Annotated in this window: 55 protein-coding genes and 2 tRNA genes (2 of these 57 cut by a window edge); 32 read left to right on the top strand and 25 right to left on the bottom strand. The window is 63.8% G+C overall.

Annotated elements, in window-relative coordinates; all coding sequences use genetic code 11:
• On the top strand, positions 1-240 hold the 3' portion of the coding sequence (locus PJL15_RS08805; RefSeq protein ID WP_281450768.1) for a glycosyltransferase 87 family protein. The gene continues 1,128 nt to the left of window position 1, outside the view; 240 of the gene's 1,368 nt are visible here — the last part of the coding sequence; its start codon lies beyond the left edge, outside the window; the stop codon is at positions 238-240.
• A gap of 33 nt (positions 241-273) precedes the next feature.
• Here the strand turns inward: PJL15_RS08805 and PJL15_RS08800 are convergent, their stop codons facing one another.
• The 3 genes from PJL15_RS08800 to PJL15_RS08790 are packed head-to-tail and all read right to left on the bottom strand — an operon-like array spanning position 274 to position 3,712.
• The gene (locus tag PJL15_RS08800) at positions 274-1,800 is read right to left on the bottom strand and encodes an APC family permease (protein ID WP_281450767.1); all 1,527 of its coding nucleotides are present in this window, start codon (positions 1,798-1,800) and stop codon (positions 274-276) included.
• Positions 1,797-3,002: a glutathionylspermidine synthase family protein gene (locus PJL15_RS08795; RefSeq protein ID WP_281450766.1), complete on the bottom strand. Its 1,206-nt coding sequence runs from the start codon at positions 3,000-3,002 to the stop codon at positions 1,797-1,799. Before PJL15_RS08795 ends, PJL15_RS08800 begins: the two co-directional genes overlap by 4 nt.
• Before the next feature lie 2 nt (positions 3,003-3,004).
• Positions 3,005-3,712, bottom strand: coding sequence for a Tat pathway signal protein (locus PJL15_RS08790; protein WP_281450765.1), 708 nt, complete (start codon positions 3,710-3,712; stop codon positions 3,005-3,007).
• Positions 3,713-3,863: 151 nt separating this feature from the next.
• Between PJL15_RS08790 and PJL15_RS08785 the strand changes: the two genes are divergently transcribed.
• From PJL15_RS08785 to PJL15_RS08770, 4 genes are all read left to right on the top strand, one after another.
• On the top strand, positions 3,864-5,381 hold the full coding sequence (locus PJL15_RS08785) for a sensor histidine kinase (protein WP_281450764.1): 1,518 nt from the start codon (positions 3,864-3,866) through the stop codon (positions 5,379-5,381).
• Positions 5,378-6,052 (top strand): response regulator, encoded by a 675-nt coding sequence (locus PJL15_RS08780; protein ID WP_281450763.1) that lies wholly within the window; start codon positions 5,378-5,380, stop codon positions 6,050-6,052. The genes PJL15_RS08785 and PJL15_RS08780 overlap by 4 nt, the downstream gene beginning before the upstream one ends.
• A gap of 32 nt (positions 6,053-6,084) precedes the next feature.
• A complete protein-coding gene (locus PJL15_RS08775) occupies positions 6,085-6,747 on the top strand; it encodes an MOSC domain-containing protein (RefSeq protein WP_281450762.1) in 663 nt (220 codons plus the stop codon).
• Positions 6,748-7,130: 383 nt separating this feature from the next.
• Positions 7,131-9,278 (top strand): DEAD/DEAH box helicase, encoded by a 2,148-nt coding sequence (locus PJL15_RS08770; RefSeq protein WP_281450761.1) that lies wholly within the window; start codon positions 7,131-7,133, stop codon positions 9,276-9,278.
• 486 nt (positions 9,279-9,764) lie between these two features.
• Here the strand turns inward: PJL15_RS08770 and PJL15_RS08765 are convergent, their stop codons facing one another.
• Complete coding sequence (locus PJL15_RS08765) at positions 9,765-9,908, bottom strand: hypothetical protein (protein ID WP_281450760.1); 144 nt, start codon at positions 9,906-9,908, stop codon at positions 9,765-9,767.
• Positions 9,909-10,111: 203 nt separating this feature from the next.
• Here PJL15_RS08765 and PJL15_RS08760 point away from each other — a divergent pair, with 203 nt between their 5' ends.
• The 5 genes from PJL15_RS08760 to PJL15_RS08740 all read left to right on the top strand — a co-directional run bounded on the left by PJL15_RS08760 (position 10,112) and on the right by PJL15_RS08740 (position 13,322).
• Complete coding sequence (locus PJL15_RS08760; protein WP_281450759.1) at positions 10,112-10,594, top strand: LysM peptidoglycan-binding domain-containing protein; 483 nt, start codon at positions 10,112-10,114, stop codon at positions 10,592-10,594.
• Positions 10,595-10,711: 117 nt separating this feature from the next.
• Positions 10,712-10,783 (top strand) — tRNA-Thr (locus tag PJL15_RS08755).
• Between the two features lie 61 nt (positions 10,784-10,844).
• A tRNA-Met gene (locus PJL15_RS08750) sits at positions 10,845-10,918 on the top strand.
• A 62-nt stretch (positions 10,919-10,980) separates the two neighbouring features.
• Positions 10,981-11,637: an SDR family oxidoreductase gene (locus PJL15_RS08745; RefSeq protein ID WP_281450758.1), complete on the top strand. Its 657-nt coding sequence runs from the start codon at positions 10,981-10,983 to the stop codon at positions 11,635-11,637.
• Positions 11,638-11,750: 113 nt separating this feature from the next.
• The gene (locus PJL15_RS08740) at positions 11,751-13,322 is read left to right on the top strand and encodes a Na+/H+ antiporter (RefSeq protein WP_281450757.1); all 1,572 of its coding nucleotides are present in this window, start codon (positions 11,751-11,753) and stop codon (positions 13,320-13,322) included.
• Between the two features lie 54 nt (positions 13,323-13,376).
• Here PJL15_RS08740 and PJL15_RS08735 read toward each other — a convergent pair whose 3' ends face one another.
• A complete protein-coding gene (locus PJL15_RS08735; RefSeq protein ID WP_281450756.1) occupies positions 13,377-14,603 on the bottom strand; it encodes an ROK family protein in 1,227 nt (408 codons plus the stop codon).
• Positions 14,604-14,851: 248 nt separating this feature from the next.
• Here PJL15_RS08735 and PJL15_RS08730 point away from each other — a divergent pair, with 248 nt between their 5' ends.
• From PJL15_RS08730 to PJL15_RS08705, 6 genes are all read left to right on the top strand, one after another.
• Positions 14,852-16,111: an ABC transporter substrate-binding protein gene (locus PJL15_RS08730; protein ID WP_281450755.1), complete on the top strand. Its 1,260-nt coding sequence runs from the start codon at positions 14,852-14,854 to the stop codon at positions 16,109-16,111.
• A 34-nt stretch (positions 16,112-16,145) separates the two neighbouring features.
• Positions 16,146-17,075 (top strand): carbohydrate ABC transporter permease, encoded by a 930-nt coding sequence (locus PJL15_RS08725; protein ID WP_281450754.1) that lies wholly within the window; start codon positions 16,146-16,148, stop codon positions 17,073-17,075.
• Positions 17,075-17,986, top strand: coding sequence for a carbohydrate ABC transporter permease (locus PJL15_RS08720; protein ID WP_281450753.1), 912 nt, complete (start codon positions 17,075-17,077; stop codon positions 17,984-17,986). The genes PJL15_RS08725 and PJL15_RS08720 overlap by 1 nt, the downstream gene beginning before the upstream one ends.
• A gap of 64 nt (positions 17,987-18,050) precedes the next feature.
• Positions 18,051-19,736 (top strand): glycoside hydrolase family 13 protein, encoded by a 1,686-nt coding sequence (locus PJL15_RS08715; protein WP_281450752.1) that lies wholly within the window; start codon positions 18,051-18,053, stop codon positions 19,734-19,736.
• A gap of 100 nt (positions 19,737-19,836) precedes the next feature.
• A complete protein-coding gene (locus PJL15_RS08710) occupies positions 19,837-21,591 on the top strand; it encodes a glycoside hydrolase family 13 protein (RefSeq protein WP_281450751.1) in 1,755 nt (584 codons plus the stop codon).
• A 7-nt stretch (positions 21,592-21,598) separates the two neighbouring features.
• On the top strand, positions 21,599-22,558 hold the full coding sequence (locus tag PJL15_RS08705; protein ID WP_281450750.1) for an aldo/keto reductase: 960 nt from the start codon (positions 21,599-21,601) through the stop codon (positions 22,556-22,558).
• A 92-nt stretch (positions 22,559-22,650) separates the two neighbouring features.
• On the opposite strand, the gene PJL15_RS08700 is transcribed toward PJL15_RS08705, so the two are convergent.
• The 4 genes from PJL15_RS08700 to PJL15_RS08685 are packed head-to-tail and all read right to left on the bottom strand — an operon-like array spanning position 22,651 to position 26,462.
• A complete protein-coding gene (locus tag PJL15_RS08700) occupies positions 22,651-23,574 on the bottom strand; it encodes a TauD/TfdA dioxygenase family protein (RefSeq protein WP_281450749.1) in 924 nt (307 codons plus the stop codon).
• Between the two features lie 52 nt (positions 23,575-23,626).
• A complete protein-coding gene (locus PJL15_RS08695; protein ID WP_281450748.1) occupies positions 23,627-24,538 on the bottom strand; it encodes an ABC transporter permease in 912 nt (303 codons plus the stop codon).
• A complete protein-coding gene (locus PJL15_RS08690) occupies positions 24,538-25,437 on the bottom strand; it encodes an ABC transporter ATP-binding protein (RefSeq protein WP_281450747.1) in 900 nt (299 codons plus the stop codon). Before PJL15_RS08690 ends, PJL15_RS08695 begins: the two co-directional genes overlap by 1 nt.
• A 2-nt stretch (positions 25,438-25,439) precedes the next feature.
• Entirely contained in the window at positions 25,440-26,462 is a 1,023-nt protein-coding gene (locus PJL15_RS08685; protein ID WP_281450746.1) for an ABC transporter substrate-binding protein, read from the bottom strand.
• A 378-nt stretch (positions 26,463-26,840) separates the two neighbouring features.
• Between PJL15_RS08685 and PJL15_RS08680 the strand changes: the two genes are divergently transcribed.
• The 7 genes from PJL15_RS08680 (at position 26,841) to PJL15_RS08650 (ending at position 32,420) form a co-directional block, all read left to right on the top strand.
• Entirely contained in the window at positions 26,841-27,704 is an 864-nt protein-coding gene (locus PJL15_RS08680; RefSeq protein WP_281450745.1) for an HpcH/HpaI aldolase/citrate lyase family protein, read from the top strand.
• A gap of 19 nt (positions 27,705-27,723) precedes the next feature.
• Positions 27,724-28,644 (top strand): DUF2797 domain-containing protein, encoded by a 921-nt coding sequence (locus PJL15_RS08675; RefSeq protein WP_348651482.1) that lies wholly within the window; start codon positions 27,724-27,726, stop codon positions 28,642-28,644.
• A 202-nt stretch (positions 28,645-28,846) separates the two neighbouring features.
• A complete protein-coding gene (locus tag PJL15_RS08670) occupies positions 28,847-29,071 on the top strand; it encodes a DUF3188 domain-containing protein (protein WP_281450743.1) in 225 nt (74 codons plus the stop codon).
• Between the two features lie 54 nt (positions 29,072-29,125).
• A complete protein-coding gene (locus tag PJL15_RS08665; RefSeq protein ID WP_144648633.1) occupies positions 29,126-29,575 on the top strand; it encodes an FAS1-like dehydratase domain-containing protein in 450 nt (149 codons plus the stop codon).
• Between the two features lie 2 nt (positions 29,576-29,577).
• Complete coding sequence (locus tag PJL15_RS08660) at positions 29,578-30,015, top strand: MaoC family dehydratase (RefSeq protein WP_281450742.1); 438 nt, start codon at positions 29,578-29,580, stop codon at positions 30,013-30,015.
• Between the two features lie 41 nt (positions 30,016-30,056).
• On the top strand, positions 30,057-31,343 hold the full coding sequence (locus PJL15_RS08655; RefSeq protein ID WP_281450775.1) for an MFS transporter: 1,287 nt from the start codon (positions 30,057-30,059) through the stop codon (positions 31,341-31,343).
• Between the two features lie 9 nt (positions 31,344-31,352).
• The gene (locus PJL15_RS08650) at positions 31,353-32,420 is read left to right on the top strand and encodes a UDP-N-acetylmuramate dehydrogenase (protein ID WP_281450741.1); all 1,068 of its coding nucleotides are present in this window, start codon (positions 31,353-31,355) and stop codon (positions 32,418-32,420) included.
• A 306-nt stretch (positions 32,421-32,726) separates the two neighbouring features.
• Here the strand turns inward: PJL15_RS08650 and PJL15_RS08645 are convergent, their stop codons facing one another.
• Positions 32,727-33,206, bottom strand: a complete 480-nt coding sequence (locus tag PJL15_RS08645; RefSeq protein WP_281450740.1) for a hypothetical protein — start codon at positions 33,204-33,206, stop codon at positions 32,727-32,729.
• A gap of 85 nt (positions 33,207-33,291) precedes the next feature.
• Here PJL15_RS08645 and PJL15_RS08640 point away from each other — a divergent pair, with 85 nt between their 5' ends.
• Positions 33,292-34,413 carry a winged helix DNA-binding domain-containing protein gene (locus PJL15_RS08640; protein ID WP_281450739.1) on the top strand — a complete coding sequence of 374 codons (1,122 nt, stop codon included), beginning with the start codon at positions 33,292-33,294 and terminating at the stop codon, positions 34,411-34,413.
• A gap of 72 nt (positions 34,414-34,485) precedes the next feature.
• On the opposite strand, the gene asd is transcribed toward PJL15_RS08640, so the two are convergent.
• From asd to PJL15_RS08590, 10 genes are all read right to left on the bottom strand, one after another.
• Positions 34,486-35,628: an aspartate-semialdehyde dehydrogenase gene (gene asd / locus PJL15_RS08635; RefSeq protein ID WP_281450738.1), complete on the bottom strand. Its 1,143-nt coding sequence runs from the start codon at positions 35,626-35,628 to the stop codon at positions 34,486-34,488.
• A 105-nt stretch (positions 35,629-35,733) separates the two neighbouring features.
• A complete protein-coding gene (locus PJL15_RS08630) occupies positions 35,734-35,964 on the bottom strand; it encodes an NF038396 family protein (RefSeq protein ID WP_281450774.1) in 231 nt (76 codons plus the stop codon).
• 20 nt (positions 35,965-35,984) lie between these two features.
• A complete protein-coding gene (locus PJL15_RS08625; RefSeq protein ID WP_281450737.1) occupies positions 35,985-36,581 on the bottom strand; it encodes a dihydrofolate reductase in 597 nt (198 codons plus the stop codon).
• Positions 36,578-37,381 carry a thymidylate synthase gene (locus PJL15_RS08620; RefSeq protein WP_281450736.1) on the bottom strand — a complete coding sequence of 268 codons (804 nt, stop codon included), beginning with the start codon at positions 37,379-37,381 and terminating at the stop codon, positions 36,578-36,580. Before PJL15_RS08620 ends, PJL15_RS08625 begins: the two co-directional genes overlap by 4 nt.
• Positions 37,378-37,770 (bottom strand): GntR family transcriptional regulator, encoded by a 393-nt coding sequence (locus PJL15_RS08615; RefSeq protein ID WP_281450735.1) that lies wholly within the window; start codon positions 37,768-37,770, stop codon positions 37,378-37,380. The genes PJL15_RS08620 and PJL15_RS08615 overlap by 4 nt, the downstream gene beginning before the upstream one ends.
• Complete coding sequence (locus PJL15_RS08610) at positions 37,767-39,410, bottom strand: hypothetical protein (RefSeq protein WP_281450734.1); 1,644 nt, start codon at positions 39,408-39,410, stop codon at positions 37,767-37,769. Before PJL15_RS08610 ends, PJL15_RS08615 begins: the two co-directional genes overlap by 4 nt.
• 75 nt (positions 39,411-39,485) lie before the next feature.
• A complete protein-coding gene (locus tag PJL15_RS08605; protein ID WP_281450733.1) occupies positions 39,486-40,454 on the bottom strand; it encodes an NUDIX hydrolase in 969 nt (322 codons plus the stop codon).
• A gap of 8 nt (positions 40,455-40,462) precedes the next feature.
• Complete coding sequence (locus PJL15_RS08600; protein ID WP_281450732.1) at positions 40,463-42,712, bottom strand: RNA degradosome polyphosphate kinase; 2,250 nt, start codon at positions 42,710-42,712, stop codon at positions 40,463-40,465.
• Between the two features lie 104 nt (positions 42,713-42,816).
• A complete protein-coding gene (mshD, locus tag PJL15_RS08595) occupies positions 42,817-43,788 on the bottom strand; it encodes a mycothiol synthase (protein ID WP_281450731.1) in 972 nt (323 codons plus the stop codon).
• 212 nt (positions 43,789-44,000) lie between these two features.
• A complete protein-coding gene (locus tag PJL15_RS08590; RefSeq protein WP_018776718.1) occupies positions 44,001-44,699 on the bottom strand; it encodes a winged helix-turn-helix transcriptional regulator in 699 nt (232 codons plus the stop codon).
• A gap of 263 nt (positions 44,700-44,962) precedes the next feature.
• On the opposite strand from PJL15_RS08590, the gene PJL15_RS08585 reads away from it, so the two are divergent.
• The 7 genes from PJL15_RS08585 (at position 44,963) to PJL15_RS08555 (ending at position 51,030) form a co-directional block, all read left to right on the top strand.
• Entirely contained in the window at positions 44,963-45,697 is a 735-nt protein-coding gene (locus tag PJL15_RS08585; RefSeq protein WP_281450730.1) for a permease, read from the top strand.
• Between the two features lie 166 nt (positions 45,698-45,863).
• A complete protein-coding gene (locus tag PJL15_RS08580; protein ID WP_281450729.1) occupies positions 45,864-46,463 on the top strand; it encodes an FABP family protein in 600 nt (199 codons plus the stop codon).
• Between the two features lie 51 nt (positions 46,464-46,514).
• Complete coding sequence (locus PJL15_RS08575) at positions 46,515-47,237, top strand: flavodoxin family protein (RefSeq protein ID WP_281450728.1); 723 nt, start codon at positions 46,515-46,517, stop codon at positions 47,235-47,237.
• Between the two features lie 55 nt (positions 47,238-47,292).
• Entirely contained in the window at positions 47,293-48,378 is a 1,086-nt protein-coding gene (locus tag PJL15_RS08570; protein WP_281450727.1) for a YgfZ/GcvT domain-containing protein, read from the top strand.
• On the top strand, positions 48,375-48,791 hold the full coding sequence (locus PJL15_RS08565) for an ankyrin repeat domain-containing protein (RefSeq protein WP_281450726.1): 417 nt from the start codon (positions 48,375-48,377) through the stop codon (positions 48,789-48,791). Before PJL15_RS08570 ends, PJL15_RS08565 begins: the two co-directional genes overlap by 4 nt.
• A 108-nt stretch (positions 48,792-48,899) precedes the next feature.
• The gene (locus PJL15_RS08560) at positions 48,900-49,529 is read left to right on the top strand and encodes a PadR family transcriptional regulator (RefSeq protein ID WP_281450725.1); all 630 of its coding nucleotides are present in this window, start codon (positions 48,900-48,902) and stop codon (positions 49,527-49,529) included.
• On the top strand, positions 49,513-51,030 hold the full coding sequence (locus PJL15_RS08555) for a DHA2 family efflux MFS transporter permease subunit (protein WP_281450724.1): 1,518 nt from the start codon (positions 49,513-49,515) through the stop codon (positions 51,028-51,030). Before PJL15_RS08560 ends, PJL15_RS08555 begins: the two co-directional genes overlap by 17 nt.
• A gap of 77 nt (positions 51,031-51,107) precedes the next feature.
• Here PJL15_RS08555 and PJL15_RS08550 read toward each other — a convergent pair whose 3' ends face one another.
• The 5 genes from PJL15_RS08550 to PJL15_RS08530 all read right to left on the bottom strand — a co-directional run bounded on the left by PJL15_RS08550 (position 51,108) and on the right by PJL15_RS08530 (position 55,382).
• On the bottom strand, positions 51,108-51,857 hold the full coding sequence (locus tag PJL15_RS08550; RefSeq protein ID WP_281450723.1) for a GNAT family N-acetyltransferase: 750 nt from the start codon (positions 51,855-51,857) through the stop codon (positions 51,108-51,110).
• A gap of 17 nt (positions 51,858-51,874) precedes the next feature.
• Complete coding sequence (locus PJL15_RS08545) at positions 51,875-52,900, bottom strand: 6-phosphofructokinase (protein ID WP_018776708.1); 1,026 nt, start codon at positions 52,898-52,900, stop codon at positions 51,875-51,877.
• Positions 52,901-53,148: 248 nt separating this feature from the next.
• Positions 53,149-53,397, bottom strand: a complete 249-nt coding sequence (locus tag PJL15_RS08540; RefSeq protein WP_281450722.1) for a PspC domain-containing protein — start codon at positions 53,395-53,397, stop codon at positions 53,149-53,151.
• 49 nt (positions 53,398-53,446) lie between these two features.
• On the bottom strand, positions 53,447-53,836 hold the full coding sequence (locus PJL15_RS22700) for a hypothetical protein (protein ID WP_432443808.1): 390 nt from the start codon (positions 53,834-53,836) through the stop codon (positions 53,447-53,449).
• Position 53,837: 1 nt separating this feature from the next.
• On the bottom strand, positions 53,838-55,382 hold the full coding sequence (locus tag PJL15_RS08530; RefSeq protein ID WP_281450721.1) for a PspC domain-containing protein: 1,545 nt from the start codon (positions 55,380-55,382) through the stop codon (positions 53,838-53,840).
• Positions 55,383-55,507: 125 nt separating this feature from the next.
• Between PJL15_RS08530 and PJL15_RS08525 the strand changes: the two genes are divergently transcribed.
• Positions 55,508-56,042, top strand: partial view of an ATP-binding protein gene (locus PJL15_RS08525; protein WP_281450720.1) — the 5' end (the start) only. The gene runs 1,016 nt beyond the window's last position; the window shows 535 of its 1,551 coding nt (coding positions 1-535); the start codon lies at positions 55,508-55,510; its stop codon lies beyond the right edge, outside the window.

The raw sequence follows: 56,042 nt of genomic DNA, 5'->3' as shown, positions 1-56,042 counted from the left end.
CTTGCAGCCTCCACCGTGGTGTTCTTCTTCTCGCCCAAGACCATCGGAACCGTGCTGGGCGCGGCGGACCTGAACGTCCAGACGCCCGGACTTTGGATCATGGCTTCGAGCGCCGGCGTTTTCTGCGCCGTTGCCATCCTGCTGTGCTGGCTGGCAGCCTTGCGCCGGAACGCGGTCCGCACGGACGAGGTGCCGGATGTTCCCACCCGCTTGCGTCACTGGGCTGCGGCGCGCCGCTGAGCGCAGGCTACTCGGCCCGGCGCTGAGCGCAGGTTACTCGCCGCGGACCACGCCGGCGTCGGCCCGGTCGCCGGTGAAGTAACCACGGGTGGAAGGGGCAAAGCGGCACACAATCGCCAGGACCACGCCCAATGCCAGCAGCAGCACGCCGCTGACAAAAGCTCCGCCGATCCCGAAGATCTGGCTATCCCCGTACGCCGGGTCCCACATCTGCACCGCGGAGATGAAGAACGCCGCGGTCAGGGACAAAGCCCCCAGGAGTGGCAGGATCCCGCGGAACCAGAGGTTGCGGGCGGATTCCCGGAGCGTTGCGCGGAAGTACCAGACGCAGGAGAACCCGGTCAGCGCGTAGTAGAAGGCGATGAACAAGCTGATGGCACTGATGGAGTCGGAGAGCAGGTTCTCGCTGAGGAAGCTCATGGCCACGTAGTAGACCACCGCCACCGCGCCCATCACCTGGGTGGAGTAGCCCGGAGTCATGAAACGCTCGTGAACCTTGCCGAAACGCGCAGGAAGAGCCCCGTGCACGCCCATGGACAGCGTGCCGCGCGCAGTGGGGAGGATGGTGGTCTGGGTGGAGGAGAGGACCGAGGCCAGGACGGCCACCACAATCAGCCAGCCCCACGGACCAAGGACAACATCCTTCATGGCCAGGAACACGTCGTCCTGGTTTGCTTCGTTGCCGAGGCCGATTCCGTCGGTTCCGATCGTCGCGTACATCATCACCAGCAGGGCCACTGATACGTAGATTGCCACCAGCACTGAGGCGGAGATCACGGCGCCGCGGCCGGGGGTCTTGGCCGGATTCTCGGTTTCTTCGTTGAGCGCAAGGCAGGTGTCCCAGCCCCAGTAGATGAACAAGGCCAACAGCGCGCCATGCACCACGGCACCCGGATCGGCAAAAGCACCTGCCGGGTTGAACCACTCAATGTCGAAGGGTTGGCCTTCCGGCGCACCACCGGCTATCCGGAAAACGATCGCCACCGCAAAAATACCCAGCGAGATGTATTGGATGTACGTCAGGGTTCGTTGGACGTGTTCACCCAGCCTGATGCCGCGGTGGTTCACGTATGTCATGAACACGATGAACAGCACGCCCGTGGCGGTCACCAGCCACTTGTTCTCCGCCAGGGAGCCGTCCCCCACGAGCAACCAAAGATACTTCCCGGCGATCTGGGCAAGGTTCGCCAGCACCACGATCCCGGCCAGGGCCACTCCCCAGCCTCCCAGCCACCCGGCCCACGGCCCGAACGCCTTGCGTGCCCAGAAGAACGTTGTTCCGCAGTCCGGCATGGCGCTGTTGAGTTCACGGAAGGCGTAGGCAATGAACAGGACGGGAATGAACCCGAGGACCAGAATCAGGGGCGTGTAGTTGCCGTTGACCGCAACAATCAGTCCCAGCGTTGCGGCCAGCGAATAGACGGGCGCGGTGGAGGCCAGTCCCAGCATGACGGAGTCGCCAAGGTCCAGGATTCCGGCGTGGAGGCCTTTGGAAGGTATGACGGCGGGTCGGTCGCCGCCCGCTGGGCCGCCGCCCGGCGTCGAGGTTTCAGTGCTCATAATGCAGCTCCATAAGGATTGGCAGGGGGCGCAATGGGCGCAGGGGCGTCGATGGTGTTGGGAACGAAGCGGCAGAAATAGTCCGTGATCGGTCCATCCGACTCCCGGATGCCGCACCCCACCGACTCGCCGTCCACCACCCACAGCCCCAGGACGGGGTGGTTTCCGTCGAAGTCGGGGAGTGGGTGGTACTGCTGGTAGCACCAGCCTTCGCGGCCATAACCGCCCGGCTGGGAGATGTCGATCCCGGGGGCGTGGATACGGATGTTGTCGCCTTCGCGTCCGTGCAGGGGCTTGGCCACCCATTCCTTCAGCGGCCCGGGGTCCCCGAGGTAGGCGGGCAACAGGTTTTCGTGGTTCGGGTAGAGGTGCCACAGTGCAGCCAGGAGGGCCTTGTTGGACAACAGCATTTTCCAGGCCGGCTCCACCCAGCGCGGGTTGTGGGCACGCTGCAAAAGACGGTGCCCGAAAGGCTCCTTCATCATCAATTCCCACGGATACAGCTTGAACATGGTGTTGATCATGAAGTTGTCCAGGTCCACGAACCGGTTCAGGTTCGGGTCCCAGCCGATGTCCGACATGTTGATCCCAATGGTGGTCCAGCCACCTTGGCTGGCTACGTCCCGCATGTAGGCCGCCGTCATCCAGTCCTCGCCGGATTCTTCGGCTTCGGAGTGGGCAACGTGCAACGTGCTCATTCCGGTGCGGAACTGCAGCTTCTTCCATTGCCGGATCAAGGCCTCATGGATGCCGTTCCATTGGTCCTTCTCCGGGAAGACGTCCTGCAGCCAGAACCACTGCGCCACCGCGGCCTCGATCAGCCCGGTGGGGGTATCGGCGTTGTACTCCAGCATTTTGGCCGGACCGCCTTCGCCGTCATAGATGAAGTCGAAGCGGCCGTAGATGTCCATGTCCGCGGCCTGCAACGACTCTGCGGCAAGCTCCAGCGCCTGGCGCCCGATGCCGATGTCGCCCATGGCGCCGGTGGCAAGGTATTTCGCCGCTTCCAAGCACATGAGGTGCATGTCTTCGGCGGTCTTCTCGAGCGTTTCCACCTCGTCCATGCTGAACTCGTAGTACGCCGATTCGTTCCAGTATTCGATTTTCCGGCCATCGGGCATGGTTGTGGTGGAGAAAACCAGGCCCTGTTCTTCGATCTTTTGCTTCCAGTCCGGCCTGGGCACGGAGGGGAATCGACGCACGCCTAGCCTCCTGAGCTTCCGCCGCTTTTGGAACTGCTGCCGAAGCCGCCGCGGCTGACTGTGCCGCCCTTGGTGCTGTATCCCGTGGAGGACTTGGCTCCCTGCGGCACAGTCTTCGTGGCGCTTGGGTAAGCGCTGCGGTTCTGGCCGACGGCGGGCACGCTGGCACCGCGCGAATAGAAGTACCAGGCGTAGACTCCGGAGGTCCGGCCGGCCGAGCTGCTGTTGTTGCACTGGTCGTCGTCCACGCGCTCGCCGGTTTCTTCGTTGAAACAGACCTGGGCGTAGTCGGCCTCTTGCTCGTTGGAGGCCACGATTGCCGTGATGGTTCCAGCCAGCAGGGCCGTCACGCCCAGGCCCACCACGATGGTGCGTCGCTGCGAGCGCTTCTTTTTCTTCGCAGCCGCGGCTGCGTCACGTTCGCGTTCGCGTTCGAACGGGTCCACCACGGGGAGGGGCTGCCCCGGGTCGGTTGGTTCGGCTGTGGCGGCACCGGAGGTTGCGCCAGCGGATGCCTTCTTGTTCTTGGCCGGCTTCTTGTCCTCCACAGGGCTGTCTTTGACCGGCGTGAACAACTCAGGATGGAGTTCTGGCTTGGGCACCTGCCAAGGAGGCGGCTTGGGCGGGTTTTTGCCCGCACTCAGGCCGTCGTTGTTGTCCCCGCCGCTGCCTGTGCTGCCGGCCGCGTCAGGGCTGTCTTTCGGGTCCATTTGTATCCCCCTGGATAGACCGTGGTGGGTCCGGCGCCACGCCGGACCGGAATGCTCAGAGCAAGCCTAGTCCTTGCGCCCTCTGGAGGCACTCGTTACGCGGGCATGTGGGGAGAACTGCCCACCATGGGAACCGTGTAAGGATGTAGCCATGGCGGCAAGTGAGGCTCAGGGCAACGGCGAGGACGGCGCGCTCCTGAAGTTTCCGACTGTCCGCGGTATTGGCCGTGGGCGGGTGACGGCAGGGCTGGTCCTGGCGCTCTTGTTGCCTCCCGCGGTGGAACTGGGCGTGACAGTCCTTGGTTTCCGCAACTTTGCCATGATCATGCTTCTCCAACTGGCCGTAGCTGTGGCCGTGGCTGCCATCGGAGGCCTGTGGCCCGCCGTGGTCGCTGCTGTACTGGGAAGCTTCCTCCTGAATTATTTCTCGGCCGATCCCGTCGGCTCGTTGTCCATCGCGGACCCCACCACTTTGTTCACCCTGGTGGTGTTCCTGGCGGTCGCCTGCGGGGTGGCCCTGGCTGTGGGCCTGGCCAGCCGGAGGGCGCAGGAAGCGGCAAGGTCAGGGGCGGAAGCCACGGCCCTGAGCGAACTCGCCCTCCGGATCCTCAGTTCCGATGGAAGCCTGGAGACGTTCCTTGAGAAGGTCCGCGCCAACCTGGGCATGGACGCAGTGACGCTCCTTGGCTCCACCGGCGCAGGGACCGCTGTTCGCGGTGCTCCGCCTGAATGGCGGGTCCTGGCCACCGCCGGCCCCAATCCGCCGGTGACGCACGCCGCCGCCGACCATGCCGCCGTCGTCGATTCGCATTACACGCTGCTGCTTCGCGGCGGTCCCTTGTCGCCACATCATCAGCGGATGCTGGTGGCGTTCGGCGCGTTCGTGGTGGCAGTGAGGGAGCGGCAGCAGTTGGTGAAGAGCAGGCGCGACAACCTTCGGCTTTCCGAGGGCAACAAGATGCGCACGTCCATTCTTCGGGCGGTTTCCCATGACTTGAGGACGCCGTTGGCGGGAATCAAGCTGGCGGTCAGCAGCCTCCGCCAGGAAGACGTGACCTTTCCTCCGGACGTTGAGCGGGAGCTGTTGGAGACCATCGAAGATTACGCAGACCGGCTGGATCACTTGGTGGACAACCTTCTGGACATGTCCCGCATTACGGCCGACGCCGTGAATCCGCTGTTGAGCGGCATGCTCTGGGCGGACGTGCTGCCGGATGCGTTGAGGGGTGTGCCGTCCGAGCGGCTGCGCAACGAACTGCCGCCCAACCTGCCCCCGGTGCAGGCGGATGCGGGGATGCTTGAACGCGTGGTGGCCAACATCGTTGAGAATGCCATGAAGTACGCCCCGGACTCTGACGTGGTGCTGACCGCCAGGGCAGGTGAAGGCATCACCTTGGGGGAGCGGCCCGCCAGCGAGCTGCGGATCGCGGACCATGGCAAGGGCGTGGGCCACGAGGAGGTCCTGACCATGTTCCAACCGTTCCAGCGTTTCGGTGATTCGTCGGCTTCAATGGCAGGAACCGGGGCAGGCGGAGGTGTTGGTTTGGGCCTTGCGGTGGCGAAGGGATTCAGCGAGGCCATGGGCGGCAAGCTTGCAGCGGAGCCGACGCCGGGCGGCGGCTTGACCATGGTGGTCACCCTGCCGCTGTGGACCGGTGACCCGCGATGACGCTGGTGCTGATTGTCGAGGACGAGGCCCGCATTGCCCGGGCCATGCAGGTGACCCTTCAAGCCCACGGTTACCAGGCGATGACGGTGGGCAACGGTGCGGACGCTCTGAGCGCGGCGGCCAAGCAGCCGGTCAACATCGTGGTGCTGGACCTTGGATTGCCGGACATTGACGGGGTCGAGATCATCCGCCGCATCCGCGGCTGGAGCAGCATGCCCATTATCGTCTTGTCGGCCAGGCATGCTTCCGAGGACAAAGTGGAAGCGCTCGACGCCGGTGCGGACGACTACGTGACCAAGCCTTTCGGTTTGGATGAGCTTCTTGCGCGGTTGCGGGTGGCTTCCCGCCGCGTGGTGGCTGGCGGTGAGGAGCCCACGCTGGCGACCGCGGACTTCATGGTGGACCTGGCGGGCAAGAGGATCGTGAAGGACGGGGCAGAGGTCCGGTTGACCCCCACCGAATGGAACATCCTTGAGCTGTTGGTCCGGAACAAGGGCAAGCTGGTAAGCCAGCAGCAGATCCTCACCCAGGTCTGGGGGCAGGCCTACGCCAAGGAAACCCAGTATCTGCGGGTTTACATTGCCCAACTGAGGCGGAAGCTGGAGCGGGATCCAGCCGAGCCGCGCCATCTGCATACGGAAGCGGGGATGGGCTACCGTTTTGATCCTTAGCCCGGGCCGCGGTGATCCGTAGACTGTAGTCCATGAACACTGCCTCCCTGCTTGCCGTCTGCCGTGTCCACCAGTTGCTGCCCGATCCTGGCAGCGTGGGCGTCACAGCCATTGACAAGCGTTCCGTCGAGGGCCCGGTCAAAGTCCATAAACTTGGGATCCACGGCGATGTGCAGGCAAGCCGGATGGATCATGGTGGGGAAGACCAAGCGGTGTACGCGTACTCGCAGTCGGATGCCGATTACTGGTCCGGCGAGCTGCAACGCGAGATCCCGGCAGGGCTCTTCGGGGAGAACCTGCGCGTGGCGGGTATTGAGACCACGGGCGCGGTCATCGGGGAACGGTGGAAGATCGGCCTGGATGTGGAACTGGAAGTTACGTCCCCGCGCGTTCCGTGTGCAACGTTCCAGCGGGTGCTCGGGGAGCCGCAGTGGGTGAAGCGCTTCACGCAGGCCGGCCGTGTTGGCACCTATCTCCGGGTGATCAAGACGGGCACCATCTCCGCGGGAGACCATATCCACCGCACGTTCGTTCCTAAGCACGGCATTACCGTGGGCCAGTGGTTCAGCGAGCCCACCCCGGAATTGGTACAGATTCTGCTGGACGCAGAGGCTGACGGAGAGATCCGCCTGCAGGATGAGTACCACTCCAGGTTTGAAAAGCTCCTCCGGCGCAACGGGCTCCAGGAGTCCTGACCACTCCTTCAAAGGCGTGTGTGAACAAGCTCACCCGGGCTTCCCGGGGTCTTAACTCGCGGTGGGGCCGCCCCGTGCCCTACACTTGAAATATCCCCCACTCCGGAAATCCCTTTATCCTGCCCAATTCTTGAGGCAGGACTGGTAAGTGTTGGGGCCCGCAAATGTGTGCGGGCATTTTCATAGGGAGAGCCGGCTAAAGAAAACGCTGTACAGACTGCTGGGATAGCAGCCAAGAGATGCAGCGGGAAGTCCTGCCATGGGATTGCGATAGCGCCGGACTTCTTGCGAAAGCAGGGCACCTTGCCTGTTTCCGCGACGAGTAATGCGGCCAAGCCCAACCGGGCCGCGCCGACTGCCCTATGGATGAGGAATTTCCCCCTATGACCGAAAATCTCAACGAAAACTTCGACGCCCAGAACGCTGAGTCTGCTGAAGCAGCCGCTCCCGCCGAAGCTGAAGCACCGGCTGCTGCCGCTGCCCCCGTCGAGACTGCCGCAGCTGAGTCTGCAGCCCCCGCCTTCACCGAAGCTCCTGCCGCCAAGGCAGATGACGATGAAGAAGAAGGCGTCCGCTTCGTCGATCTTGGTATCGATGGCCGCGTTCTGGCCGCCCTGCAGGACGTCGGCTACGAGAAGCCGTCCCCCATCCAGGCAGCCACCATCCCCCTCCTGCTTGAAGGCCGCGACGTCGTAGGCCTTGCCCAGACCGGTACCGGCAAGACCGCAGCCTTCGCTGTTCCTGCCCTGTCCCGCCTGGCTGAACTCCACGACCTCAACGGCCCGTCCCGCAAGACCCAGGCACTGGTCCTGGCTCCCACGCGTGAACTGGCCCTCCAGGTTGCCGAGGCCTTCACTTCCTACGCCAAGCACATTGACGAGTTCACCGTTCTCCCGGTGTACGGTGGCTCGGCTTACGGTCCCCAGCTGGCCGGCCTTCGCCGCGGTGCCCAGGTTGTTGTCGGTACCCCGGGCCGTGTGATCGACCACATCGCCAAGGGCTCACTGGACCTCTCCGAGCTCCAGTACCTTGTTCTTGACGAAGCTGACGAGATGCTGCGCATGGGCTTTGCCGATGACGTGGAGCAGATCTTCCAGCAGACTCCTGAGAGCCGCCAGGTTGCCCTGTTCTCTGCCACCATGCCGGGCCAGATCCGCCGCATGTCCAAGCAGTACTTGAACAACCCTGCCGAAATTTCCGTGAAGTCCAAGACCACCACGGGTGCGAACACCAAGCAGCGTTACCTCCAGGTCATGGGCCCGCACAAGCTGGACGCCCTGACCCGCATCCTTGAGGTTGAAGAATTCGACGGCGTTATCGCCTTCGTGCGCACCAAGATGGCTACCGAGGACCTGGCAGACAAGCTGAAGTCCCGTGGTTTCCAGGCTGCCGCCATCAACGGCGACATCCCGCAGCAGCAGCGCGAACGCACTGTTGACGCGCTGAAGGAAGGCCGCATCGACATCCTGGTCGCCACCGACGTCGCGGCCCGTGGCCTTGACGTTGAGCGCATCAGCCACGTCATCAACTACGACATCCCCCACGACACCGAGTCCTACGTGCACCGCATTGGCCGCACGGGCCGTGCGGGTCGTTCCGGCGACGCCATCCTGTTCATGACGCCGCGTGAGAAGTACCTGCTGCGTTCCATCGAGAAGGCAACCCGCCAGCCCGTGGAGCAGATGCACCTTCCGACGGCCGAGACCGTCAACACGCTCCGCTTGGGCAAGTTCGCCGAGCGCATCACCGAGACCCTCGCGTCCGAGGATGTTGCAGCATTCCGCGACCTCATCGCTTCCTACGAGGAAGAGCACAACGTTCCGGCCTCGGAGATCGCTGCTGCCCTTGCCGTCATGGCACAGGGCGGACAGCCGCTGCTGGTCAAGGAACTGCCTGCGGCTCCCGAATACCAGAAGCGCGAGCGCTCCAAGGACGGCTTCGGTTCCCGCGGCCCGACCCGTGCTCTCACCGAGGGCAACGCCACCTACAGGATCGCCGTCGGACGCCGCCAGCGCGTCATGCCGGGCTCCATCGTGGGTGCCATTGCCAACGAAGGTGGCATCTCCTCCGCACAGATCGGTGGCATCGACATCCGCTCGGACCACTCCCTGGTGGAGCTCCCGGCAGACCTTAGCCCCGAGCAGCTGCGTGCACTGTCCCGCACCCGTATCGGTGGCGAGCTGATCCACCTTGAGCTGGACAACGGACGCAGGCCCAACAGCGAGCGTGGCGGCTACTCCGGTGGCGGCCGCGGTGGCTACGGTGACCGTGAAAACCGCGGTGGTGGCAACTTCAAGGGCAACGGTGGCTTCAAGAAGGAGTTCCGCAAGTCCGACGGCGAGCGTTCTTCCGCTGACCGTGGTGGCCGTTCCTACAGCGACCGCACTGAGCGCACCTCAGGCAGCTACGGCGACCGCGACCGCGGCCAGGCCAGCGGCTCACGCTTCGGTGGCCACGGCGACGGTGCCCGCAAGCCCCGCACCGGCGGCGAAGGCAGCAACCGCGACTTCAACCGCAAGGGCAAGTGGTAAACACACTGCCAAGTGGTAAACACTAGGTAGTTCCCGTCAGGGGGTCGGCTTTCGAGCCGGCCCCCTGACGCGTTTAACGGGCCTGATGTAATTCCGGCAAAGCCGTCAGATTCTAGGCTGGTATTTCACCGATCCATTCCAAGCCGGGAAACTCGGAATTAAGGCCCCGTAACGGTTCAGTATCCACTGTCCTTCCGTGGGCTGTTGGTTCGATGAGCTCACTAACTACAATGCTTCGGACTACTTCGCGAGGAAGCCCAGGGAACTCGTTGAGGTCGGCGACGCGGTAAGCTCTCGCGCTGAGGTGCTTCTCCCAGTCTTCGTAAACCAGAACAAGCACATCGGGGGCGAGTGGTCTTACAGCCCGATAGCGTATGGTTCCGAGGGACCGAGAAGAAGTATCGGAGAAACCGCGGGCAAAGGCTTTCATCCACACGTCGAGTTTCGCCCAGTCGTTCACTGGTTCTTCCTCCGGGTTGGGCAAGACTATTTGGTAGCTGACAAGTCGGCTTGCTGGATCTTCTTCTGCTGCTTGGCGAGATCGGACCGGTCGACCGTTGAACCAACTGCAAGGGGCTCATAGCTGATGTAAAGGGAGCTGGGGCTCTCGTACCATGTAGTGGCAGTCACAGGTGAATCGTGATGCAGAACACAAGTGTTCGGCAATCAGCGAGCTTCCCAGGCGAACAGCTCCGACAGGGCCGGGCAAAAAATCAGGCACTGCACCGCCTGGTAGGTTCACGAAGGGCCCCTTGCGACGTTGTTGGAAAACGCCCGGGTATTTCGAGCAGAACCGGGTTACGTCGGCAACGGCCGCGCCGTACTATCACGTCATGGGATTGCTGGATAACGTGAAGAAGAATTTGGGCTTCGGCGAGAGGGGCCATGCGGAAGCTGCTCCGGTGGAACGTCAGGCCGACCAGACTGCCGTGAGCCAGGCCGCGGAGGACGCTGCCGCCGTCGAGGTTTCCGCAGCTGATACCTCCGCCGCCGAAGCCGCGGCAGCCCAAGCCGCCCGGCAGCAGGCAGTAGCGGACGCCGCAGCCGCCGAGGAAGCCGCGCAGGAGGGCCTGGAACCCGATGCCCCGGAAGTCCGGCCACAGGCTCAGGAGGCGGCCGTGGAGGCCGCAGCAACAGCCGGGCAGCCGGGACCGGTGGCTCCGCGCGTGACCGAGGTTGTAGTGGAGCAGGGGGACACCATGAGTGGGATAGCCGCGCAGTTCGGTGTGGACCTCGGCGCCTTGATTGCCACCAACGCCGATACCGTGCCCAACCCTGATCGGATCTACCCGGGACAGGTGTTGCGCTTGCCCTGAAACGGCCGTATCAGGATCAGGAAAAAGTCGTCTTCGCAAATTGTGTCGGCGCCGTTTTTCCGCGTCGATTCGCCGATTTGTAGCTTCTCAAAACGTCCGGTAGAGTATTTACTCGTTGCCCCCCTAGCTCAGTGGTAGAGCGCGTTCTTGGTAAGAACGAGGTCACCGGATCGATTCCGGTGGGGGGCTCTGGATGAGGGCCTGTGTCAAGGCGGTTTTGACCGGCTTGACACAGGTTTTTCTCATTCGTGGCGGTGTAGCTCAGTTGGTTAGAGCGCACGACTCATAATCGTGAGGTCGGGAGATCGAGCCTCCCCACCGCTACAGTGCAAGACCCCGCAGATGTTATCTGCGGGGTTTTTTGTTTTGTGGGACAGAATGGACCCATGAGCCGAATCGCGATTATTGGTGGCCACGGCAAAGTGGCCCTGCATCTGTCCCGGATTCTCAGTGATGAAGGTCACGACGTCACCTCGTACATCCGGAATCCAGACCATGTGGCAGATGTCACTGCCACCGGCGCCTCTGCCGAGGTGCTTGACGTCGAGAATTCGACGACGGCGGAACTCGCCCAGGCGTTCAAGGGTCACGATGCCGTGGTCTGGTCCGCCGGGGCCGGCGGGGGCAATCCGGCCAGGACCTACGCCGTGGACCGTGACGCCGCCATTCGTTCCATGGATGCCGCAGCGGAGGCCGGCGTGCGGCGTTATGTCATGGTGTCCTACATCGGTGCGTCCAAGGATCACGGTGTTCCCAGCGACAACCCCTTCTTCGCCTACGCGGAGGCCAAGGCCGCGGCCGATGAGTACCTCCGTGGCACGGACCTTGACTGGACCGTTCTTGGCCCCGGCACCCTGACCAATGAACCTGCCACCGGCCTGATCGAACTGCACCCGGAGGATCCGGGCAACGGCACGCAGACTTCCCGGGCCAATGTCGCCCTGGTGACCGCCGCCGTCCTTGAATTGCCCGTGACCATCGGGAAGACCATTCCCTTCAAGGATGGAACCGAGGACGTGGTGGATGCCCTGACCAAGGAGTAAGGGCCAGCGCTCCACGGGCCGCGCCGTACTGGCTGTGCCCCGGGATATGTTGGTAGGGAACTTTTCCGGTTTTGCCTGGAAAGGGGCCAAACACCAACTGGGGAAGCAGGAACATGGATCAGCTGGCGCTCATAGTGGGGTTGCTGCTTGCAACAGTGATAGCCGTTGGTCTGGGGGACCGGCTCCGGCTTCCGTATCCGGTACTCATGCTGCTCTTGGCAGTTGCGCTCACGTTCATCCCGGGCTTCCCCGAATTTGAGATCTCACCGGAACTGATCCTGCCGATCTTCCTTCCACCGTTGCTGTTCGCTACCGCCCAGAAGAGCTCCTGGGCGGTCTTCCGGGTCCGCTGGCGGACGTTGCTGCTGATGGCGGTGGCCCTGGTTGTGGTGTCCACGGCCGCGGTGGCCGGCGCTGCCTGGTTGATGATTCCGGGCATCGGAATTCCTGCCGCGATCGCCCTGGGGGCCATGGTGGCGCCGCCGGACCCTGTGGCGGTTGAGTCCGTGGCCGGCCGGGTGCATATGCCCCGGCGGCTCATCACGGTCCTTCAAAGTGAAGGCCTCTTCAACGACGCCGCGGCCATCGTGATCTTCCAGGCCGCTGTGGCAGCCACCCTGTCCGGCAAGGAAGTGGGCCCGGAAGTCATCCCCCAGTTCGTGTTGGGCGCTGCCTTGGCCGTTGTGATCGGCATCGGGATGGGCTTGCTGACCAGGTTCATCACCAAACTGGTGACCTCCATGGTGGCCCGCAGCGCCGTAACCCTGGTGGTTCCTTTTGCGGCCTACATCCTCGCCGAAGAGCTGCACGCATCAGGCGTGGTGGCCGTCGTCGTCACCGCCCTGGAACTGCAGCGCCACGCCCGTCCCCAGGATGCGGCCGAGCGCGTCACGCGAACCGCGTTCTGGGACGTGGTGGAGTTGCTTGCCACGGGCCTGGCCTTCGGCCTGGTGGGCCTTGAAATCCGCCAGGTCATCCGCGACGAGGGAACAGCCATCTTCGGCATGATCGGGATGGCCGTGGTGATCTGCGTCCTGGTTTTCGCCGTGCGGTACCTCTGGCTTGGGCTGCTTGCCTTGACCGCACGACGGCGCCGCAACCTTCTGCAGCCCACCTCACCCAAAGAGGTACTCATCCTGACGTGGTGCGGAATGCGCGGGCTGGCGACGTTGGCCCTTGCCCTGGCATTGCCGGTGACCTTGCCCGACGGCAGCGACTTCCCGGCCCGGCACGAAATCCTGGTGATCGCCTGCGCCGTGCTCCTTGCCACCTTGGTTCTGCCGGGGCTTACCCTGCCATGGCTGATGCGGGTGCTGGACGCGACGGAAGACGGTTCCCATGAGCAGGACGCGGCAAAGGAGCTGGCCAAGCGTGCCCAGTCCGCTGCAGTCACCGCGCTCAAAGAGCACGACCTCATGAAGGAATTGCCGCCAGAGAAGGTAGCGCTGATCAAGGACAAGATGCGCCGCCTGCATGCCGAGCTTTTGGATGGCACTTTGCGCAACGAAACAGCTTCCGAAAAGCGTAAGCGCGGACGCGAACTTTCCATTGCCGTGCAGACCATTGCCCTTGATGCTGCCCGGCAGGAAGTGGTGGCGGCCCGTAACGAGCTGGGGACTGATCCTGAAGTTGCGGACAGGGTGCTGCGCCAGTTGGACCTGCGCACCATGTCCATGCCGGACTAGGGTCCATGCCGGACTAAGGTCCATGCCGGACCAGGCTCGAGCCGGGAGCAGACTCTAGGCCGGCTTAGCTGCCGGCTTCGGCAACGATGCCGGGTAGAGATCCAGCGCGTGCTCCTCGACGTAGTCCAAGGCGTGGCGGATGGCGCCCAGGGACACGATGCCGTCTCCCAACGTTGATGCCTGCAGGCGCGGGGGAGTGAAAGTGAAGTCAGGCAGCTGGCGTTCAATGGCAGGGAGCAGTGCTTGGGCGGACGTTGCGACGCCACCGGCAATCACCACCAGCTCCGGGTTGACCAAGGTACTGATCGAGCCGATGGCCCGCGCCATGCGGTGTGAAACGCGGTCCAAGGCATCACCAGCGGCGGGATCACCAGCCTGGGCTGCGTTGAACACCATCTCGGCCGTAAGGCTGGCGGGATCGCCGTTGCAGAGTTCCCGCAGCGTGGTCGCGGCGGGTTTGTCCAGTGCTTCCCGACCGCACAGCACGGCGTAGTGTCCTATGCCGTAGGTGTCCCCCACGCCGTCGACATTTTCGAGGAATCCGAGTTCGCCGAAGCCACCCAGCTGTCCGTGGAGCAGACGGCCGGATTCCATGATGCCGGAGCCCAGCCGGTCGCCGGCGAGCATGACCACGAGGTTGTCTACGCCTTTGGCGGTGCCCAGCCAGCGTTCCGCCAAGGCCGCGAGATTGGCGTCATTTTCCAGGAGCACGTGCCAACCATGGCGCTCAGAGACCATTGCGCGGACATCGAAGGACTGCCAGAACTCCTGGACCGTGAGGACTTCGCCGTCGCGGCTGACAGGAGCCGCCACCCCAACCGACACCGCCAGAACAGAGTCAGCGGAGACGCCTGCCTTTTTCAAGGCTTCCGCGGCGATCCGGTCCAGGACATCGGCCCGCTCATCGGCGGGGACGTTGAAAGTCCGGAATGACGTGGTCACCTGGGACAACGGCGACCCGGCCATGTCGGCAACAATTGCCGTGATTTTGTTGGCGCCGATGTCGATGCCGATCACGCTGGCCGCGGCGTCGTCGAAAACGAAGCGGCGCGCGGGCCTGCCTTTGACGTAGTCTCCGCCGCCGCGCTGGTTCTCGAGTTCCTGGAGCCAGCCGAGCCTGACGAGTTCATCGCAAATGGAGATGACCGTGGCACGCGAGAGTCCGGTGGAGGCCATGAGTTCGGTGCCGGTAACGATCCCTGCACCGCGCATGGCCTTGAGCAAGGCACCGGCGTTGACCCTGCGCACCAGCTGTGTCGACGGAGCAGTACCAGTCAGCATCCACGCTCCTCCTGCCATTCCAATCCGTCTCCCGGGACGGGAGAGTGGTCGCTCTAAATTTAGTTCATAAATTTAGAGCCCGAAACATTTAGTCGATGGTTTGACGTTGTGGCGCGGATCACCCAGTATTAGCGATAGGTAATAAATTTACCTCCTATCTAAATCATCCGCGATGCCGGCTTCTGCCTGTTCGCGATGGCCTGCGGCCACCGGGGTCCGCACGACGAAAGGACTACGTGTCTGTGAAAATGACACGCACCAAACGCATAGGGGCCATGGGCCTGGGGCTGGCTTTGCTTGCTGGACTGCTTTCCGGTTGCTCCGGGGACACCGGCAAGGAAACCATCCGCTTCACGTTCAGCAAGCGGGAGGCCATCGGTTTCATGACCAAGCTCGTCGCCGACTACAACGCCTCACAGAACAAGACGGAAGTTGTCCTCGATACGTCCGGAGTCGACGTCGTGTCCGCGAGTTTCGTCCGTGGCAATCCGCCGGACATCGCGCTTGCCAACTACAACATGGAGACCTCGCGCTTCGTCCAGCGGGGTGCACTGAGCGACCTGTCCGGAACGCATGCAGCCTCCCTCATCCGTGAGGACCTCAAACCGCTCATGGAACAGTACGGCTCGTATCCGGACCGGACCAGTGCCCTGCCTTACTCGGTGATGGCGTCCTCCGTGATCTACAACAAGGAAGTCTTCGCTGCGAACAACATCGAGGTCCCCAAGACCTGGAGCGAGTTGGTCGCTGCGTGCGAGAAGCTGAAAGCGGCCGGGGTGACGCCGTTCCAAGCCACGTGGAAGGACGATTGGACCATCGCCCAGGGCTGGTTCGACTACTCCGTGGGCGGCCAGGTGGACACCCTCGACTTCTTCAAGAAGCTGGCCGAGGAAGGCACGGACGTAGGACCGGACTCGTCGGCGTCGTTCCAGAAGGACTTTGACCAGCCGGTAGCCAAGATGCTGACCCTCGCCAGGAACTACGTGAACAAGGATGCTGCCAGCCGGGCTTACGGCGACGGCAACCTGGCGTTCTCCCAAGGCAAGGCCGCCATGTATCTTCAAGGTCCGTGGGCCTTCAGCGAGGTGGCCAAGACTGCGCCTGACCTCCAGCTCGGAACCTTCCCGTTGCCCATGACGGATAACCCGGAGGACCTCAAGGTCCGGGTCAACGTTGACCTTGCCGCCTGGATCCCGGAAGGGTCCAAGCACAAGGACGCCGCACAGGACTTCCTCGAGTACTTGTACCGGCCGGAAATTATCGAAGGCTACAACAAGTCCCAGCTGGGGTTCACTCCCACCAAGGATGCCCCGGTGACCCCGGACCCCCGGATCGCGGGCATGGCCGGGTATTACGAGCAAGGCAAGGTCTACCAGGGACCATCGGTGCTGGTGCCCAAGACCATCCCGATCATGAACTACACGCAGGCGGTTGTGTTCGGCGCCGATCCTGCCTCCACCCTCCGCACACTCGACGCCGATTGGGCACGGCTGGCGTTCCGCCAGTAAGACGACGCCAGCAGCAAATAAGGGAGCCAGTCACATGTCCATCTCCACACGGGCCATCTCCGCCACCCGCGGCAACGGCGCGCGCCATAACGGCACGCGCCGCACCGGGCGGCGGGTCGAACCCATCTACTACCTCTTCCTCCTGCCCAGCCTTGTCCTGTTCACGCTGGCCATCACCATCCCGGGAATCATCGGGATCTTCTTCAGCTTCACGGATTCCATTGGGATCGGTGACTGGGAGTTCACAGGCTTTACCAACTACATCGCGATCTTCAGTGACCCCGCGATCCTGCAGAGCTACCTGTTCACGTTCGGGTTCTCCATTGTCACCGTGATCGTGGTCAACGTGATCGCGTTCCTGCTGGCTGTCGGGCTCACCTCGCGCATCCGCATGAAGACGGCGCTGCGCACCATCTTCGTTATCCCTATGGTGGTTTCGGGCATCATCATCGCGTACGTCTTCAACTTCCTGTTTTCCAATTCGCTTCCGACGGCGGGGGCTGCTGCGGGTATTCCATGGTTGGAAACCAGCCTGCTCGCCAACCCGGACCTCGCGTGGGTTGCCATCGTCCTGGTGACCGCCTGGCAGGCTGTGCCGGGGTCGCTGCTCATCTACATCGCCGGCCTTGTTGCAGTGCCGGGGGATGTCTATGAGGCAGCAGACCTCGACGGCGCGAGCAAACTCCAGCAACTGCTCAAAATCACGTTCCCCTTGGTGGCCGGCTACGTGGTGATCAACGTCATTCTCGGGTTCAAGGGCTTCCTCAATGCCTACGACATCATTGTGGGCCTCACCAACGGCGGCCCCGGCACATCAACCCGAAGCATCGCAATGACCGTCATCACCGGCTTCAACGGTGGAGACTACGCCTACCAGATGGCCAACGCGACGATCTTCTTCGTTGTCGCGATCCTCATTTCCCTCTTGCAGCTTTCTGCCACCCGCGGACGGAGCGCACTCTGATGCCCGAACAAACCACCCTCCCAACCGATGCCCGGCAAGCAGCCCCGGCTGCCGCCGTCGGACTTTCCCGTCCCGTGCCAATAGCGAAGCAAGAGCGGATCAACTGGTCCGGAACAACCATCCTGGTTCTTTGCGCGGTCACGGTGCTTCTTCCCCTCTATGTCACGGTCTCCATGGCGTTCAAGACCCAGGGGCAGGCTGTGGACGGCAATGCTTTCTCGCTGCCGGCCCCGTTCAGCGTGGACGGGTTTGTGCAGGCCTGGACCCTGACGAACTTCCCGGTGGGCGCAGCGATGTCGTTGTTGGTCACGGCGGGTACCGTTGTTGCCACGATCGTCCTGGCCGCCTTCGCTTCCTACGCGATCGTGCGCAATTGGGAGCGCCGCCTGTTCCGATTCTCGTTCTTCTACCTGCTGGCAGCGATGTTCATCCCGTTCCCGGTGGTCGCGCTGCCGCAGATCCAGCTCACCGGTCGGCTGGGCCTGGACAACCCCATGGGCGTGATCCTGCTGGCAACCATGTTCCAGCTGAGCTTCAGCGTTCTGCTGTTCACCGCGTTCCTCCGCTCCATCCCCTTGGAACTTGAAGAAAGCGCCAGGATCGACGGCGCCACTACCTGGCAGACCTTCTGGAAGCTGATCTTCCCGCTGCTGGCCCCCATGAGTGCGACGGTAGGAATCTTCGCATTCCTCTACGCCTGGAACGACTTCATGATGCCGTCGCTGATTATTTCCGATCCGGCGCTGCAGACCCTTCCCGTACGGCAAAGCCTGTTCCAGACTCAATTCAGCAACAACTACCACGTGTCCTTCGCGTCCTACCTCATGGCAATGGCGCCGGCCATCGTCGCCTACCTGTTTACGCAGCGTTGGGTCATGGCAGGCGTTACCCAGGGCGCGGTCAAGGGCTAAGGCTCCCATTCCGCCGTCGGCCGGGCTGGAAGGCCCGCCTTCACTCACCCCCGAGGAGACTTTCATGGCATCAGAATCCGTCATCGCACCAGCCGCGTCCTGGTGGCGGCAGGCTGCGGTGTACCAGATCTACCCCCGCTCGTTCGCCGACGCCAACGGTGACGGCATCGGCGACCTCCGCGGGATCATCTCGCGGGTGCCCTACCTGGCCGGTCTTGGCGTGGACGCGGTGTGGCTCAGCCCGTTCTACCCGTCTGCCCTTGCCGACGGCGGCTACGACGTGGCTGACTATCGCGATGTTGATCCGCGGATCGGCACCCTGGATGAGTTCGACCAGCTGGTGGCCGTCCTGCACGAAGCGGGTATCCGCGTCATCGTCGACATCGTGCCCAACCACTCCTCAAATGACCACGCCTGGTTCCGGGAGGCCCTGGCGGCACCGAAGGGATCGGCGGCACGGGAGCGCTACATCTTCCGTGACGGTCTGGGCGCCAACGGCGAACTCCCACCCGCTGACTGGCAAGCGGCCTTCGGCGGCCCGGCCTGGGAGCCCGTGGGTGATGGGCAGTGGTACCTGCACACCTTCGCGAAGGAGCAGCCGGACTTCAACTGGGACAACCGCGAGGTCCGTGACGACTTCCTGAGGACGCTCCGGTTCTGGTCGGACCGGGGCGTGGACGGCTTCCGCGTGGACGTAGCGAACCTTTTGGTGAAGGATCTTCCCGAGGTGCTGCCCAGCCGCGCCGAGCTGGAAAGCATGGACCGCGATTCCGGAAAGCACCCGCTGATGGACCGCGATGAGGTGCACGAGGTCTACGCCGAGTGGCGTGCGGTGTTCAACGAATACAGCCCGCCCCGTACAGCGGTGGCCGAGGCCTGGGTGGATTCGCCCGTCCGGCGTGCGAAATACGCCGCACCCACCAGCCTTGGCCAGGCGTTCAACTTCGATCTCCTGACCGCAGACTTCGACCCCGCCCAGTTCCGCCGCATCGTCACGGATAACCTCGCCCAGTCCGCGGCCACTGGCTCCTCGTCCACGTGGGTCCTCTCCAACCACGACGTCACACGGCACGCCACGCGCTACGGACTGCCGCCGCTGGATGGCCGGAAGGGCGTGAAGCAAGGCGTCGAATGGATGCTCGACGGCGCGCCCTCCGACGGCGTCAACCTCGCCTTGGGACTCGCACGGGCCCGCGCCGCCACACTGTTCCTGCTTGCCCTGCCCGGCAGCGCCTACCTTTACCAAGGCGAGGAGCTGGGCCTCCACGAGGTTGGCGACATCCCGGCCGAGCACCGGCAGGATCCGGCGTACCACCGTTCCGTTGGCCAGCCGGACTGGACCTACGATGGCCTGGGCCGCGATGGATGCCGCGTGCCCTTGCCGTGGTCTGCCACGGGATCGTCGTTCGGCTTCGGCCCTGACGGTGCGCACCTGCCCCAGCCCGGGTGGTTCGGGGACGTCTCTGTCGAGTCCCAGGACGCCGCCCCCGGCTCCACCCTGAACCTCTACCGCGAGGCGCTGCGCCTGCGCCGCGAACTGCAGGCCGGTGAGAGCTTGGAATGGGACAACGTGCGCTCGCAGGATGACGTGCTCGCCTTCGCCCGGCCGGGCGGATGGGTCAGCATCACCAACTTCGGTGACGCCCCGGCGACGCTGCCCGCAGGAGAGGTCCTCCTCAGCAGTGCGCCCCTTGAACAGGGACTGCTTCCCGGTAATTCGACGGCCTGGCTGCGCGCCGAGGCCCCCTGACGGGTGATCTTTGCCGCGGAGCCCAGGCTGTTGACCTTCTGCTTCAGGCGTCAGATACTGGTCCGGGACCTAAATTTAGATTCTAAATCAAAGGAGTTTCGTGAGTACCCCTGCCACCAAGCAACACCGTACCGATACGCACCGCATGTCCGATCCGAACTGGTGGCGCCAGGCAGCCGTCTACCAGATCTACCCGCGCAGCTTCTACGACGCCAACGGGGACGGCCTCGGTGACCTCAAAGGCATTACTGCGAAGGTTCCCTACCTGAAGGAACTCGGGATCGACGCCGTCTGGCTCAGCCCGTTCTATCCGTCAGCGCTCGCCGACGGCGGGTACGACGTCGATGACTACCGGAACGTGGACCCAAAGCTGGGGACGCTTGAGGACTTCGACGAGATGGCAGCGGCACTGCACGCGGCCGGCATCAAGATCGTGGTGGACATCGTTCCCAACCACTCCTCGGACCGCCACGAGTGGTTCAAGGAAGCCCTGGCATCGCCCAAGGGTTCGGCAGCGCGCAACCGCTACATCTTCCGGGACGGCAAGGGCGAAAACGGTGAGTTGCCGCCGTCGGACTGGGACTCTGTGTTCGGCGGACCCATCTGGGAACGCATCACCGAACCGGATGGAACTCCGGGCCAGTGGTACTTGCACATCTTCGCCAAGGAACAGCCGGACTTTAACTGGGAGAACCCCGAGATCCGCGAGGACTTCCTGAAGACCCTCCGCTTCTGGTCGGACCGCGGCGTGGACGGCTTCCGCATCGACGTGGCCCACGGCATGGCCAAGGACCTTAGCGAGCCCCTGCCAATGAAGGCCGACCTTGAGGCAAAAGCACACGGCACGGACGGTTTCGTCGATGGCTCCCACCCCTTCTGGGACCGCGACGAAGTCCACGAGGTCTACGCCGAGTGGCGCAAGCTCTTCAACGAGTACAACCCGCCGCGAACTGCCGTTGCGGAAGCCTGGGTCCATGAGTCCCGCCGTGCCCGTTACGCGAGCCCCGAAGGACTCGGTCAGGCCTTCAACTTCGACCTCCTGCAGTCGGATTTCGATGCCGCCTCGTTCAAGAAGATCATCACGGACAACCTGGTGGCAGCCAAGGAGTCCGGGGCATCGTCCACGTGGGTCTTCTCCAACCACGACGTCGTCCGGCATGCCACCCGCTACGGCCTTCCCAAGGGCGGTTCCGTCGCGCAGGGGACCAACGCCGCGCAGGACATCACCGGCGGCGAGCCCAAAGGCCAGGACGGCAAGGGTTGGCTGCTTGCCGGCGCACCGGCCGAAGAGCTCGACGTCGAACTCGGCTTGCGTCGCGCCCGCGCCGCTACGTTGCTGCTGCTTGCGCTTCCCGGCTCCGCGTACCTCTACCAGGGCGAAGAGCTCGGCCTGCGTGAAGTGACGGAGATTCCCGACTCCGAGCGCCAGGACCCGTCATTCTTCCGGAACCCGGGTGTCGAAATCGGCCGCGATGGCTGCCGTGTTCCGCTGCCCTGGACGTCGGAAGGTTCCTCCTTCGGCTTCGGCGAAGGCAAGGCGCACCTGCCCCAGCCAGAGTGGTTCGCGGACTACGCCGTCGCCAAGCAGGATGGCGTTGAAGGCTCGACGTTGGAGCTATACCGGCGGGCACTGCACCTGCGCAGTGAACTGCAGACCGATGAGGAACTCGAGTGGGTGGAAACCGGCAACCCTGAACTGCTGCACTTCAGCCGTCCCGGCGGCTGGCACACCATCACCAATTTCGGCGGGGAACCCGTTGAACTGCCTGAAGGCGAAGTGGTTGTAGCGAGTGGACCGCTGGAGAACGGCAAGCTTCCCTCCGATACCACTGCCTGGATCGTTGCCAAGGCCTAGGATGCATATGACCAAAGCGAACGGGCCCGGACGGCTCATTTATGGATGCATGGGTCTCGGCGGTCCTTGGGACGGCACCTCTTATGATGCTGCCGAGATTGAGCAGGCCGCTGCCGTAATTGAGGCCGCGCAAGGGATTGGCATCGAATTGTTCGATCACGCCGATATCTACCGCAGCGGCAAGTCGGAGGCTGTCTTCGGTGAAGTCCTGGCCCGTTCGCAAGGCCTGCGCGAAAAGATCACGCTGCAGACAAAGTGCGGAATCCGGTTGGGGGAGCGGGGCCTGCAAACCCACTACGATCTCAGCCGGGAAGCCATCCTGGAAAGGGTCAATGAGAGCCTCAAACGCCTTCAAACGGATTACGTGGACGTCCTGCTCCTGCACCGGCCCGATCCCTTGATGGACGCGCGGGAGGTGGGGGACGCCGTCGGGCAGTTGATTGCAGAAGGCAAGGTGCGGCAGTTAGGTGTGTCCAACATGTCCGGGGCGCAGATCGCGTACCTGCAGGATGTGTTGGAGATGCCCATCGTGGCGAACCAGCTGGAGATGAGTTTGCTCCGCAGCGACTGGCTGGAGAGCACTGTGCTGGTCAACAACCCTGGGGATCGGGCATACAGCTTCCCGCACGGGACCTTGGAGCATTGCATGGCCCACGGGATTGAGCTTCAGGCCTACGGCTCGCTTGCCCAGGGCCGTTACACGGGGGCGAAGCCGGAGGAGTTGTCTGCGGCTGAGTCGGCGACGGCGGTGATGCTCAAGCAGCTGGCCGCTGAGCACGGAACTACCCCGGAATCGGTGCTGCTTGCTTGGCTGATGAAACATCCGGCCAGGATTTCCCCGGTAGTGGGAACCACCAGCCCTGCCCGTATCGAAGCATGTTCCGATGCTGCCGTGGTGGCGAAGGACATGACCCGGGCCCAGTGGTACGGCCTCTGGACGACGGCCCGCGGAAGCAACCTTCCTTAAACCCAACTGAGTCGCAGTTCGTGTCGCTATCAACGCTCAAAACGACATCTACTGCGACTCAGTTGAGTTAAAACAGCAACACATAAGCCCTCCTACGAAAGCGGCGCGACCACGGAGTACGTGCTGGAATCACCCTGGATGGCCTGGCTCGGCTTGCCATCCACACCCACCGGAATGTCGCCCGCGATCGTCACGCGGTTCAGCTTGCGCGGCTGGCCATCGTAGTTGTCCGGCGCGTAGTGCTGCGTGATGCGGTTGTCGAACAAGACCACCTGGTTGGGCTCCCAGTTCACGCGGACCACGTTCTCCGGGCGAGTCACGTACGCCTGCAGCAGGCGGATGATGTCCTTGGACTCAGTGTTGGACAGTCCCACGATCCGAAGCCGCTGCGCGAAGCCCCCAATGAACAATCCGCGCTCGCCGGTCAAGGGGTGGACCCGCACCACGGGGTGGGCGGTTTCGAACTTCAGCCGGGTGAACTCCTTGCGGCGCTCCTCAGCGTTGGAGTGCTCAAGGTTCTTCGGTACGGAGTAGTCGTAATCGTTGGTGTGGATCGCCCACAGGGTGTCCGCGAAATTACGCAGTTCCTCCGGGAGGTCCTGATAGGCGCCGGCTGAGGACGCAATCAAGGTCTCGCCGCCGTATGCCGGGAGGTCGATGCTGCGCAGCGTCGAGGCCTGCGGCGGGTTGACCACGAAAGTAACGTCCGTGTGCCAGTTGTTGGCTGAGCCGTTCTCGCTGTCCACCGGCAGGACATTCTCCTCGCCGTCCACGGAGGCTACGGTGGGGTGCGCCTTGGTCAGCGGCCCGAAGTGGGAAGCGAACTTCACCTGGGCCTCGTCGCTGAGGATGTTGGCCTCGCGGAAGACCAGTGCTTTGTGCTCATTCAGTGCTGCGCGGATCTGGGCCACCGTTTCTGCACTGAGGTCTCCGCTGATGTCCAGGCCGCGGATTTCAGCGCCGATGCGTGAGCCCAGCTTGGCGAATTCGAGCCTGGTTTCGGTAATGGTGGTCATGGTTTTTCCTTACTTGTTGTGATGGTTGTGGCAGGTGCCACGGGTAGAAAAATCAGGAAGCTGCGGCGCCGACTGCGGTCCGCCAGCGGGAGAAGTGGCGTTCAAGGGCCACGAGCAGGAAGTTCACGCCCAGTCCCAGCAGGGACACTGTGAGGATGCCCGCGTACATGTCCGGGATGAGGAAGCTGCTTTGGGCGTTCACGATCAGGTAGCCGAGACCCGCCTTGGCCCCCACCATTTCGGCGGCGATGAGCACCAGGATCGAGGCCGTGCCGGCCATGCGGATACCGGTGAAGATCGTGGGAACCGCGGAGGGCAGGATGACCTTCTGGAAGAGCCTGAAGCTGTTCAGGCCCAAGGAACGAGCAGCCCTGATCAGCAGAGGATCCACGGTCTTCACTCCGGCGATGGTGTTCAGCAATACCGGGAAGAACGCGGCGTACGCCACGATGCTGATCTTCGATTCCTCGCCAATGCCCAGCAGCAGCGTGAACACCGGCAGCAGGGCCAGCGCCGCAGTGTTGCGGAACAGTTCCAGCAACGGGTTCAGGACCGAGTTCAGCCGCCCGTACCAGGCAATCAGCAGGCCCAACGAAACACCCGCCACCAGCGCCGCACCGAACCCGGCCACTGAACGTGTGAGGCTGGCTGCGATGTGGCCCTGGATGGTCCCGGCTTCGAACAGCTTGCCCCATGCCAGGAGTACCTCATGCAGCGGTGGCAGGAACACGCGGGTGGAGGGGCTGGCCAGGTACGTCGGCCCCAACTCCCACAGCGCCAGGAACGCAAGGATCGCCGCGGACTTCCACAGACCCGACCCAAGGGTCGAGGTGACCCGTCGCAGCCTGCCAGGTACCGGCGTCGTGCGTTCCGTGACGGGCACCCGGGTTTCGGAAGGCTCGACGGCGGTTGCCGGGCCAGGCACGGAGGTGGCGGTTTCTGCCTGCGTCAGGGTGGTTGTCATCAGGCTGCGCTCCTTGCAGTTGCAGTGAGTGGGGTTGTTGCCGGTTCGTCCGGTGCGCTGCCATCAGGCAGGATTTTGCGGTGGCCGGCGTCCTGGGCCCGGCGGACTTCGTCGTGCAGGAGGGTCCACACCTGGTGCCGGTGCGCCACGAAAGCGGGGTTGGAGCGGATGTCCTCATCGCCGTCGCGGTCCGGAATATTGATGTCCACGATTTCCTTGAGCCGGCCCGGCCTCGCGCTCAGCACAGCCACGCGCCCGCCCAGGTATACGGCCTCGTCGATGCCGTGGGTGATGAACACGATCGTCTTCCCGGTGGCCTTCCAGATCCGGAGGAGCTCGTCCTGCAACTGCTCACGGGTCTGGGCGTCCAAGGCGGCGAACGGCTCATCCATCAGCAGCACATCCGGCTCATACGCCAGGCTGCGGGCGATGGCGACGCGCTGCTTCATGCCGCCGGAGAGCTCGTGCGGGTAGCGGTCTTCGAAGCCAGCCAGTCCCACCAACGCCAAGTACTCGCTGGCTTTCGAGGCCCGTTCGCGGCGGCTCAACTTTCGGCCGTCCGGACCTTTCCCTTCCAGGCCGATCGAGACGTTGGCAGAGGCCGTCCGCCACGGGAACAACGCATACTGCTGGAACACCACAGCCCGGTCCTTGCCAGGTCCTGTCACTGTCTTGCCGTCCACCAATACCTCTCCCGAGGTGGGCGTGGACAATCCGGCAAGCAAGTCCAGGAGCGTGGTCTTTCCCGAGCCGCTGGGCCCCACCAATGTGAGGAATTCGCCGTCGCGGACGTCCAGGCTGAGGGAATCGATGGCTGTGAGCGTCGAGGCGGGGGCGGACTTGGTAGCCCGGACCGTGAATTGTTTGGTGACATTCCTGAGGCTGATCTTCGCTGTCATGGTTATCCCTTCTTCGCCAGATCGTTGAAATCGTTGGTGTAGTACTTGGACGGCGTCAGCTTGTCCTTGACGATTCCCGCCGAGTTCAGCCACGACTCCCACCGCGTGAAGTCCTGGTCCTGGATGACCCCGGCGTCCGGGACACCCGGGCTCTTCCAGAACTTGAGGTTGGCGGTGCTTTCGTTGCGGCCGCGGTTTTCGATGATCTTGGTGAAGCGGGCAATCACCTCGTCGCGGGGTGTTTCCGCCGCCCACTTGATCGCTTTGGCCACACCCGTGGTGAAGGTGCGGGTGGTGTTCGGGTTCTTCTCTATGAAGTCGGAGCGGAGCACGATCTGCCCGCCGGCGAAGTTGCCGAACAGTTCGACGTCACTGAACAAGGAACGCAGCCCGCCGGATTCAATGGCGCGGTCCTGGAGTACCCCGCCCAGCGTTCCTGCATCCACCTGGCCGCGTCGGATCGCTTCTTCGGTGTCGTTCGGTGCCAGCGGAACCAGCTGTACCTGCTTGATGTCGTCCTGGCTCAGTCCGTTCTTGGTCAACCACGTGTTGATGACCGCTTCATGGTGGGCGCCCAGGGTGTTCACGGCGATCTTCTTGCCGATCAGGTCGCGGGGTTCCTTGATGGGGCTGTCGGCCTTGACGTAGTAACCGCTGAAGGTCTTCTCATCCGAGCCGTAGTAGTTGACCACTGCCTTGACGGGCGCACCGGCTTCGATGAGCTTGACTACGGCGCCGGAGAACGCGCCGCCGAAGTCCGTCTGGTTGGTAGCCGCCGACTGGATGTCCTGGGGGCCGCTGGTGGTGTTGCCCACCCAGTTCAGCTTCAGGTCGCCCAAATAGCCGAGGTCTGCTGCCAGTTCAGGGAAGGTCACGTTGTTGGCTGAACCCTGGTAGCGAAGTTCCTTGACTTCGTTGCCTGGCTGGCCGCTTTGTCCGGCTTCGGCTGCACCGCCGCAGCCGCTCACCGTCAGCGCAAGTACGACGGCGGCCGCGACGCTCAGGAGGGGCAGATGCAGTTTCATGGGAGCTACTTTCGATGGAGTGAGGTTGGTTGGGTGGCCGGTTGCGGCAAGTACGCGGGTACTTGTGCAATGGCTTGGGAACGATGAAAGCCCATGACGACGGCGGCTGGGAAGCGGAGCGGTAACGCCCGGAAACCCTGCGAAACAGCTCGAAACGGGGCGAAATCCTGAGCCATGCCCAGCAACGGGGAGACTCAAAGACGCCGTGTTGAGATCCGTGAACAACAGCGACAGGCAGGCCGGACATGACTGGCGCGGACCGCCGTCGGGAGTTCATACTGCGGGACTCGACAGTCATATGGGGTTTAGTTCGTATTGATCCTCACAAGGAAGGCGAATTCTTCGCCTTGCGGGCGGCAGGGCAGATACGGTAGATACATGACGTCTAGCATCGCCGCCGAATCCATTCGGCCCACCCGCAACATTCCCGCCGACATCGCCCGTTCATGGCTTCTCGTAAATGCGATGAAAACGGAGCTTTTCGACGAATCCGCGGGCTCGCGCGCAGACGCCATCATCCTTGACATCGAAGACGCCGTGGACCCTTCCCAGAAGGACGCCGCACGCGAAAACGTCGTGAACTGGCTGACCGCCGGCGGCCAGGCCTGGGTACGCATCAACGATGCCACCAGTAACTTCTGGGCTGACGACCTCGCCGGATTGCGCGGCACGCCCGGCCTGCTGGGCGTGATGCTCGCCAAGACCGAGTCCGCCGACCAAGTCACCGAGTCCTACCACCGCATGGACGGCAAGACTCCCGTGATTGCCCTGGTGGAGTCTGCCCTCGGCATCGAAGAGGCCAACCACATTGCACGCGCACAGGGTGCCTTCCGCCTGGCCTTCGGTTCGGGCGACTTCCGCCGCGACACCGGAATGGCGGCCACGCCGGAGGCCATGGCCTACCCGCGCGCCAAGCTCGTTGTGGCCAGCCGCGTTGGCAACCTGCCGGGCCCCATCGACGGCCCCACCGTCGGCACCAACCACCCCATCCTGCGCGAGCAGACGGGCATCACCGTGACCATGGGCATGACCGGCAAGCTCTGCCTGGCCATCGACCAGACCACCGTGATCAACGAGGTCATCAGCCCCACGCCCTCGGACGTGGCCTGGGCTACGGACTTCATGAACGACTTCGAGGCCAACGGCCGGGTAATCCGCGACGGATCCGACCTCCCGCGTTTGGGCCGCGCCGAAAAGATCATGAAGCTTGCCGTGGCTTTCGGAGTGCAGCCTTCCCTCTAGGCATGCTGGTCAGGTAGAGATGCTGGTCCATGGTGTGGTGTGGGACTCTTCGTCTCCGGCTTTGAGGATGTTCTCGCCGGACGCAGAGTTCACTGATATTGCGTTGGCCCGGGGCTCAGCCCTGGGCCTGCGCGTTATCCCTGGTTTGTGGTGCCTGGGGCACACCAAGGTGCACGGCCCGGGCAACCGCACGCATGTACCGTGCCGCAGCAGCTCTCCGGCCGAGCGGGGCAAGCAATGCGGGACGTGTTTTGCGCGTGACGATTCCCGCTTGATGCACGACTTCCACCGTGGCGGTTCGGTGCCAACGGGTCTGCGTGCCTACCTGATGCAACCGCACTGGTTGTACGTGGCAACCTTCGCCAACGGAGCCACCAAAGTTGGAACCGCCTCAGCGCCACGGAAGTGGAACCGTCTGGCCGAGCAGGGGGCCGTCCATGCTTCCTATGTTGCGCACGCCGAGGACGGCCGCGTGGTCCGGGTCCTCGAAGATCTCGTGACCAGCGAGTTGGGCCTTGTCCAGCAAGTCCGTTCCGCCGCGAAGGTGGCAGGCCTCGTAGAGCCGCGTGCCGCCGTCGAGCTTTCCGCCGTGAACCGGCAGCATGCCGGGCGCGTGCGTGAACTGCTGGGCGGGCTGGCCATGACGGGCTTCGCTGTTGTTGAGGAAGAGTGGGAGCGGCCCGCCTTGGCTGAGGCCCTGTGCACTGTGCGGCCCGGCGCCGGAATGCGCCATCCCTATCCGGCAGCGTTCGACGACGGCGGGCACGGACTGCGGGTTCACTCACTGTCCGGGGCCATCGCCTTGGCTGGGCTGCCTGATGCTTCGGGGAACGAGGTTGAGGGCAGCTTCGTGGCTGATCTGGGCGCATTGAAGGGCCGGAAAATCGAATTCGGTCCGCACACCACGGAGATCCCCGCGCTGCAGGACTCGCTTTTCTAGTCCTGTGCGCCGAGGGGTTAGCTCTCAACGCTATCCCTCGCGCCGAGGGGTTAGCTCTCAACGCTATCCCTCGCGCCGAGGGGTGAGCTCTCAACGCTATCCCTCGCGCCGAGGGGTTAGCTTTCAACGTTATCCCTTGCATTTTCCCGCGAGATCCAACCCCTCGGCAAAGTCACGCAACGTACCCCGGTAGACTTGGACGGTGCTGGAACAATTCTGGGCTACCGCCTCCACCTCCTATAAAGTGCTGGTTTTCAGCGCCATGGGGCTGATCGCTGTAGGTCTCATCCTGTCCATTGTCGGAAACACCTCGGGTAACCAGGGGCTGGCCCTGGCGTCACTGCCCGTGATCGGTGCAGGGCTCATCCTCCACGTCATCGGACTGGTTGTTCGCGGCCAGAAAATCCGCAAGAGCTACAAGAAGTAACCTCCCTGCCGGCGCCACTCTGCCTGCACGCCCGCCGCCCGATAGGGTTGGAGCATGAGTATCAATCCGGACCTGCAGGGCCGAAGCTACCCTGCCGCAGAGGTATACGACGTCGGCCGTGAAAAAATCCGCGAGTTTGCCAAGGCCGTGAAGGCCAGCAACCCCGCGCACTTCGATGTTGAGGCAGCAAAGGCCCTGGGCCACAGCGACCTCGTCGCCCCGCCAACTTTTGCCATCATCGTGGCCCAGCGTGCTGACGCCCAGCTTGTTGAAGATCCCGAGTCGGGCATCGACTTTTCCCGCGTTGTCCACGCAGACCAGCGGTTCACGCACCACCGCGCCATTGTTGCCGGCGACCGTCTGGTGGCCGAACTGCACGTCGACGGCGTCCGGGCCATGGGCGGGGGAGCGATGATCACCACCCGCTCCGAGATCTCCACCGAGGCCGGCGAAAAGGTTGCCACCACGACGTCGTCCATCCTGGTCCGGGGAGAGGGACAGTAACCATGAGCCACACATTCGAAGAACTCAGCGTTGGCCAGGAGATTGGCACCCGCAGCATTGAAGTCACCCGGCAGGACCTGGTCAAGTACGCCGGGGCGTCGGGGGACTTCAACCCCATCCACTGGAACGAAGCCTTCGCCACGTCCGTGGAGCTCCCCGGCGTGATCGCCCACGGTATGTTCACCATGGGGGCCGCAGTGCAGTTGGTGAGCGATTGGGCAGGCGACCCCGCCGCCGTCGTCGACTACCAGACCCGCTTCACCAAGCCCGTACTCGTCACGGACACCACGGGTACCGATGAAGCCGGCGCCGTCATCGACGTCACCGGCGTGGTGGGAGCGCTCGACGCCGACGCCCGCACCGCCCGCATCGATCTCACGGTTGTTGCCGCGGGACAGAAAGTCCTCATGAAGTCGCAGGCGGTTGTGAAGGTCTCTTGAACCAACAGAACGCTCCTTCGCGACGCGCCACTCCGACTGAAATGTCGCGGTGGCGCGTCGCTGTTCTGGCCTCCTACGCCGCCAGCGGCATTGCCTTCGCGACGTGGGTTTCCCGGCTCCCAGCTATTCGTGACGGACTGGACCTCACCCCCGGCGGCATCGGACTGCTGCTGATGTGCATGACCGTGGCGTCCTTCGTCTCCATTTCGGCGTCGGGCCTTATCGTGTTGCGGCTCGGCCCCAAGCTGACCACGAGGATCGGCAGCTCCATGGTGGGGGCAGGGCTTGTCATCGTGGGTATTGGAACCTCGATTGCCGCCAACCCACTCGTAGTGGCTGCGGGCCTGGTGGTTCTTGGCCTGGGTACCGCCAGCTGGAACACGGCATCCAACGTGGAAGGCGCGGCCCTCGAGCGTGCGTTGGAACGCCACATCATGCCGCACCTGCACGGTGCATTCAGTTTGGGGACCGTTGCCGCTGCAGGGTTCGGGGCCTGGGCTGCCGCCGTGCAGATACCCGTGGTTTGGCACTTCCTGATGTCGGGCTTGGTAGTGACGGCTTCGGTGGTGGCTGCTGGTTTCTGGTTCCGGGCGGAAAAGACCGCCCAGGCCACCACAACGTTCCGGCCCAGTGAAACAGATACATTCCAGGATCCTTCCACAGGCCCGCTACCCGTGATCACCCCGGGTCCCGACGCTGGTGAAGGCAGCACCCCTGCGCCGCTGGACAATAAGCGGTTGGTGGCCCTCGCATGGCGCGATCGCCGGACCCTCCTGATCGGCGTCCTCGTCCTCGGTTTGGCACTGGCCGAAGGTGCGGCGGGGGACTGGGTGGCGTTGGCGCTGGCCGACGGACACGGGCAAAGCGACGCCGCCGGCGCTGTAGGCTACGGCGTGTTCGTGACTTTCATGACCATTGGACGGTTCACCGGGGCAGTCATCCTCGACCGTTTCGGGCGGGTACTGGTGATGCGCTGGTGCTCGGCCACCGCCGTCGTGGGTCTGGCGCTTTTTGTCTTTTCGCCCGTTCCCTGGCTTGCCTTCGTAGCGCTGGCAGTCTGGGGACTGGGTGCTTCGCTGGGCTTCCCAGTGGGAATGTCCGCCGCTGCCGATGACCCCGTGCATGCCGCCGCCCGCGTTTCCGTGGTGTCCACCATCGGCTATGGCGCGTTCCTGTGCGGACCACCGCTGCTGGGACTGCTGGCCGAGCACTTCGGCATTTTGCATTCCCTGTTGGCGCCACTGGTGCTGCTGGTTGTCAGCTTCTTCCTGGCGCCCCTCGCCGGCAAAAAGAAGGCCTCGTCCGTAGAGCCCAGCCAAGCCCGATAGGCTTGATTGGTGACCCAGATGCTTCTTTCAGAATTGACCACTGCTGCCGTCGGCGGCCCCGCAGGGAACTACGTTGAAGCCCGCACCGAAGCAGAAATCATCGACGCCGTCCGCTCGGCCGACGCCGCGGGAGACAAACTCCTCATCATCGGCGGAGGGTCCAACCTCCTGATTTCCGACGACGGCTACCCCGGCACAGTCTTGAAGATCGCGTCCGAGGGCTTCGTGGTGAACTCCGAGGACAGCTGCGGTGGTGTCTCCGTGGTGGTCCAGGCGGGCCACAACTGGGATGCGCTGGTGGAGTACTCCGTGCTGCACGCGTGGTCGGGTTTGGAAGCGTTGTCCGGCATCCCCGGCGCCACCGGAGCTACGCCCGTGCAGAACGTGGGAGCTTATGGGGCAGACGTTTCACAAACCATCGCTGCCGTGCGGACATGGGATCGCGAGCGTAACGCCGTCCAGACCTTCACCAATTCGGAGCTGAAGTTTGGTTACCGTGACTCAATCCTGAAGCAGACCACCGTTGATGGCTCACCGCGCTACGTGGTGCTCACGGTGGAGTTCCAGTTGCCGTTGGGCCGGATGAGCGCCCCGATCCGCTATGCCGAGTTGGCCCGGGTCCTGGGAGTCGACGCCGGCAAGCGCGCCTACTCGAACGACGTCCGCCGGGAAGTCCTGCGGCTCCGCGCATCCAAAGGCATGGTCCTGGATGCCGCCGATCGCGATACATTCTCCACGGGATCCTTCTTCACCAACCCCATAGTTCCCGCTGAACGGGCCGCAGGACTTCCGGAAAATGCCCCCAAGTACCCCGCAGGTTCGGACGGCCTGGTGAAGCTCTCCGCTGCCTGGCTGATCGATCAGGCAGGCTTCGGGAAGGGCTTCGGCCTCGAGGAGTCCAGTGTTTCCGGGGGGAGGGCCTCTCTGTCCACCAAGCACACCCTTGCCATCACCAACCGTGGCTCGGCTTCGGCGGCGGATATGGTGGCCATCGCGCGCGAGGTGAGGGCCGGCGTCGTCGAGCGCTTTGGCATTGAACTGCACCCGGAGCCGTTGCTGATCGGCCTCTCCCTCTAGCCCCATCGCGAGGGGTGAGCTTTCGACTCTTTGGGTGTGGCTTAGAGGTGAGATGTCGCCCCTCGGCGCGCCGGGGGTTTTGGCGAGGGGTGAGCTTTCAACTCTTTGGGTGTGGCTAAGAGGTGAGACGTCGCCCCTCGGCGCGTGGGGGTTTTGGTGAGGGGTGAGCTTTCGACTCTTTGGGTGTGGCTAAGGGGTGAGACGTCGCCCCTCGGCGCCTGGGGTGTTTTGGTGAGGGGTGAGCTTTCAACTCTTTGGGCGTGGCTAAGGCGTGAGACGTCGCCCCTCGGCGCGCGGGCGGAAGAGTTAGCGCGTGCGGCGTTCGGCGATCGGGAGCACCTTGTTGAGCAGCAGGAACGTGAGCCCGCAGCTGACCGACCCCAACAGGAAGATCTGGCTGAACGCGATACTCTGCGGCGACGGTCCACTGGGCATGAACATCCCGGCGGTCGCAAAGCCGACCAAGCCAAGCAGCAACACTATGGCTCCGAGGAGGAAGCTGCGGACCTGTGCCGCGGCGGCAGGGTAATACCAAGGTTCGGGGGCGTCGTCATGGCGATCCGACGTCGGCTGGCTGGCCGCCGCCGTACCGATCAGCAGCGCCGCCGCAGCGGTCGCCACAAGGCTGATGGTCTGGATGGCCTGCATGGAGGGGGAAAGGCTGACGCCCGTTCCCACCGCCACGATCAGCCCGGAGCCAAGTCCCACGAGCGTGCAGAACCAGCCGGCGGTAGCCAACCACCGGCTCAACGGCCGCACAAACGGAGCGAGATCACCAAAAAGCATGACCCCATCCTAGGATCCGCTGCTGGGTGACGGCTGGGAGGCGCGGCAAGGTTCCCTGTGCTCGGCGCTCCTTTTAGGATGAAGCATGCCTGCACCCCTCACTCCACGCGTCATGGGCCGCTTGCGGCTCGCCAACCAGGGCCTGTTGAGCACGGGTTTTCCGACGGTTCCCGATGCCGTCCGGTGGATGACTGCGATGCAGGCACAGGACCTTGGCGCCGCGTTGTGGGCGGTTGGGCAGCGGGTTCCCGGCACTGCGGCTTCGGATGTCCGTGCGGCCCTCGACGCCGGAACGGTGGTCCGCTCGTGGCCGATGCGCGGAACCCTGCATCTGCTGGCGCCGGAGGACCTCCGCTGGATTCTGGGCATCACCAGTGGCCGGCTGATGAATATGGTGGCCGGCCGCCATCGCGAGCTCGCCATTACACCCGACGACATCGCCCACTGCCGGGACATCGCCTTCAAAACCACCGAAATCCGCAAGGCTGAAGGCGCACCGGGTGCAACACGCGAGCAGCTCTTCCAGGCGTTCGAGGAAGCCGGCCAGCTCACCAAGGCCCAGCGGGGCATTCATTTGCTGGGCAGCCTCTGCCAGCGTGCATGGTTGGTTCAAGGACCCATGGCGGTGTCCACCGGCAAGGTTGGGGTGCAGCAACTCTTCGTACCGTTCGACGAATGGATCCCGGAATCGAGGGACCTGGGCCGTGCTGAAGGCATCGCCGAGATGCTCTTCCGCTACGTCCGGAGCCGGGGGCCCGCCACTGTGAAGGATTTCTCCTGGTGGAGCCAAATCCCTTTGACCGAAGCGCGCGCCGCCCTGAAGGAGGTGCAGGACCGCCTGGTTGAGCTGCAGTACGGCGGCAACAGTTATTGGTTGTCGCCCGAGTCAGCCGGAATGCTCGACGACGGCGTCCCCGGCTCGCGCTCGTTGCTGGCTCTGCCGGGCTTCGACGAATATCTGCTCGGTTATCAGGACCGGAGCCTGGTCCTTGCCCCTGAGCATGCGGAGTTGGTGGTGCCCGGCAAGAACGGCGTGTTCAAGCGGATCATCGTCGCCGGGGGTGAAGTGATCGGGACATGGACGAGGAGTGCCAACGGCAAGACCATCAGTGTTGCTCCGGAGCCGTTCGTGGGGACGCTGGGTCCGGCCGCCGAGAGGTCGTTCCAGACCCAAGGACGGTCATATCTGAAGTTCATGGCGGGCTGAACGTCGAAAAACCCGCTGCTCTGTTGCAAGCCGGCAACGGAACAGCGGGTTTCGGAAGTGGAGCAGGGAAGCTTAGAGCTTGCCCGTCACAATGTTGAGCATGCGGCGAAGCGGCTCGGCCGCGCCCCAAAGGAGCTGGTCGCCCACGGTGAAGGCACTGATGTACTCCGGGCCCATTTCGAGCTTGCGGATACGGCCAACCGGGATGTCCAAGGTGCCGGACGCGGCGACCGGGGTCAGGTCTGCCATGGAGGCTTCCTTGGTGTTCGGAACAACCTTGGCCCACTCGTTGTCCTTGGCCAGGAGGTTTTCGATCTCCGTCACGGACAGGTCTTCGCGCAGCTTGAGCGTGAGGGCCTGGGAGTGTGAGCGCATGGCGCCGATGCGGATGCACAGGCCGTCCATGGCGATGTGGTCCTTGCCCGCGGTGCCGGTTCCGGTGCCGAGGATCTTGTTGGTCTCGACGCCGGCTTTCCACTCTTCCTTGGACTGGCCGTTGCCGAGGTCCGCGTCGATCCAGGGAATCAGCGAGCCTGCAAGCGGCACGCCGAACTGGGTGGCGTCGACGCCCGTGCGCTGGGTGGCCAGGACCTTGCGGTCGATCTCCAGGATGGCCGATGCCGGGTCCTCGAGCTCGCTGCTGACCTCGCTGTTGAGGGTGCCGAACTGGTTGAGGAGCTCGCGCATGTGGCGGGCGCCGCCGCCGGAAGCGGCCTGGTACGTCATGGACGTACCCCACTCCACGAGGTTGTTCTTGAAGAGTCCGCCCAGGCCCATCAGCATGCACGAGACCGTACAGTTACCGCCGATGAAGTCCTTCACGCCACCGGAGAGTCCGGCGTCGATGACGTCGCGGTTGATGGGGTCCAGCACGATGATGGAGTCATCGTTCATGCGGAGGGTGGAAGCGGCATCGATCCAGAGGCCGTCCCAGCCGCGGCTGCGGAGTTCGCCGTGGACCTGCTTGGTGTAGTCGCCGCCTTGCGCGGTGACAATAATCGGCAGCTTGGCAAGCGTCTCGATATCGAACGCATCCTCGAGCTTGCCTGCCCCATCAGCGAAGGACGGGGCGGCACCTCCTGCGTTCGAGGTGGAGAAAAATACCGGGTTGATGTTGGCGAAGTCGTTCTCGTCCTGCATGCGCTGCATCAGGACGGAGCCGACCATGCCACGCCAACCGACCAGTCCTACGGACGGATTAGCTGCTGTAGTCATGGATCAAGTCTAGACTTTCGGCGCCGCCTGCCGCTGTTGGTTACGTCACCCGTAAAGCACGACGCCGGAACGCACCCACGCGGGCCTGGGCCGGACAGCGGGAGGCTAGTTCCCGGCGTCGGGCCCTTGCGGCTCCTGCAGCAACGCTGCCTTGCGGGCGCGCAGCGCGAAGAACGCGCCGAAGGTAAACACCTGGGTTACGACCACCAGCACAATGATTCCAACGATTTTGTTGCCACCCAGGATCATGGTCAGGCCAACAATGGCTGAGAGCAGGGCGAAAAGCGGCAGCAGCATGTAGCCCAGCACGAACAGGGTTTCGGGTTTCTTCAGCATTGCCTGCATGTCCTGGTTTCCTAGCTTTCGTTCCGGCGCCACGTGGTGAACCGGTAGTTGGTGCCGTTCTTGGACGTGAGCCAACCCTCGGCGGGTGCCACGGTGTCAAAGGTCCAGTCATCGCCGAGCTCGGGGGCGTAGGTGTCACCCTGGACGTCGGTATCGATGATGGTGATCACCGCCAGGTTGGCGATGCCCATGGATTGGCGGTAAATCTCGCCGCCGCCGACGATCCACACCTTCTGGCCACCCGGCGCAAACTGGGACTCCAGCAGGGCCTCGTCCAGGGATGAAACCACGACGGCGCCCTGGGCCTCGGGCGTGGAAGCCCACTTTTCGTTCCGGGTCACCACGATGTTGGTGCGGCCCGGAAGGGGACGGTACTTTTCGGGGAAGGATTCCCAGGTCCTGCGGCCCATGATGACCGGGTGTCCGGTGGTGATCTGGCTGAAGTGCTTCATGTCTTCGGGCAGCTGCCACGGCATGGTGCCATCCTTGCCGATGACCCCGGAGGTGGTCTGTGCCCAAATCATGCCGATGCCGGTCATTTTGGCGGCGGTTTCCTGGGTGAAAATGACGCCGGGGAGCTGGTCCGGGGCGGGAGAGGCATCGCTCATACTGCGATCGGAGCCTTGATGGTGGGGTGGTGGCGGTAGCCCACAACCTCGAAGTCATCCACCGTGTAGTCAAAGATCGAGTCCGGCTTGCGGAGGATCTTCAGCTGCGGGTACTCGTACGGTTCGCGGCTGAGCTGCTCGGCCACCTGCTCCACGTGGTTGTCGTAAACGTGGACATCCCCGCCGGTCCAGACGAATTCGCCGGGTTCCAGGCCGAGCTGCTGGGCCACCATGAGCGTCAGGAGCGCGTAGGACGCGATGTTGAACGGGACGCCGAGGAAGGTATCGGCCGAGCGCTGGTACAGCTGGCAGGACAGCTTGCCGTCGGCCACATAGAACTGGAAGAACGCGTGGCACGGAGGCAACGCCATGTCCTTGAGCTCGGAGACGTTCCACGCGGAAACGATGTGCCGCCGGGAGTCGGGATTGGCTTCGAGGCTCTTCATGAGCTCGGAAATCTGGTCAATGTGGCCGCCATCCGGGGTGGGCCAGCTGCGCCACTGCACGCCGTAAACGGGGCCGAGCTCGCCGTCGGCAGCCGCCCACTCGTCCCAAATGGAAACGCCCTGGTCTTGCATCCACTTCACGTTCGAGTCCCCGCGCAGGAACCACAGGAGCTCCACCGCCACGGACTTGAAGTGGACCCGCTTGGTGGTGATCAGTGGGAAGCCCGCTGCGAGATCGAACCTCAACTGGCGGCCGAAGACGCTGCGCGTTCCGGTTCCGGTGCGGTCCGATTTGTGCGTGCCGTTGGCCATGACGTCGCGCAGGAGGTCTTCATACGGGGTGGGGATGCTCACGGTTCCAGCTTACTGGTCAGCCTGCCTCGAACCAGATCTATGAGAGTGTCGTCACGAAGGCCAGCGGCGCGAGCCGTCCGGATCAAGCGGTCGACGGCGGCAATAACCGCCGCGTCTGCGCCGGCCTGGCCGTTCGGCACTGCAGGCGGGCCGACGACGACAGTCCCGTTCCGGCGTCGTGATTCAATCAGTCCGGACTGCTCAAGCTCCTTGTAGGCGCGGGCCACCGTCCCGGCAGCGATGCCGAGATCCGCCGCAAGGCTTCGCACGGTGGGCAGGCGGCTGCCCGGCGCCAGGACCCCGACCGTAATCAAGGAACTGAGCTGCCTGCGGATCTGTTCGTAGGGCGGAACCGGGTCTGCGAGGTCGATCGTGATCCCCGCGGTCATTGCGCGCGCTCCTCCTGCTGCGTGTGCTCGTCGCGGGGAATGTCGCGGAAGAGGCTGCGGACAGGTGTTACCGCAGCGGCGACGGCCGCAACGGCGAGGACAACGCCTGCCATGTACACAGGACTTGGCCCGAGCTGATTGAAAGCCGGGAACAGCGTGCCCCATGCCTCAGCGTTGCCAAGCAGCATCACCGCTGCCTGTGCCAGGAGGAATGCCGCCAGGGTTCGGACGACACGGTACATCGAAATGGCGCGCAGCGCGGCGTCAAGTCCGCCGCTGTGCTCAGGTTCGGGAAGACCACGACGACGGCGCGCGGCCAGGATCGCGGCGGCCCCCACCACCCCGACGCCCAACGTGAGGAGGAGGTAAGCCGGCCAGGTAGGTGGCCCGTATTGGAGTGCTTGGGCAGTGCCAGTCATGACGATGGTTACGGCAAATACGGCGGCCGACACAATGGTGAAGGTGAGCAATCCCTTCGACACCGCCTGCCGCGGCCATTGAAGGGGCGCCTCCGGGGCGCCGTGATTCCGAGCGATGAGCAGCTCGCCCGCGGCTATGGTGAGCAGGACCAACGCGGCGGACACGGACACGACGATCGCCGGGGCGAGCAGGCCCCGGCCTTCTACGGGAATGAAGCCGAACCAGAACACCAAGGTCAGAAGCGGCAAGGCGCCCGCGACTCCAAGGACCGCTCCAAGGGACACGCTGAGTTTGGCTGCGCCATGCGTACGGGGATCGGCGCGGAGAGCGGTGCCACTGGTGGCCTTCCTGGTTATCAGGAGCGAGGGAAGAACAGGGACCCGCCACCACCACATGACCAGCAGGACTGCCATGTTGACCAGGCCGAGCACGTTGAACCACGACGATTGCCACGTGGCGCCGGGCTCCGGGAGTGCACTGAAGTTGCCGGCGATGCTTGCCAGCCCCGCAGCGATGGTGGCGACGGTTCGGAGCAGGCGGTTGGCCGCGATGGCCCGGAGTGCCCGGTTATCCTCGCCATCAAGTGTTTCCAACTGGCGGCGGCGTGCAATCAGCAAAAGGACCATCCAGGTGCCGATCGCGAGGACAGCCAGGCCGCTGCCCAGCCACCCGGCAAGTTCCGAACCCGCGATCCTGCCGTCCTGCCCATGACCTGTATAGACCGTCGTCCCTTCCGGCGACGGGGGAGAAGGGGTTGGAAGCACGGCAGAATAGGCCGGTTGCGTAGCGACTGTGGCTATGGCGACGGCCGCGTAGGCAAAAATCAGGGCCGTTACCCATGCGAGTTTCCGGGGCAGGAAATCGCGGATTCTACGGACGGTGAGTTCGGCATACCTGCGGGGTGCTTTGGGTGCCGGATAGCTCCATTGGCCCAAGGCGTGGGCTGCCAAGGCTGCTGCGATGGGCCACGCCAGTGCCGAAAACAGCCCTTCTGAAGTGAAGGGCGCATTTGATGCGGTTGGATCGGCCCGGATGATGCCTGAGTTCATGGCCCCCTGGAGGGAACTGGCCATCCATCCAATGATGCCGACCCACAGCCCGTGGGATTCCACGGACTTGGCATCCGGCTTGGACCATACCTGGACCCTCAAAAACAAGTAGACAAGGACGGCGCCGATGGCCGGTCCCAGGATGAGCAGCGGTGGCAGGTAAAAGGACAACGAAAGACCCCCAAGTCTTTTTAATCAATGTGTCAAGTATTTGATACAAAAACCCGGGGGTCAACCGCAGCGGAACTAGTCGTCGAAAGGCTTGACCTGCTCCACCGAGACGATCTTCCTTTCAGATCCCCGTGCTACCTGGCAAACAATGACCTCTCCCGGGGAAAGGAACGGATCCTCGGCGGGAAGGACGGCGCGCAGGTTTTGCGGCATGTGCTGGCCCAGTTGCTTCAAGGCCGTGGGCAGCGCCGGCCGGTGCGTGCACACCGCGATGGGGAGCTGTTTGTCGAACAATGCCTCGATGGCTGCTGCCGTCTTTTTCGGAGAACGCTGATGGTGGTGCTCGGTCAGGGCTTCCACCAACTTGACCTTGGCCCCGGTGGCTTTCGCATAGGGCGCGATGGTCGCAACGCAACGGGCCCAGGGGCTGGTAACCAACCGCTGTGGCTTCCAGACATTCAGCAGGCGCTGCACGGCGAGTGCCTGCCGTTGGCCCGTGGCCGCCAGAGGACGGTCACCCTCTGCCTTGGTCCAGGACGATCGCGGCTTGGCTTTGGCGTGCCGGATCAGCACCAGGGGCCACGTGTCCAGCTCCCCGCGGACGTGAGCCTTTTCCAGATACTCCAGGGGCTTCACGTCCGACGGGTTGCTGAGGAAGGACGCTGCGCGGTCAGGGCTGCACCACATCACGCTGTCCACTTCCTTGCCATCTGGACGGAGTGGTTCGCCGTTGACCCTGGCAGCCCAGTACTGAACTACCTTCAGGCCTGCGGAGACGTGGTAGTGAATGGCAGGCAGGGGGATGCCCAGAGGAGCCTGGAGGCCTATCTCTTCCCACACTTCACGGGCAGCGCACTCCGGAACTGTTTCGCCGGCGTCGAGCTTTCCCTTGGGCCACGACCAATCGTCGTAGCGGGGCCTGTGGATCAACAGAACCTCCAGGGCACCTTTGTTCAGGCGCCATGGAATGGCGCCGGCAGCCACGACCGCTACCGGCTCGCCGGGGTGGTCTGTCTGATCCTCCACGGGGGTATCGCTGTTCAACTCTGTCCTTACCGACGTGCCGAGGCGCGCTGGCGCGAACGTGAGTCCAACAGCCAGGACTGCATATCCAACAGCGGCTTGCCGTCCGCATCCAGGTGGTGCCTGTTCCAGTGTCCCTGGTTGTCCAGGTGCCAGCTGGCCGTTTCGTCGTCAACGTAGCGGCTCATGAGGTCCATGACTGTGTTGATGTCTTCCTTGCTGGCGAGCTGAACCAGTGCCTCCACCCGGCGATCCAGGTTGCGGTGCATCATGTCGGCAGAACCGATGTACACAACGGGTTCGCCGCCGTTGCCGAAGGCGAACACCCGGGAGTGTTCAAGGAAGCGGCCCAGGATGGACCTGACCGTGATGTTCTCGCTCAAGCCGGGGACGCCCGGGCGGAGGGAGCAAATGCCGCGCACCACGACGTCCACCTTCACACCTGCCTGGGAGGCGCGGTAGAGGGCGTCAATGATGGCCTCGTCAACCATCGAATTGACCTTGATCTGAACCAGGCCGGGAACGCCGGCGCGGGCATTGCGGATCTCGGTTTCAATACGGTCCACCAAACCGGCCCGGACGGAGCGGGGCGCCACGAGCAGTCTCTTGAACGTGGACTTCGGTGCATAGCCGGAGAGCTGGTTGAAGAGCTTGGAAAGGTCCTCGCCCACCTGTTCGTTGGCGGTCAGCAAACCAAGGTCTTCGTAGTAGCGCGCAGTACGCGGGTGGTAGTTGCCCGTACCGATGTGGCAGTAGCGGCGAAGGCCATCCACTTCCTGTCGGACCACCAGGGACAACTTGCAGTGGGTCTTCAGGCCGACGATGCCGTACACCACATGGACGCCTGCCTGTTCAAGCTTGCGGGCCCAGGAAATGTTGGCTTGCTCGTCGAAACGGGCCTTGATCTCCACCAGGGCCAGGACCTGCTTGCCGGCCTCCGCGGCGTCGATCAGCGCATCCACGATGGGGGAGTCGCCGGACGTCCGGTAGAGGGTCTGCTTGATGGCCTGGACCTTGGGATCGGCAGCGGCCTGTTCCAGGAACGCCTGGACCGAGGTGGAGAAGGAGTCGTACGGGTGGTGGAGCAGGATGTCCCTGCGGCGCATCGCAGCGAAGACGTTCGCTGCCTTGGAGGTCTCGGACTCGTTGAGGTACCGCGAGGTGTGCGGGACATGCTTGGGGTAGTGGAGATCGGCGCGATCGATACTGCTGATCGCCGACAATCCCCGCAGGTCCAAGGGCGCGGGCACGGAATAGACCTCTGACTCTTCAACACCCAGTTCGCGGATGAGGAGGGCCTTGATGTTCGGGTTGATGTCCGTGGTCACTTCAAGGCGGACGGGAGGGCCGAACCGGCGGCGCAGGAGTTCCTTCTCCAGCGCCTGCAGGAGGTTCTCGGCGTCGTCCTCTTCAACTTCCAGGTCCTCGTTGCGCGTGACGCGGAAGGTGTGGTGCTCCAGGACTTCCATGCCCGGGAACAGCTTGTCCAAGTGGACAGCGATGACTTCCTCCAACGCGATGAACCTGGCCACGCGGCCGGGGATGGCACCCGCGCGCGGCCCGTCCACCGAAATGAGGCGTGGCAGCTGGTCCGGAACCTTGACGCGGGCGAACAGCTCCTTGTCGCTGATCGGGTTGCTGACGATCACCGCCAGGTTCAGGGAGAGCCCCGAGATGTAGGGGAACGGGTGGGCCGGATCCACCGCTAGGGGCGTCAGGATGGGGAAGACCTTCTCCTGGAACATGACGCTGATCCGCTGGCGGGCATCTTCGTCCAGCTCATTCCAATGCATGAGGTGGATGTGTTCGTAGGCCAGGGCGGGCCGGATCTGCTCGGCGAAAACGCGGGCGTGGCGTTCCTGGAGCTTGTGGGCTTCTTCGCCGATCTGCTCCAACACCTCGATGGGGCTGAGCCCGGCGGGGGAGGGAACGGCAAGTCCCGTGGCAATACGGCGCTTGAGGCCGGCCACGCGGACCATGAAGAACTCGTCCAGGTTCGAGGCGAAGATCGAGAGGAAGTTGACCCGCTCCAGCAGGAACAGATCGGGGTCCTCGGCAAGCTCCAGCACGCGGGAGTTGAAGGCAAGCCAGCTGAGCTCGCGGTCAAGGAAACGATCCGGTGAGATGTCGCCTTCGGGTTCCAGGCTCGGGGCGAATTCGGGGATGTCTATGCGGTCCTGGGTGGCCCGCGAGGCCGGCACTTCCGACGATCCGAAGCGTGGGGGCAGTGTCGCCCCCTTAGAGGTGGATCCGGCGATGCCGACGGGGTCCGGCTGCATGGGGCTCTCCTAAGCTCAGGACTGGGTTTGTCTCCCACACTACAAGCAATCGTGGTGTCGGAATCCAAAGAGCCGCCGCCTTTCCCGGCAGCAATCCCGCCAGGTTAATTTTTCGTTAACGGACCGTACATAACATCGGTGTCCCAGCGGACGAAGCCAAGTTTCTGATATAGGGCCACAGCAGCCTGGTTATCGGCGTCCACGTACAGCATCACCGCGTGCAGGCCCTTGTCCTGGAGGTGGCGGATGCCGGCAACCGTAAGGGCCTTACCGAGTCCCAAACCCTGTGCCGCCGGCGTCACTCCCACCACGTAGACCTCGCCAATGGCAGGGTGCGGGCCTTGCCGGGCGTGGACTTTCGTCCAGTGGAATCCCAGGAGTTCACCGGCGTCGTTGACAGCCAGGAGGAATCCTTCGGGATCGAACCAGTCTTCGGCTTTTCTTGCTTCGAGATCCTGCAGGGTCATGGAACCCTGCTCAGGGTGGTGGGCAAAGGCGGCCCGGTTGGCGGCAAGCCAGGCTTGCTCATCCCGTCCCGGGACGAAGGCGCGGAGCGTGACGCCGTCCGGGAGGCCGGCGTCGGGCAGTGCGGATGTGGAGGACATCAACCGCATCTTCCACAACTCCCGTGCCGGTCCGTAGCCGAAGCGGGTAGCCAGCTGCGCGGCAGCTTCATGGTTGCCGTGCGACCACGCGCTCAGGCCCTCGAGGCTCCGTTGGTTCTGGAGGGCGGCCAGGAGCCGCCCGGCGACGCCCTGGTTGCGGTAGCTGGGGTGGACGGCCAGCTCCAGCACGCCGCTCGCGTCCGGCGCTTCAACGACGACGGCGATTCCCGCCAGGTCTTCGCCCGTCGCCGGATCCGAATCCTCGTCCTGGGCATAAAGGGCGAAGGACACCACGGAGTGGTCGCCCGCGTCGGCACCGCGCAACATCACCAGGGTCTGCTCGGACAAAGGCGGATTCCCGTCCGACTCTTCAGCTGCGACGGCGAGGGTCTTGAAATCCTTGAGGAGCTCGGCGTCCAAGGCGCCTTTGATGATCAGTACGGGCCAGTTCTCCGGGTGCGCGTGACTCATGATGCAAGGCTATACGCCCCGGGCAACCCCCGTGATTTGATGTCCCGGCCCATCGGCTGTAGTGTCGTTATCTCATTCGGCTTCGGCCGGGTACAGGGGGGATCCACCAGTGGGGTGGCCTCGATACGTTCGACCCGTATGTCCTCCACAAACGCAGTACAAAGAAGGCCGGGATCCACGTGGATCCCGGCCTTTGGTTTTGAAACGAAATCTCAGGCTTCGGAGAGCTCGTCGTCAGGCAACCGCACCAGGGTCAGCCTGTATCCGACGTTGCGGACCGTGCTGATCAGGTTTTCGTGGTCCACGCCCAGCTTGGCGCGGAGGCGCCGGATGTGGACATCCACCGTTCGGGTTCCTCCGTAGTAGTCATAGCCCCAGACCTCCGTCAGCAGTTGCTGGCGGGTAAATACCCGGCCAGGGTGCTGCGCCAGGTACTTGAGGAGTTCGAACTCCTTGAACGTCAGGTTCAGGGGCTGGCCGCTGACCCGTGCGGTGTAGCTCGCTTCATCGATGACGACGCCGGCGGCCCGGATTTCGGTCTGGGTTTCCTCTTCGCCCGGTACAGCGCGCGCCATGGCCAGCCTGATCCGTGCTTCCACCTCTGCCGGGCCGGCCGAGTCGAGCACGATGTCATCCACGGCCCAGGCTGAGGACACGGCAGCCATGCCGCCCTCCGTGAGGATAAGCATCAGGGGAGCGCTAAGGCCCGTGGCCTTCAGAAGCTGGGTCAACGAGCGGGCCCCAACCAGGTCCTTGCGGGCGTCCAGGAAGACGATGTCCGTGGGATCGGTTTCGAGCAGGGCGGTCGGTTCTGCCGGGAGGATGTGCACACGGTGGTTCAACAACTCCAAGGCAGGCAGAATGTCCACCGAAGAGCCGGTGCTGTTCGTCAGGAGCAGGATGTGCGACATAGTTCCTCCAATGGGCTGTACGCGCATCATCGGGCGTCGAAACCGGAGTTTCACCGGTCGGTCCCAGCGCCATGCGGCCTTTGCCCGTTGTGACGGGATCGAGGCCAGGACAGTGCGCTGTTGAAGTCTGAGTATACCCATCAGTGCCCTGCGACACATGGATTCGTGACGGGCTGGCGGGGGAATTACGACATATTGGCCCGGTATAAGGCAGGATTGTCGAGAGGCCGTAGAGGGCGCATCGGATTGAGGTCGGGCACACAGTGAAGTCTTGGAGCATCGGGGTATTCGGACTCGTGGCGCTCGCAGCCATAGTGGCCAGTACCTTCGTTTCCCGGGAAGCCATGGTGGGCGTGGGTATCGCCGCGTCTGCTGCGGTGGGCATCGGCTGGCCCCATTTCCTGGGCGTCCCGGCCAAGAAGACGCTGGCGGCAGTCATTGGACTGGCCGGCGCGGGATCGGCAGTAGCATCCGCGTACTTGCCTGCTCCCGGCTTCCTTGATGGGACGCCGGCTTTCGTTGCCCTCGGCGTGATGGCCGTATTCATCGTCCAACTCGTCCGTGGCACGGGCCAGGCCCAGCGCCTGGAGTCCACGCTTGGCTGCAGTGCGGGCGTACTCCTGAACTGCCTCGGCGCTGGCTGGATAGCCGGTGCCAGGTTCAACGGCGTCAAGGAAATGGTCCTTGTTGCCGGCCTGAGCGCCGCTGTTGCGTTGCTGGTGGGCATCATCCGCTGGCCCGACCGCATCGTGGCCCCGCTCGGCGTCGTCATGGCGGGCCTCATGGGCCCCCTCGCGGGCTTGGTTTTCTCGGATATCGCCGTACTGCCCGCCGCCTTGGTGGGTGTGGTGGTGGGTTCGGTGCTGGTGTGTTTCCGGCGCATGACCACCCTCCGGCGGGGGAGGCTGAACATTCCGGCCGCTGTCGGCATGGGTGTAGCCCCGGTCTGGGCCGTGGGTGCCTTGGCATACTTCATAGACAAACTACTCATCTACTAACGGTTAGGATGGCATCATGTCTGTACTCGCATTTGAAATCTTCTTCCTCGTTCTCCTTGGCCTGGCCAGCGTCGCCATGGCGTGGTTTGCAGGATTTGTCGTCTACCGCCTTTTCAAGGGCCAGAAGTAACCCTTCTGGTCCTGCAGCCCAACTGAGGTAACTGTTGTGCCTATTGAGATCCCCACAGATCTGACGCCCGAACTCGTCCCCCTTTCCTGGCTCATTGGTGAGTGGGAGGGCCGCGGCCGGCTCGGCAGCGGCGACGAGGATTCCGAACACTTCGTCCAGCACGTTTCGTTCACCCACAACGGCCTGCCGTACTTGCAGTACCGGGCCGAAACCTGGATCAGCGACGACGCCGGCGCAAAGTTGCGCCCGTTGACGGTGGAGACCGGATTCTGGGCGCTCGAACGGAAACTTGAGGAAGGCGACGGCGGCCCCGGACTGGTTCCGGCGGATATCGTCCCCGTGCTTAAGACGGCGGATGAAGTGGAAGAGCGCCGCAACAAGGACGGCGGCTTCGACATCTCCGTCTCGATCGCCCACCCGGGTGGGATCACCGAGTTGTACTACGGTCAGATCAAGGGACCCCAGATCCAACTGAGCACTGACATGGTGATGCGCGGGAGCCACTCCAAGGAATACACTGCAGCCACCCGGATCTTCGGTTTGGTGGACGGCAATCTCCTGTGGCGCTGGGATGTCGCGGCCAACGGCAAGACCCTCGAAGCCCACGCATCGGCGTTCCTGCACAAGGTTTCCTGACCCAAGGGTTCACCGTACGTTCCGCGAAGCAGCAGGCAGAAGGAGCAGAAAGTGAACGACCACCCCAAGCCGACAGGCTATGAGGGCCTCAAAGCCGTCTTTTTCAACGGCACCCTGAAGCCCTCCCCGCAGATCAGCAACACCGACGGACTGATCCGGATCAGCCGCGACATCATGGAGAAGCAAGGCGTCACTACCAGCCTTATCCGCACTGTGGACCATGACATCGCGAGCGGCGTCTACCCGGACATGCGTGAGCACGGATGGAAGAGGGACGAGTGGCCCGAACTCTATCCTGCCGTTCTTGAGGCGGACATCGTGGTGGTTGCCGGCCCTATCTGGCTGGGCGACAACTCTTCCCAGACCAAGAAACTCATCGAGCGGCTGTACGCGCATTCCGGTCAGCTGACCAGCAAGGGCCAATGGGCTTTCTACCCGAAGGTGGGAGGCTGCTTGATCACCGGCAATGAGGACGGAATCAAGCACTGTGCAATGAACGTCCTTTACAGCCTCCAGCACATCGGCTTCACCATCCCGCCCCAGGCCGACGCCGGCTGGATAGGTGCCGTGGGCCCCGGACCCAGCTATCTGGATGAAGGATCCGGCGGTCCGCAGAGTGATTTTACTAACAGGAACACCACCTTCATGACCTGGAACCTGCTACACATGGCCAAGCTCCTGCGCGACGCCGGCGGGATCCCCGCCTACGGCAACCTCCCGGAGGAGTGGAAGGCGGGCACCCGGTTCGATTTTGAAAACCCGGAATACCGCTGACCTGAAAGATTTCCGGACACGGAATACCACTGAGCTCCAAGGACTTCTACTACATATGACTTACAAGAGCCCTCTGTTGTCGCGCCCTGGCGCCGTTGAAGATACCGGCCTGGACGCAGGCGTCGCGGCCCACTACGGCGAACCGTTGCGCGAGCAGCGCGCCCTGGCAGCAGGCACCGCCGTCGTGGATCTTTCGCACCGTGGCGTGGTGACCGTGTCCGGACCGGACCGGCTCAGCTGGCTCAATACGCTGTCCTCCCAGCAACTGACCACCTTGCAGCCGGGCGTCTCCAGTGAGCTTTTGTTGCTGAGCGTCCAGGGCCGCATCGAGTTTGATGCCCGCGTGATTGACGACGGCGGGACCACCTGGCTGATCGTCGAAGCCGCAGAAGCGGCGCCTTTGGCTGAGTGGCTGAACAAGATGAAGTTCATGCTTCGGGTGGAGATCGCCGATTTCAGCGCGGAGTGGGCAGTGGTGGGTGCCACCAAGCCGCTGGAGCAGTTCTCCTCCAGCTTGGTCTGGGAAGATCCCTGGCCGCACGTCGGTCCGGGCGGGTATGCGTACAGCATCGTGCCGGAGGAATCGCATCCTGGACTGGAACGGTCGTGGTTCGAATACTTGGTTCCGGCGGCGGAGCTGGAGAGTTCCGTTGAGGGTCTTCCGCTTGCCGGTGCCATGGCGGCGGATGCCCTGAGGGTGGCAGCGTGGCGCCCGCGGCTTGGAGCCGAGACCGACGAAAAGACAATTCCGCATGAACTGGATCTCCTCCGCACCTCTGTCCACCTGAACAAGGGCTGCTACAAGGGCCAGGAAACCATTGCGCGTGTCCACAACCTTGGACATCCGCCCCGGCGCCTGGTGTTCCTGCAGTTGGATGGTTCCCAGCACACCTTGCCGGCCGTGGGCAGTGTTGTCTTTGCCGGGGAACGCCAGGTGGGTACTCTGACATCGGTGGCGCAGCACTTCGAGATGGGGCCTGTGGCCTTGGCCGTGATCAAGCGCTCCGTTTCGGCGGAGGAAACCTTGACCGTGATGGACGGCGAGGAGCCGTATGTCGCAGCCCAGGAAGTGATCGTCGCCCCCGACGCCGGCCAGGTAGTCGGGCGCCAGACCGGATTCCTGAAGGGACCCCACCGATGAGCCAAACTGATGGCACAGCAGCAAGCCCCGGGAACGGCCCGGACGATGAGACGTTGGCCCTGGCCCATGCCTTGTTCGACGCAGCCCGGGAAGGAGACACGGAGCTGCTGCGGGGCTACTTGAACGCAGGAGCTCCAGCCACCCTGACCAATGCCGCGGGCGACTCCCTCCTGATGCTTGCCGCCTACCACGGGCACGAGGACGCCGTGCAGTTGATCATCCACCATGGCGCGGACGTCAACGCCCCCAATGACCGCGGCCAGACGCCCCTTGCTGGGGCGGTTTTCAAGGGCTACGTGGGTGTCGCCAGGGCGCTGCTGGACGCGGGAGCGGACCCCGACGCCGGAACCCCCAGTGCGCGCGACGCCGCGACGATGTTTGCCAGGGCGGAAATCCTGGCCCTGTTGGGCTGACTCAAACAGACGAGTAACCCCGGCTGCATGCGGCCGGGGTTTACTTGCGCCCGATTATTCCACGTGGAATAGTTGTCGTGGAATAACAAGCAAAGTGAGGAGCGGGCCGTGGCCAAAAGTGCTGAACTGACGCCTTTGGGCGTTGCATCACTTGCGCTTCTCGCCGAACAGCCGATGCACCCCTATGAGATGTATCAGTTGCTGATGGCCCGTCACGAGGACCGCTTGGTCAAGGTCCGTCCGGGTACGCTCTATCACGCGGTCGGGCGGCTTGAGGAAAACGGACTCGTGGAGTCGACGGGGACAGGTCGTGAAGGCAACCGTCCCGAGCGGACCACTTACCGGATCACCCAGGATGGCCATGCGGCTTTGGATGCCCGTCTCCAAGCCATGCTGGCCACACCCGTCAACGAGTACCCGGTCTTTCCGCATGCCATCGCAGAGGCCCACCACCTTCCCGCTGATGTGGTGACCGGCCTGCTGGCAGACCGGGTGGTTGCCTTGAATGCCGACCTCGACTTCCTGGTCCGGGCGCAGGAGGCTGTGACGGCCAAGGGGCTGGACCGCAAGTATTGGATCGACATCACCTATCAGCAGGCCATGCTTCGAACCGAGATCGCGTGGATCCGCGGTCTCCTCGAGGAGTTGGGCACCGGGCAGCTGCCCTGGGATGAACCCCGCCCTGCTCCCACCGAACTTTCAAACAAGCCAAAGGAATCCCTTGGAAAACATAGCTAAGCCGTGGCCCGCGCTGTGGTCACTCGTGGTTGGCTTCTTCATGATCCTTATCGACACCACCATTGTGTCGGTCGCGAATCCGCGGATCATGGAGGGCCTCAACACGGACATCAACGCCGTCATCTGGGTCACCAGCGCCTACTTGCTGGCCTACGCAGTACCCCTCCTTATTACCGGCAGGCTGGGTGACCGTTTCGGTCCCAAGAACCTGTACCTCATCGGCCTGGTCGTCTTCACGTTGGCCTCCCTGTGGTGCGGCCTGTCCGGCGATGTGACCATGCTGATTGCCGCCCGGGCTGTCCAAGGACTGGGCGCAGCCATGATGACTCCCCAAACGATGGCCGTGATCACGCGCATCTTCCCACCTGATCGCCGCGGCGCGGCCATGGGCTTGTGGGGAGCCACAGCAGGCATGGCCGTGCTGGTGGGCCCGATCCTGGGTGGCGTCCTGGTGGACAGCCTCGGCTGGGAGTGGATCTTCTTCGTCAACGTCCCGATCGGGCTCGTCGCTTTCATCCTGGTGACCCGCTTCGTCCCCAAGCTGAGCACGCACAGCCACTCGTTCGACATCCTGGGCGTGCTGCTCTCCGCCGTCGGGATGTTCCTCCTGGTCTTCGGAATCCAGGAAGGCCAGACCTACAAGTGGGGAACCGTCTCCGGGTTCATCTCGGTGTGGGGACTCATCATCACGGGCCTCGCAGTCCTGGTGCTCTTTGTCCTCTGGCAGTGGATCCTTGAGCGTCGCGGCGGAGAACCCCTGCTTCCCCTTGGTCTGTTCAAGGAGCGGAACTTCTCCTTGGGCAACGCCACCATCATGGCCGTGGGCTTCACCGTGACCGCATTTCCCTTGCCCACCATCTTCTACTATCAGACGGTGCGCGGCCTGACGCCCACCCAGTCGGCGCTGCTCATGATTCCCATGGCCGTTATTTCCGGCGCGTTGGCACCCTTCGTGGGTAAGTTGATTGACCGCGCCAACCCCCGCTGGTTCGCGGCCTTCGGCCTGGTGTGCCTCTCCGGGGCCCTGTTCTGGACCGCTTCCTTGCTGGGGCCGGAAACGCCCATCTGGATGTTCCTGCTGCCCAGCGCCTTGCAGGGTGTAGCCAACGCCTTCATTTGGGGGCCGGTGTCCAACGCCACCACCCGCAACCTTGAACCGCGCCAGGCAGGTGCCGGATCCGGCGTCTTCAACACCACGCGCCAGATCGGCGCCGTGCTGGGTTCGGCTGCCATTGCTGCCTTGATCCAGTCGCGGTTGGCGGCTGAACTTCCGGCAGCACCGGCCGGAGCGCCCGTCGGCGAGGCCTCAATGGGCGGCACCTTGCCGGAGTTCCTGCACGCGGGATTCTCGACGGCGATGAGCCAGTCCATCCTGCTGCCCGCCTTTGCGATCCTGCTGGGCGCCGTCGTCGCCTTGTTCTTCGGTAAGCCGAAGGTCGTCTCCGGTTGGGGCGGAAAGCCGGCCCAAGCCGAAGAAGCTACCGCGGAGGTTCAGCGCTAGCGATGGAGTTTTTGTACAGCTAACGCCCTTAAGAGACCTTCTAAAGCCCGTTAGCTGTACAAAAACCCGCAGGGGTGTCAGCCCAAGAGGACGCTCGCGTGGAGCCCGCCAGTGGCAAAGCCAAGGCTGCGGGCCATCGCGAGTGCTCCTGTGTTGCTGACGTCGGCTTTCCACTGAAGGGTCAGTCCGGCGGCAAGGGCTTCGTGGGCGGCGATGGACGCGGCCAACCTTCCGATCCCGCGCCTGCGCCACGGGGGAGCCACCAGGACTCCCATGTTGGCCAGGATGCCTTCCCACTCGGAATACGCGCCACAGGCCACGGGAGTGGGCAGTTCCTCTTCGGGATGCATGATGGTGAAACGGTGCTCCAGGCTTTGAAGCCCTACTTCATTCACGTCATCCGGAGGGCAGAGCCCTTCCAGGCTGATGGCCTCGGGGTTGCCGTGCGAAACGGTTAGGTCCTCGGACGGTTGCTGCAGCGGCAGGTCATCGGCAAAGAACAGGGCCGACGATCCGAGTCCGTGCCCGCCATGCGAACGGGTGAGCGTGAGCAGCGTGACGTGCTGGGCCAATTCGGTATCGGGAATCGCTGCGGCTGCGTCCAGCGCCCATTGCGGGCCTATCAGGGCCGAGACGCCGAACAACCGCAGGAACACCAGTGCCCGGGCTGAGTCATCAACGCGGGTAATCCTGGTGCCGGGGTCGCCCGGGTCAGCCCCCGCAGCGGCGAGCGTTGCAGCAGCGCCGGCGAAAGCGTCGTCGTCGAGCCCCAAATGACGAGCCCACGCCAGCTGGATGATGGCAGCGGACGTGGGCTCGAGAGTCATGGTTTTAGCCTAGTCGACTAGCCGAAAAGCACCGACGCTTCGTCGTAGCGGTGTTGCGGCACGGTCTTGAGCTTGCCCAGGGCTTCTTCAAAGCCTACGTGCGAGATATCCGTGCCCTTGAGGGCCACCATGGTGCCCCAACGTCCTTCCACCACCGAATCGATGGCAGCCATGCCAAGGCGGGTAGCCAGGACGCGGTCATAGGCAGTGGGGACGCCGCCGCGCTGGATGTGCCCCAGAATCGTGGCACGGGTTTCAATGCCGGTGCGGGCCTCGATCTCGGGGGCCAGTTGGTCGGCGATGCCACCCAGGCGGGGCCGGCCGAAAGTATCCAGGCCGCGTTCGGAGTGCGGCGATTCCATGTGGTCCGGGACAAAACCTTCGGCAACAACCACCAGCGGGGCGCGGCCACGGTCGTGGGCTTCCTGGACCCACTCAGTGATCTGCTCGATGCTTGCCTTCTGCTCCGGAATCAGGATGGCGTGGGCGCCGGCCGCCATACCTGCATGGAGGGCAATCCAGCCGACGTGGCGCCCCATGACCTCGGCGATCATGCAACGGTGGTGCGACTCGCCGGTGGTGCGGAGCCGGTCGATGGCCTCAGTGGCGATCTGGACGGCCGTGTCAAAGCCGAAGGTGTAGTCGGTGGCGTCGAGGTCGTTGTCAACGGTCTTGGGGACACCGACGATTTTCAGGCCTGCATCGGTGAGGCGCTTCGCTGCGGCCAAGGTTCCCTCGCCACCGATCGCGATGATCGCGTCGATGCCCAGGCGTTCCATGTGGGCTTTGATGACGTCCGGGCCACCGCCGTTTTCGAACGGATTGGTGCGGGACGTACCAAGGATGGTTCCGCCCTGCTTGGCGATGCCGCGGACCATTGTGCGGGGGATATCGATGACATCGCCCTCAACCACTCCCCGCCAGCCGTCACGGAAACCCACGAACTCCTGGCCGTGGATGGCGATGCCTTTGAGGACCGCTCCCCGGATCACTGCGTTGAGTCCGGGGCAGTCGCCGCCGCTGGTAAGAATGCCAATTTTCATGTTTGCTCACTCATGGCTTGGAGGAATACGTGCAAGAGCGCCACGCTGAGCTCCCCATGATTGTAGACGGGCATGTGGGGTGCGACACAAACGGTTACTTTTCAACCCGGCTGTGCGGTAGTGGAAATATGGGCGAAATCAGCGAAAAGCGCCCCGCCGATGGGCGGAGCGCTTTCGTTTGCCGTGACCTGTTCCTGCTGGTCACCGGTCCTGCTGGTTACCGGAACCGGTTACCAGGTCCCGCCGGGTTACCGGGACCGTTGGCTGATGAAGGATTCGAGGGCGATTTTGTTGTTCTGGTCCGGCAGGATGAGCCATCCGAGGATGTACACCAACGCTGCTGGCCCGGGAAGCAGGCAAAAAAGCAGGAAAGCCACCCTGACGTAGGCAACGTCCACCCTGAGTTTCGCAGCGATGCCCCCGCAGATGCCTCCCAGCCAGCGTTGTGGGCCGCGCTTCAGGCCGAGGCCCCTGACGATGCTGAAGAACTTGTCCATGGCTACACACTTCCCTGTTGTGGTTGCTTTGTCACGTGGATTTGTCTGGTCAACGAGTGGAGTTCTTTGATTTCGCCGAACCCCTGCGGGCTGAGAGGAGTCCACCAACCACCAACGCGGCGCCGGCTCCGATCATCAGGCCGATCAGCACGTACGTGCCGTTCAGGGTGACCCAGCCGAGGGTGGAGATGATGATCAGGGCAGCCAAGGCAACCACGATCAATCCCCATACAACGGTTCCGATCCGTGCTTGCCGCGGTTCGTCCTCCTCCTCGTGCTCCACCCGGAAGCTGGGCTCCAACGGCGGCGTGAGCGGGATCTGCTGGAGGACGGGCTTGGGCAGCGCCTCGGTGGGTCGGGACTCAGCGGGTCGGGACTCGGCGGGTTGGGATCCGGCGGGTTGGGAACCGGGTGTCTTGCCTGGTTCGTTCGTGCTCATGTCAGTTTCCTTCCTTGATGGTCACGTTGCTGAACGTGCCGTCGATTTGCACCACGAGGTTGGCCCCTGGCTTCCCCGTGTTGTAGAGCGTCCGATCGTCCTGAAGGCGGCCTCCGCGGTCTGCTCCGCGTTCGTTCAGGTTGCCGAAGGTCATGTCCGCCCTGACCTCCACGGGAACGTTGTCGGGGATAATGACTGTCACGTTGCTGGCGGTGGCGTCCACTGGCACCAGGACTTCGGAGATCAGCGGCGGCGTCACGGCGACGTCGCTAAGGTCCAGGGTTCCCTTTGCTCCGGTGACGTCGATGCCTTGCCGTGCCTGCTCCAGGCTGGTTGGCGCCCAGTTCACATCGTGGAAGGTGAAACGATCCCCGTTCCTGGGAACCACGTTGAAGATTCCTCCGATGATCAAGGCAGCAACAGCCAGGAAGCCCAGGAATCCGGACGTTCGTCCACGGAGCCCCGCAATCAAAATGCCGAGGCCCAGAACCGCGGCGCCCGTTGCCCAGACCACAGCGTTCGCGGAGCCGCCAAGATCAATGACGTGGCCGGCGTCGAGCGCCTTCAACGTGCCGCCGGTGAGCAGGGCTGCACCCGCTGACACTGCGACGATAGCGGCGCCGGGTCCCTTCCGCTTCGGGGCGGCAGGCTTGGGCTGCCAGCCCTGCGGGGGAGTGGGGCCGTACGGGGGACGAGGCCCTGCAGGTGGCACCGGCCCTGCAGGAGGGACGGGCCCGGAGCCATATCCGCCCGGGCCGTAGGTCCCGCTCCGGGTGCCCGAAGCTCCTGCGGTACCCGAAGCCGTGCTTGCACCGTAGACAGGAACACCGGTGTTGGTACCTGTGGTCGGAGTGCCCGGGTAGGACACGGGTGCGGCCGCGGTCGGTGCTGCTGCGTAGTTTTGCGGGCCCATGGGCGGTGCCGCTTTCGAGGCCTTGTTCCGTTGGACCAGGAAGTAGATGAGGTAGAAGACGCCTCCCATCCAGAACAGCGTCCAGAACACGCCCGGAAGCCCGTTCCAACCCCATCCCCAGAATCCGCGGCCCAGGCTCGGAAGGCCGATGATGGTGGTGATCAACGCTCCCGTCATGCCTCCGGACCAGCGGCCCGCCGCTGCCTCCTGGACATGGATGCGGCCATCAGGCTCCGGCAGGAGTGCCCAGGCGATGCCGTACAGCAGGACCCCGACGCCGGCGAAGAGCGCAAGCACAATGAAGATGCCGCGGACGATCAACGGATCGATGCCGAACCGGTGGGCCACGCCACTGGATACCCCGCCGATCCAGCGGTCAGGTCCGCGGCGGATGCCTTGGTTCCGGATCCAGTCGAAGAAGTTTTGCTGGGAGGCCGTGGGAGCGCCGCCCGTGGGCGAATAACCGCCCGCTGCAGGACCAGTGCCGGCCGATGCCCCGGCAGAGGGCTGGTCCGAAGCCCCGGAAGGTGATCCGGCGGCGCCGGTGGAAGCGCCGTTCGCGGCGCTGGAGCCGGACGTCCCGGCGGGGCCAGGCGTTCCGGGTTCCTCTGGGTTCATGCTGTTCGCGTTCATACTTCGATCCTGCCGCCCAGGCCCGGTTGCCCTCTACTGGGGGATACCCTGAATGATCCCTGAGTGAGCCCCTGACCGTGCCGGATTCCGGCTCGGGGAACCCTGATCCGTGCTTGGATTGGTACATGACAACCGTCGTTGAACGCCCCCCGCTGGTCCGCAGCAGCGACCGCATGATTGCGGGCGTTTGCAGCGGACTCGCCGATCACCTTGGGTGGCCTGTCAAGTTCGTGCGGCTAGGCATGGTGCTGGCCTGCCTTGCCGGTGGGGCCGGCGTCGCCTTCTACGCGTGGCTGTGGACCATGGTTCCCACGGCGGATGAGAACGCCAAGCGCAATGCCCGGCGTCCGGCGTCGCCCATTGCTCCTGCCGTAAGCCTGCCGCCGGTGCCCGCCACCGGGGTCGGTATGGCGAGGCCGCAACAAACGTTCGACGCCGGACCGTCACCGGCGGTGACAACCGGGCCCGCGGCGCTTGGCGGCTCCGCGGCAGGCTCCGTAGGAAGCGGACCCGGGGCCAGCGGAACCTGGGTCAGCGGAACCGGCACTGAAGCCGCGCAGGCCCAGGGCTTCGGTACAGCCACCGGCGATGCCTGGTGGGATGGCCGTGCACTGGGGTCCTGGTTCTCCTTCCGGAAGATCCAATACGGCAAGGAGATCC

It is taken from the genome of Paenarthrobacter nitroguajacolicus (genome assembly GCF_029952445.1).
In the GTDB taxonomy this organism is placed as follows: domain Bacteria; phylum Actinomycetota; class Actinomycetes; order Actinomycetales; family Micrococcaceae; genus Arthrobacter; species Arthrobacter nitroguajacolicus_B.
The sequence above is the reverse complement of the archived record's forward strand: the minus strand, read 5'-3'. Positions and strand labels throughout refer to the sequence as shown.

Bases quoted from the DNA above. Each gene is read 5' to 3' on its own strand.
- PJL15_RS08720 (WP_281450753.1), top strand. From the start codon at position 17,075: ATGCCCGAACAAACCACCCTCCCAACCGATGCCCGGCAAGCAGCCCCG.
- asd (WP_281450738.1), bottom strand. From the start codon at position 35,628: ATGACTACAGCAGCTAATCCGTCCGTAGGACTGGTCGGTTGGCGTGGC.
- PJL15_RS08615 (WP_281450735.1), bottom strand. From the start codon at position 37,770: ATGACCGCGGGGATCACGATCGACCTCGCAGACCCGGTTCCGCCCTAC.
- PJL15_RS08540 (WP_281450722.1), bottom strand. From the start codon at position 53,397: ATGGACAAGTTCTTCAGCATCGTCAGGGGCCTCGGCCTGAAGCGCGGC.
- PJL15_RS08665 (WP_144648633.1), top strand. From the start codon at position 29,126: ATGAGTATCAATCCGGACCTGCAGGGCCGAAGCTACCCTGCCGCAGAG.
- PJL15_RS08550 (WP_281450723.1), bottom strand. From the start codon at position 51,857: ATGACTCTCGAGCCCACGTCCGCTGCCATCATCCAGCTGGCGTGGGCT.
- PJL15_RS08640 (WP_281450739.1), top strand. From the start codon at position 33,292: ATGCCTGCACCCCTCACTCCACGCGTCATGGGCCGCTTGCGGCTCGCC.
- PJL15_RS08545 (WP_018776708.1), bottom strand. From the start codon at position 52,900: ATGAAAATTGGCATTCTTACCAGCGGCGGCGACTGCCCCGGACTCAAC.
- PJL15_RS08800 (WP_281450767.1), bottom strand. From the start codon at position 1,800: ATGAGCACTGAAACCTCGACGCCGGGCGGCGGCCCAGCGGGCGGCGAC.
- PJL15_RS08590 (WP_018776718.1), bottom strand. From the start codon at position 44,699: ATGTCGCACATCCTGCTCCTGACGAACAGCACCGGCTCTTCGGTGGAC.
- PJL15_RS08530 (WP_281450721.1), bottom strand. From the start codon at position 55,382: ATGAACGCGAACAGCATGAACCCAGAGGAACCCGGAACGCCTGGCCCC.
- PJL15_RS08705 (WP_281450750.1), top strand. From the start codon at position 21,599: ATGACCAAAGCGAACGGGCCCGGACGGCTCATTTATGGATGCATGGGT.
- PJL15_RS08790 (WP_281450765.1), bottom strand. From the start codon at position 3,712: ATGGACCCGAAAGACAGCCCTGACGCGGCCGGCAGCACAGGCAGCGGC.
- PJL15_RS08655 (WP_281450775.1), top strand. From the start codon at position 30,057: ATGTCGCGGTGGCGCGTCGCTGTTCTGGCCTCCTACGCCGCCAGCGGC.
- PJL15_RS08645 (WP_281450740.1), bottom strand. From the start codon at position 33,206: ATGCTTTTTGGTGATCTCGCTCCGTTTGTGCGGCCGTTGAGCCGGTGG.
- PJL15_RS08690 (WP_281450747.1), bottom strand. From the start codon at position 25,437: ATGACAGCGAAGATCAGCCTCAGGAATGTCACCAAACAATTCACGGTC.
- PJL15_RS08730 (WP_281450755.1), top strand. From the start codon at position 14,852: ATGACACGCACCAAACGCATAGGGGCCATGGGCCTGGGGCTGGCTTTG.
- PJL15_RS08695 (WP_281450748.1), bottom strand. From the start codon at position 24,538: ATGACAACCACCCTGACGCAGGCAGAAACCGCCACCTCCGTGCCTGGC.
- PJL15_RS08725 (WP_281450754.1), top strand. From the start codon at position 16,146: ATGTCCATCTCCACACGGGCCATCTCCGCCACCCGCGGCAACGGCGCG.
- PJL15_RS08745 (WP_281450758.1), top strand. From the start codon at position 10,981: ATGAGCCGAATCGCGATTATTGGTGGCCACGGCAAAGTGGCCCTGCAT.
- PJL15_RS08685 (WP_281450746.1), bottom strand. From the start codon at position 26,462: ATGAAACTGCATCTGCCCCTCCTGAGCGTCGCGGCCGCCGTCGTACTT.
- PJL15_RS08760 (WP_281450759.1), top strand. From the start codon at position 10,112: ATGGGATTGCTGGATAACGTGAAGAAGAATTTGGGCTTCGGCGAGAGG.
- PJL15_RS08680 (WP_281450745.1), top strand. From the start codon at position 26,841: ATGACGTCTAGCATCGCCGCCGAATCCATTCGGCCCACCCGCAACATT.
- PJL15_RS08625 (WP_281450737.1), bottom strand. From the start codon at position 36,581: ATGAGCGATGCCTCTCCCGCCCCGGACCAGCTCCCCGGCGTCATTTTC.
- PJL15_RS08600 (WP_281450732.1), bottom strand. From the start codon at position 42,712: ATGCAGCCGGACCCCGTCGGCATCGCCGGATCCACCTCTAAGGGGGCG.
- PJL15_RS08775 (WP_281450762.1), top strand. From the start codon at position 6,085: ATGAACACTGCCTCCCTGCTTGCCGTCTGCCGTGTCCACCAGTTGCTG.
- PJL15_RS08780 (WP_281450763.1), top strand. From the start codon at position 5,378: ATGACGCTGGTGCTGATTGTCGAGGACGAGGCCCGCATTGCCCGGGCC.
- PJL15_RS22700 (WP_432443808.1), bottom strand. From the start codon at position 53,836: ATGAGCACGAACGAACCAGGCAAGACACCCGGTTCCCAACCCGCCGGA.
- mshD (WP_281450731.1), bottom strand. From the start codon at position 43,788: ATGAGTCACGCGCACCCGGAGAACTGGCCCGTACTGATCATCAAAGGC.
- PJL15_RS08735 (WP_281450756.1), bottom strand. From the start codon at position 14,603: ATGCTGACTGGTACTGCTCCGTCGACACAGCTGGTGCGCAGGGTCAAC.
- PJL15_RS08675 (WP_348651482.1), top strand. From the start codon at position 27,724: ATGCTGGTCCATGGTGTGGTGTGGGACTCTTCGTCTCCGGCTTTGAGG.
- PJL15_RS08565 (WP_281450726.1), top strand. From the start codon at position 48,375: ATGAGCCAAACTGATGGCACAGCAGCAAGCCCCGGGAACGGCCCGGAC.
- PJL15_RS08660 (WP_281450742.1), top strand. From the start codon at position 29,578: ATGAGCCACACATTCGAAGAACTCAGCGTTGGCCAGGAGATTGGCACC.
- PJL15_RS08700 (WP_281450749.1), bottom strand. From the start codon at position 23,574: ATGACCACCATTACCGAAACCAGGCTCGAATTCGCCAAGCTGGGCTCA.
- PJL15_RS08785 (WP_281450764.1), top strand. From the start codon at position 3,864: ATGGCGGCAAGTGAGGCTCAGGGCAACGGCGAGGACGGCGCGCTCCTG.
- PJL15_RS08770 (WP_281450761.1), top strand. From the start codon at position 7,131: ATGACCGAAAATCTCAACGAAAACTTCGACGCCCAGAACGCTGAGTCT.
- PJL15_RS08570 (WP_281450727.1), top strand. From the start codon at position 47,293: ATGACTTACAAGAGCCCTCTGTTGTCGCGCCCTGGCGCCGTTGAAGAT.
- PJL15_RS08740 (WP_281450757.1), top strand. From the start codon at position 11,751: ATGGATCAGCTGGCGCTCATAGTGGGGTTGCTGCTTGCAACAGTGATA.
- PJL15_RS08630 (WP_281450774.1), bottom strand. From the start codon at position 35,964: ATGCTGAAGAAACCCGAAACCCTGTTCGTGCTGGGCTACATGCTGCTG.
- PJL15_RS08715 (WP_281450752.1), top strand. From the start codon at position 18,051: ATGGCATCAGAATCCGTCATCGCACCAGCCGCGTCCTGGTGGCGGCAG.